Below are 57,671 nucleotides of genomic sequence, written 5' to 3'. Positions count from 1 at the left end.
GCCCCTGCGTCGTCCATGTGGCCACCGTGCAGGGCGAACCCGTCCTCGTGGACACCGAGCTGAAGATCTCGGGGCATCCGGTGGCGCCGCTGCCCGACCAGGCGGGCGACGGCAGACTCGCCGTGCTGGCCGAGCCCCGCCTCGACGGCGGGGGCTCGGTGCTGACCTGGTTCGGCGCGCCGCCCGCGCGCACCCTGGTCTTCACCGTCGGCAACCTCGGCTCGGCGCCCGTCAAGGACCCGGTCTTCCAACTCGGCACCTCCCACGGCGTGTTCGCGCCGCAGTGGGAGGAGCGCCAGTGGAAGGGCACCATCGAGCCCGGCAAGAAGGCCGAGATCAAACTCGACGTCGAGCTGTCGGCCGGTGCCCACGGCGACTACCAGGTCTCGCTCCAGTACGCCAAGAAGCTGCTCGCCACCGAACCCTGGGGCGTCGGCCGGCCCTGGGGCGTCACGCTCTTCTGGCTCCTGCTCTGCCTGGTGGTGCCCGCCGCCGTCTTCCGGATCGGCATGGCCGTCGTCGACCGCGTCCGGCCGCGTGCGGGCAGGCGCGGGACGCCGCCCGCCGCGCCCGGCCCGGGCCCCGAGCCCGCCCGGGCCACCACCACGGCCGTACTGCCCTGGTTCACCCCTGACTCCGCACCGTCCAAGAACCACCCCAACCGTCCGAACGGCCCCACGACGAAGGGAAATTCGTGACCACGCAACGGAGGATGAGCGCGGCCGGTATCGCGCTGATGCTCGGCGGCGCGGGGATCATGCTGGCCGCAGGCCCCGCACAGGCAGCCGAAGTCTCGTACGCCACCGAGTGCATACCGCCGTCCATCTCCGGCCTTCCGCCGGTCGAGGGGACGACGAAGGTGCAGATCACCGCGCCCGCCACGGCCAAGGTGGGCGACGAGGTGGATGTCGTCTGGAAGTTCACCCAGGCCGCGTCGAACAACCCCAATGTCCTGGACCTCAACAAGGACGTCGTCCAGCCGACCGGCACCCTCAAGGCGGCGGGCGCGCAGAGCGCCGACATCGCCATGAAGGGCCCCCGGAGCAATCCGCCGATCCCCAAGAACAGCCCGATGGTCCTGTCGGACATGACGGCCAAACTGAAGCTGACCAAGGCCGGTGACGTCACCCTGACGCCCGACGCGTACAACATCAACGTCAACCAGATCATGTCGACCGACACCAAGTGCACCCCGAAGGCGACGGTCGGCGTCGGCGCGACGATCAAGGTCACGGACGCGGGCGGCACCACCGGAGGGACCTCGGGCGGCTCGACGACCGGGGGCACGACCGGGTCCACGACCGGCGGCGCGACGTCCGGCGGCACCAGCGGCTCGACCACATCGGGCTCCACGGCGTCCGGGGGGACCACGGGGGCGACCACGTCCGGCGGCGCGGCGTCGGGTGGCACCACCGGCTCGACGGCCTCCGGCGGGAGCACCGGCGGTGGTGACGGGCAGAGCGACTTCCCCGGCAAGGAGGTCGCCGTCGACTTCGCCTGCACCGCGCCGGGGCCGGCCAGCATCCAGTCCAAGGTGACCATCAACGCCAAGAAGAGCGGCGGGAGTTACGCCCTCGCCGTCAAGACGGCCAAGGGTGTCATGAACAGCCCGGCCGACCTCCCGGCGGGCGCGCTCAAGCCGTCCATGCAGGTCACCGTCGGCGGCGCCGACAAGGGCACGGTGGCCGTCACGGGCCCCGCCAACCCCGACCCCGTCAAGGCGGGCGCCCCGGTGAGCCTCAGCGACATGACCGGCACCTACAAGCCGGGTGCGTCGGGGAAGTCCACGCTGAGCCCCGGTGATCTGTCCATCGACGTCACTCTGGGCGGCGCGCCCATCCACATCCCGTGCAAGGTGTCCGGCTCCGCGCCGGTCTCCCTTGAGCTTGACACGTCCGCCCAGCCCGGCGGCGCGGCCGGCGGCAGCGGCTCGGCGACCACCGCGGGCTCCGGGGGCGCGGCGTCCACTTCCACCTCCGGCGGCCTCGCCCAGACCGGCGCGAGCGGCACGGGCGCCCTGCGCGCGCTCGGCCTGGTCGCGGGCACCGTCGTCCTGCTCGGCGGCGCGGTCTTCACCTTCACCCCCTGGCGGCGGCTGCGGGGCCGGTCCTAGGGCCGGGAACGGCGAAGGGCCGCCGCACCGTGGGGTGCGGCGGCCCTTCGCCGTGGTGGGGCGGTGCTAGTGCACGCCGCCCATGAGCGGCTGGACCTTCTTGCGGTACATGAAGATCGCGACACCGGCGAGGACGGCGAGGCCGCCCTGGCTGGCGAACCAGTACGAGGAGTCGGTCGGCGCGCCGACCAGCTGGAGCAGCGCGATGACCGAGTCGCCGGCCGTGACGGCCAGGAACCAGACACCCATCATCTGGGAGGCGTACTTCTCCGGCGCCAGCTTGGTGGTCAGCGAGAGGCCGACCGGGGAGAGCGTCAGCTCACCGACGGTCTGGATCAGGTAGACCATGCACAGCCACAGCGGGGTGACCTTGACGCCGCCGGAGGAGGCGGCCTGGGCCAGCATCATCACGAAGAACGACAGGCCGATGAGCGTGAGGCCGAAGGCGAACTTCGACAGCGTGCTCGGCTCCTGGCGGCGCTTGTTCAGGTACACCCAGAGCCAGGCGAAGACCGGGGCCAGCGCCATCACGTACAGCGGGTTCAGGGACTGGAACCAGCTGGAGGGGAAGTTCAGGCCGAACAGGGTGTTCGCGGTGTTGTTCTGCGCGAACACGCTGAGGGTTGAGCCGGTCTGGTCGTAGATGCCCCAGAAGACGGCCGCGGCCACGAAGAACCAGACGTACGCCGACATCCGCGACTGCGAGACCTCGTCGAGGTCCTTGTCCCGCTTGATGCGCAGCAGGTACCAGGCCGGGATGACGAGACCGGCGATGGTCAGCGGCCAGATCGCCCAGTCCACCGTGAAGTGGCCCGAGACCGCGAGGGCGCCGTAGGCGACGACCGCGACGGCCAGCCACATAAGGATCTTCTTGATGACCGAGGCGCGCTCGGACTCGGACATCGGCGTCGGCACGACGTCGCTGTCCGCCGACATGTGGCGGGTACCGAGGAAGAAGAACAGCAGACCCAGGGCCATGCCGACACCGGCGAGGGCGAACCCGAAGTGCCAGTTGACCTTCTGGCCGACGGTGCCGATGGTCAGCGGGGCGGCGAAGGCACCGAGGTTGATGCCCATGTAGAAGACCGTGAAGCCACCGTCGCGGCGCGGGTCGTTCTTGTCCGGGTAGAGGTGGCCGACCATCGTGGAGATGTTGGCCTTCAGTAGACCCGAACCGAGCGCGATGGCCGCGAGACCTATGAAGAAGGAGATCTCGACCGGCACGGCCAGGAGGAAGTGGCCGATCATGATGATCGTGCCGCCGACGGCCACGGTCTTGCGGGCGCCCCAGGCGCGGTCGGCGAGCCAGCCGCCCGGCAGGGCGAGCAGGTACACCATCGCGTTGTAGACCGAGTAGATCGCGGTGGCCGTGGCCATGTTGAACCCGAGCCCGCCCTGGGACGCCGGGGCGACCAGGTAGAGCACGAGCAGGGCCCGCATGCCGTAGAAGCTGTAGCGCTCCCACATCTCCGTCATGAAGAGGTTGGCCAGGCCGCGGGGGTGGCCGAGGAAGGTCTTCTCGGTGCCAGTGATACTGGCCGAGTCCTTCGTCAGGCTGGACGCCATGGTCGATCCTTGCTTGCTCGGGACGCGCGCTTCGTGAGCGTTGAACCGCGCCCGGTGGGGGAAGGCCGGCACCGGCATGGCGACTGTCCACCCAACGCCTTTGGGGCCCGGCTCCGTGGGGGAGACCGGGAAGGACAGACCACACCGGGATCCACGCCCCGTGCGCTGGTCGCGCTGGGGCCCGGCCCGTAGGTCATTCACTGATCTCAGGACTGGCCAGGCCGGTCCTGTGCAAAAAACAGACCCTTGGCGCGCCAACGGGCCAAAGGTCCATGAGTAGTGCTATAGGCGTCGGGACACCATACGTCACCACAGTGCGGCATATGGAAGGACTTGAGACATGGATCACAGGTATCCCTGGAACCGCTCACCCTGTTTCGAAGGTGTTCAACAAGATCACTCCATGGACCCGCAGGGCGGGTGGATCACCTGACGCATTGTCGCCGCCGCGGACTACCATCACCCCCATGACCCGTGTACTGCTCGCCGAGGACGACGCGTCCATCTCGGAGCCACTGGCCCGCGCCCTGCGCAGGGAGGGTTACGAGGTCGAGGTCCGCGAGGACGGCCCGACCGCCCTCGACGCCGGACTACAGGGGGGCGCCGACCTGGTCGTGCTCGACCTGGGGCTTCCCGGCATGGACGGCCTTGAAGTCGCCCGGAGGCTGCGCTCCGAGGGACACACCGTCCCGATCCTCGTGCTCACCGCCCGCGCCGACGAGGTGGACACCGTCGTCGGCCTCGACGCCGGCGCCGACGACTACGTGACCAAGCCCTTCCGCCTGGCCGAACTGCTCGCCCGGGTCCGGGCGCTGCTGCGGCGCGGCGCCACCGAGCCCGCGCCCCAGCCCGCCACCCACGGCGTGCGCATCGACGTCGAGTCGCACCGGGCGTGGATGGGCGACGAGGAGCTTCAGCTCACCGCCAAGGAGTTCGACCTGCTCAGGGTCCTGGTGCGGGACGCGGGCCGGGTCGTCACCCGTGACCAGCTGATGCGCGAGGTCTGGGACACCACGTGGTGGTCCTCGACCAAGACGCTCGACATGCACATCTCGTGGCTGCGCAAGAAGCTCGGCGACGACGCGGCCAACCCGCGCTACATCGCCACCGTCCGCGGAGTCGGCTTCCGCTTCGAGAAGAGCTAGAGCACCGGGGCACATGCGCCGTCGACTGATCAACTCCACACTCGCGGTCGTTCTCGTGGTGATCGCGGTCTTCGGCGTCTCGCTCGTCATCGTCGAGACCCGCACCATCAGCAGCAGCGCCCAGGAGAGCGTCAACTCCGAGGCGCTGCGGCTGGTCTCCGTCATCGACAGCCGCACCCTGGCGAAAGAGACGATCAACTCCCAGGTCCTGAGCGACCAGATCGACCCCAAGCGCTACGCCCGCGTCGAGATCCCCGGCCGTCCGGTGATCGAGCTCGGTGAGAAGCCCGAGGGCACCGTCATCAAGGGCGTCGAGACCGGGGAGCGCGGAGAGTCCGTCCTGGTCGAGGAGGACCGCTCCACGGTGACCAGGGAAGTGGGCCGCACCCTGCTGATCATCGGCGCGGTGGCCCTGCTCGCCATCGTGTCCGCCGTGCTGCTCGCCGTGCGCCAGGCCAACAAGCTGGCCTCCCCGCTGACCGACCTCGCCGAGACCGCCGAACGGCTCGGCTCCGGCGACCCGCGCCCGCGCCACAAGCGGTACGGAGTGCCCGAGCTCGACCGGGTCGCCGATGTGCTCGACTCCTCGGCCGACCGGATCGGGCGGATGCTCACCGCCGAGCGCCGGCTCGCCGCGGACGCCTCGCACCAGCTGCGTACGCCGCTGACCGCGCTATCCATGCGCCTTGAGGAGATCGCCCTCACCGACGACATCGACACGGTCAAGGAAGAGGCCACGATCGCCCTCACCCAGGTCGAGCGGCTGACCGACGTGGTGGAGCGGCTACTCACCAACAGCCGTGATCCGCGCACCGGTTCCGCCGTGGTCTTCTCGCTCGACGAGGTGGTCAAGCAGCAGCTGGAGGAGTGGCGGCCCGCCTACCGCAGCGCGGGCCGCGCCATCGTGCGCTCGGGCAAGACCGGACTGCGCGCGGTCGGCACGCCGGGCGCGGTCGCCCAGGTGCTGGCGGCGCTGATCGAGAACTCCCTGATGCACGGCGGCGGCACGGTCGCGGTGCGGACCCGCGTCACCGGCAACCAGGCCGTGGTCGAGGTCACCGACGAGGGGCCCGGGGTGCCGCCCGACCTGGGCGCGCGGATCTTCGAGCGGACCATCAGCGGCCGCAACTCCACGGGCATCGGCCTCGCGGTCGCCCGCGACCTCGCCGAGGCCGACGGCGGCCGGCTCGAAATGCTCCAGCAGCAGCCGGCGGTGTTCGCGCTGTTCCTGAGCCGCGAGGCACGGGGGCGCAGGGAGCCCCAGAGCACGGCCACGATCCGCTGATCCGCCCCAAAGGGGCGGCGGGCCGGCTCAGCGCCCGGGCGGGCGGTCAGCCGGCCGGCGGCGGGCGGTCAGCGCTTGGCGGGGACGGCGGCGGGCCGGGGGGAGTCGAGAAACGATTCCGCCGTCTGGACCGCCTCCCTGGCCGGCAGCGCGCGGAACACCCAGGTGCGGTAGGACCAGAACCGGAACAGCGTGCCGAGGCCGATGCCGAGGAACTTGAAGAAGTTGTTCTGCCACGGGCTGTTCCACTCGAACCCGTACGTGGCCACGTAGAGGATGCCGTTCTCGATCACCGCGCCGACCACGCTGAACAGCAGGAACAGGGTCAGCTCGCGGGCCCGGCCGCTCTTCTCGCGGTCACGGTAGGCGAAGTAGCGAAACCCCACGTAGTTGAAGGCGATCGCGATCCCGGTGGCCAGCAGGCTGGCGCGCACCACCTGGAGGTCGGTGGAGTGCCGCAGCAGGTTGAAGGCGCCCATGTTGACCAGCACCCCGAGCCCGCCGACGGCGCCGAACTTGGCGACCTCGCGTACGAGCAGTCGCAGTCGCGAAGGCGACGCGCCCTGTGCACTCATGGTGATCGCCGGCCCCGTCCGAGTAGGTGTGCTTGTCACTTCAGCCGTGTGAATGGGCTGCTTGTCGTGTCGGTCAACCCGCCCATGCTAACCACCCCCTCGCCGTCGTGCCCCGCGCGAGCCCCACAAGCCCGGTGCGACCCGGCCCCTACGGGCGCCCCGGCGGCGCCCGATACCCTGGGGGTGTGACGTTCCCGGTAGTCGGCATGGTCGGCGGCGGTCAGCTCGCCCGCATGACCCACGAGGCGGGCATCCCCCTCGGCATCAGATTCAAGCTCCTCAGTGACACCCCCCAGGACTCGGCGGCCCAGGTGGTGAGCGAGGTCGTCGTCGGCGACTATCGCGACCTGGACACGCTGCGTGACTTCGCGCGCGGCTGCGACGTGATCACCTTCGATCACGAGCACGTACCCACCGAGCACCTGCGGGCCCTGGAAGCGGACGGCGTCGTCGTCCGGCCGGGGCCCGACGCGTTGGTGCACGCCCACGACAAGGGGGTGATGCGCGCCAGGCTGAGCGCCATCGGCGCCCCCTGCCCCCGGCACCGCGTCGTGGCCGACCCGGCCGACGTGACGCGGTTCGCCGATGAGGGCGACGGCTTCCCCGTCATCCTCAAGACGGTGGTGGGCGGCTACGACGGCAAGGGCGTGTGGTTCGTACGCTCCGAGGCCGACGCGGCGGACGCCTTCAAGGCGGGCGTGGACGTGCTGGCCGAGGAGAAGGTGGACTTCGTACGGGAGCTGGCGGCCAACGTCGTGCGCTCGCCGCACGGCCAGGCGGTGGCCTACCCCGTCGTGGAGTCGGTCCAGGTCGACGGGGTGTGCGACACGGTGATCGCGCCGGCGCCCGACCTCGACGACGACCTGGCGGGCGAGGCCCAGCAGCTCGCCCTGCGCATCGCCTCCGAGCTCGGCGTCGTCGGCCACCTCGCGGTCGAGCTGTTCGAGACGCGCGACGGGCGCATCCTCGTCAACGAGCTGGCGATGCGCCCGCACAACTCCGGCCACTGGACCCAGGACGGCGCGATCACCTCGCAGTTCGCCAACCACGTCCGCGCCGTCCTCGACCTGCCCCTGGGCGACCCGCGCCCTCGGTCGAAGTGGACGGTGATGTGCAACGTGCTGGGCGGCGACTACCCCGACATGTACTACGCGTACCTGCACTGCATGGCCCGCGACCCGCAGCTCAAGATCCACATGTACGGCAAGGAAGTGAAGCCCGGCCGCAAGGTGGGCCACGTCAACACCTACGGCGACGACCTCGCCGACGTCCGCGAGCGGGCCCGCCACGCGGCCGACTACCTCAAGGGAACGATCACCGAATGAGCAGCGCTTCTGTCAACGGTCCCGTCGTCGGCATCGTCATGGGCTCGGACTCCGACTGGCCGGTCATGGAGGCCGCGGCCAAGGCCCTGGAGGAGTTCGAGATCCGGTACGAGGTCGACGTGGTCTCGGCCCACCGCATGCCGCGCGAGATGATCGCGTACGGCGAGAACGCCGCCGACCGGGGCCTCAAGGCGATCATCGCGGGCGCGGGCGGCGCGGCCCACCTGCCGGGCATGCTGGCCTCGGTGACCCCGCTCCCGGTCATCGGCGTACCCGTGCCGCTGAAGTACCTGGACGGCATGGACTCGCTGCTCTCCATCGTGCAGATGCCGGCGGGGGTGCCGGTGGCCACCGTCTCGGTGGGCGGCGCGCGCAACGCGGGCCTGCTCGCGGCCCGCGTCCTGGCCGCGCACGACCCCGAACTCCTCGTCCGCATGCGGGAGTTCCAGCAGGAGCTCAACGACCAGGCGACCGAGAAGGGCAAGCGGCTGCGCACCAAGGTCGAGGGCTCGGGCGCCTTCGGATTCGGAAAGTGAGCGCCATGAGTGCGGGCCTGCCCCATCTCGACGAAGCCCGGGCCCTGCTCGCCCGCCACCCCGTGGCCGACGGCCACAACGACCTGCCGTGGGCGCTGCGCGAGAAGGTCCGCTACGACCTGGACCGCTGCGACCTCGCGGGCGATCTGCGCGGCCGCACCCACACCGACATCCCCCGGCTGCGGGCCGGCGGGGTCGGCGCGCAGTTCTGGTCCGTGTACGTGCGGACCGACCTGGCGGGTGACGAGGCGGTCAGCGCGACCCTGGAGCAGATCGACTGCGTCGACCAGATGCTGGCGCGCCACCCCCTGGACCTGGTGCCCGCGCTCACCGCCGACGACATGGAGGCGGCGCGCGCCGAGGGCCGCATCGCCTCTCTGAAGGGCGCCGAGGGCGGCCACTCGATCAACGAATCCCTCGCCACGCTCCGGGCCCTGTACGCGCTCGGCGTGCGCTACATGACGCTGACCCACAACGACAACCTGGCGTGGGCGGACTCGGCGACGGACGAGCCGAACGTGGGCGGGCTCTCGCCCTTCGGCCACGAGGTCGTCCGCGAGATGAACCGCATCGGCATGCTGGTCGACCTCTCGCACGTGGCGGCGAGCACGATGCGGGACGCGCTGTCCACGTCGGTGGCGCCGGTGATCTTCTCGCACTCCTCCGCGCGGGCGATCTGCGACCACCCGCGCAACATCCCGGACGACGTGCTCGCCCTGCTGCCCGGCAACGGGGGCGTGGCCATGGCCACCTTCGTCCCGAAGTTCATCCTGCCGGCGGCGGTGTCCTGGACGCAGGCGGCCGACGACAACCTGCGGGCGCACGGGCTGCACCACCTCGACACCTCGCCGAAGGCCATGGAGCTCCACGAGGCGTTCGAGGCGGCGCATCCCCGGCCGGTCGCGACGGCGGCGACGGTGGCGGACCACCTGGACCACATGCGGGAGGTCGCGGGGGTGGACCACATCGGGCTCGGCGGCGACTTCGACGGCACGGCGTTCACGCCGTCCGGCCTCGACGACGTCTCGGGCTACCCGAACCTGGTGGCCGAGCTGCTGTCCCGTGGCTGGTCCTCGGCGGACCTGGCGAAGCTGACGTGGTCGAACGCGGTGCGGGTGCTGCGGGACGCGGAGTCCGTCTCCCGCGAACTCCGCCCGCTGCGGGGCCCGTCCAACGCGACCCGGGCGACCCTGGACACGTAGGGCTCCGCCGCGGGGTGCGGGTAGGTGGGGGGGTGGTCGCGCCTTGCCTGCGCGTGCGGGCAGGTGGCGCGGATTGCCCTTTGCTTGCGCGTGCGGGTGGGTGGGGGCTGGTCGCGCAGTTCCCCGCGCCCCTGGTGGGGCTGGTGCTGGCCCATTCCGGCACCGTCAGCCCGTCCGGCGATTGAGGACGAGGGCCGTTCCGGCTGAACGGGGTTCGGGGGGTCCCCCGAACGGACCGTTCGTCGCGACCTTGCCGCGTCCACGTGAAACCGTGACGCTACTGCCGTCACCGCCGACCCGGGAGCCCGTCATGGCAGAGTTGCAGGACGACCCCCAGAACACCTCGGCGATCGGCGACCTCGATTCGCCGACCTCCACCCCGCCCCAGCCGATACCCCCCGCGGAGTCCGGCGACGAAGGCCTCGACCGCGCCCGGGCCCTGCTCGCCGCGCACCCCGTGGCCGACGGGCACAACACCCTGGCCAAAGCGCTCGCCCAGACCCCCTGGCACGACCTGGAGGTCGGAGAGAGCGCGCTGGACACGGACATCCCCCGGCTGCGGGCCGGCGGGGTGGGTGCCCAGTTCTGGGCGCTGACCGCCGACACCGACGGAGCCGACCCGGCCGGCGTCACCCTGGAGCGCCTTGACCGGATCCGCTCGCTCATCGCCTCCTGCCCGCAGTGGCTGCGCCTCGCGCTGACCGCGGGCGACCTCGCCGACGCCCGCAACTGCGGCCGCATCGCCTCGTTCCTCGGCCCGGTGGCCGCGCACGCGATCGGCGATTCGCTGGGCACGCTGCGCTCGTACCACTTCCTGGGCGTACGGGCCCTCGCCCTGAGCCTGGGCACCCGCTGGACCGAACCGAAACTCACGCGCTTCGGCCTAGAAGTGGTACGCGAGGCGAACCGGCTCGGGATACTGCTCGACCTGTCGGGAGCCACCGAGGGCACCTGGCGCCGCACCATCGACGCCTCCGCGGCGCCCGCCCTGCTCTCGCACTCGGCGGCCGCCTCGCTCACCCCGCATCCGCTGAACGCGAGCGACGAGCTGCTGGCCGAGCTCGGCGCGCACGGCGGGGTGTGCCTGGTGAGCTTCGCCCCGGAGCAGATCGCACGCGCCGGCGCGCCCGTCTCCGTACAGGACGTGGCCGACCACATCGAGCGGGTACGGGACCTGGCGGGACCGGGTCACGTGGGGCTCGCGGGAACGTACGGTCTGGTCACGGGCGCCCCGCGCGCCCAGGGCCTGGAGGACGCCTCGTGCTATCCGACCCTGATCGTGGAACTCCTCGAAAGGGGCTGGACCGAAGCCGAGGTCGCGGCGCTGACCTGGGAGAACCTGGTCCGGGTCGTACGGGACACGGAGTTCACGGCCCGCGCCACCGCGCCGCGCCGCGCACCGTCGAGCGCGACGATCGAGGACCTGGACGGCCCGTCGGCCCCCGGAAAACCCCCGGCGGCCGAACGCTGAGGAACCCGGCGCGTCAGGCGCGCGGGCGGCCCATCGCGCGGTAGGTCCAGCCCGCCTCGCGCCACTTGACCGGGTCGAGCGCGTTGCGTCCGTCCAGGATGATGCGGGAGGCGGCGGCCCCGGCCAGCTCGGCGGGGTCGAGGTCGCGGAACTCGCGCCACTCGGTCAGGTGCAGGACCACGTCGGCGCCGCGTACGGCCTCGACGGCGGAGGCGGCGTACCCCAGCGTCGGGAAGAGGCGGCGGGCGTTGTCCATGCCCTTGGGGTCGTACACGGTGACCTGGCCGCCCTGGAGGTGGATCTGCCCGGCGACGTTGAGCGCGGGCGAGTCCCGTACGTCGTCGGAGTCCGGCTTGAACGTGGCGCCGAGCACCGCGACGCGCTTGCCGAGGAACGTCTCGCCGCCGACCGCCTCGCGGGCCAGCTCCACCATGTGGCCGCGGCGGCGCATGTTGACCGAGTCGACCTCGCGCAGGAAGGTCAGCGCCTGGTCGGCGCCGAGCTCGCCGGCGCGCGCCATGAACGCCCGGATGTCCTTGGGCAGGCAGCCGCCGCCGAAGCCGATGCCGGCCCGCAGGAACTTCTTCCCGATGCGCTCGTCGTGGCCGATCGCCTCGGCCAGCTTCACCACGTCGCCGTCGGCGGCCTCGCACACCTCGGCCATCGCGTTGATGAAGGAGATCTTGGTGGCGAGGAAGGAGTTGGCGGCGGTCTTGACCAGCTCGGCCGTCGGGAAGTCGGCCACCACGAAGGGCGAGCCCTCGCCGATGGGACCCGCGTACACCTCGCGCAGTATCTTCTCGGCGCGCTCGCTCTCGACGCCCACCACGATCCGGTCCGGGTGCAGGGTGTCGTCGACGGCGAAGCCCTCGCGCAGGAACTCCGGGTTCCACGCCAGCTCCACGCCCTCGGGGAGCATCGTGGAGAGCCGGGCCGCCGAGCCGACCGGCACGGTCGACTTGCCGACGACGAGCGCCCCGGCCGCCAGGTGCGGCGCGAGCGAGCCGAAGGCGGACTCGACGTAGCTCATGTCACAGGCGTACTCGCCGTGCTTCTGCGGGGTGTTGACGCAGACGAAGTGCACATCGCCGAACGCGCCGGCCTCCTCCCAGGAGGTGGTGAAGCGCAGCCGCCCGCTCGCCCCTTCGATGCCCGCGACGTGCCCCCGCAGCAGCTCTTCGAGCCCGGGCTCGAACATCGGGACGCGGCCCTGCGCCAGCATCTCGATCTTCTCCGGCACCACGTCGAGCCCCAGCACCTCAAAACCCAGCTCCGCCATGGCCGCGGCATGGGTGGCGCCGAGGTATCCGGTGCCGATCACGGTGATCTTGAGGGCCATGCGGTGCTCCTGGAGGTGCGGGCTCGGTGGACGGACCCGAAAAAATGGACGGGCCCGGCGCGGGCGGCAAACGCGCTGACCGAGCATAGTCCGACGCCGGACCGGGCCCCAGAGGGGCTGTCGCCAAACTCACGTATGCCTGCGGCGCCCGGGCCCTCTAAAATTAGGTTACTTAACGGTAGTTAGCATCCCTTGGGGAGTGAGTGACCTTGGCCGGAACGGCTGGAAACGCAGGAAACGCAGGGTTCGACCTGTACCGCCCGTCCGAGGAGCACGACATGCTCCGCGACGCCATCCGCTCGCTCGCCGAGGCCAAGATCGGCCCGTACGCGGCCGAGGTCGACGAGCAGGCCCGCTTCCCGCGCGAGGCGCACGACGCGCTGGTCGCCAACGACCTGCACGCCGTGCACGTCCCCGAGGAGTACGGGGGCGCCGGGGCCGACGCGCTCGCGACCGTCATCGTGATCGAAGAGGTCGCGCGGGTCTGCGCCTCCTCCTCACTCATCCCGGCCGTCAACAAGCTCGGCTCGCTCCCGGTGATCCTCTCCGGCTCCGAGGAGCTGAAGAAGAAGTACCTCGGCCCGCTCGCCAAGGGCGAGGGCATGTTCTCGTACTGCCTCTCCGAGCCGGACGCCGGCTCGGACGCCGCGGGCATGAAGACCAAGGCCGTGCGCGACGGGGACTTCTGGGTCCTCAACGGCGTGAAGCGCTGGATCACCAACGCCGGTGAGAGCGAGTACTACACGGTCATGGCCGTGACCGACCCCGAGAAGCGCTCGAAGGGGATCAGCGCCTTCGTCGTCGAGAAGTCCGACGAGGGCGTCTCCTTCGGCGCCCCCGAGAAGAAGCTCGGCATCAAGGGCTCGCCGACCCGCGAGGTCTACCTCGACAACGTCCGCATCCCCGCCGACCGCATGATCGGCGAGGAGGGTACGGGCTTCGCGACCGCCATGAAGACCCTGGACCACACCCGCATCACCATCGCGGCCCAGGCCATCGGCATCGCGCAGGGCGCCCTGGACTACGCCAAGGGGTACGTCCAGGAGCGCAAGCAGTTCGGCAAGGCGATCGCCGACTTCCAGGGCATCCAGTTCATGCTGGCCGACATGGCCATGAAGCTGGAGGCGGCCCGCCAGCTCACCTACGCCGCCGCCGCGAAGTCCGAGCGCCTGGACGGCGACCTGACGTTCTTCGGCGCCGCCGCCAAGTGCTTCGCGTCGGACGTGGCCATGGAGGTCACCACCGACGCGGTCCAGCTCCTCGGCGGTTACGGCTACACCCGCGACTACCCGGTCGAGCGCATGATGCGCGACGCGAAGATCACGCAAATTTATGAAGGTACGAATCAGGTTCAGCGCATCGTCATGTCGAGGAACCTGCCGTAGCAGCGTTTTCGCAGGTCAGCCCTCTTCCCGGGCGATCGGGGAACGGCTGTCGGGTTCCGGTCCGTTCGGGCCCGTTCCGAGCTGTTCCTGGGCGTCATGCTGAGGGAATCCTGGGCGGAGACTGGGCCCTAAACGCTTGCTGACCTGCAAAAACAAGAACTGCACGAGGGGCGGGCCGCTTCCTCCCAGGTGCTCCCGTACGTGGGGGCGAGCGCCGATGAGGTCAAGGCACTCCCCGAAATCGTCGTCACCGTGGCCGGTCGGGGAAGACGGGCCGACCGGCCACGGTCTTCACACTGCGCGATGACAGTTCCCCGCACTCCCCGGAACCGCACTCCGGCAGGGGCGTTCCTTTGCTGGTCAGCGGTTCAAGTCCCGGTACTCCTCCAACAGGCGCAGAGCGGGGGCGAATATGCCACGCCCCACACCTCGGCACCGTTCGTCAAGCGGCAGTGCCCACACGTCCCAGCACGACATGCAGCGCATCACCGCCGAGTGCTCGAGATCGCGCTCCGTGCTACCTCCGCACAAGGGGCACTGCTGCATGACGACTCCCTACGCCGTGACGTCGAACTCGCCCAGCTTGGCACCGGGAAGGAAGTCCGCCCACTCGACGGCGGTGAACTCGACCGTCTGGCCCGTCGCGGAGTTGCGCACCGCGACCGTACCGGGAACGTTGGTCGCCACCTCAACGCACAACTTGTTGTTGTTGTCGTACTTGCACGCGCTGGACGTGCGGAATTCGAACTCGGGGACTGCGCTCATCGTGCCTATCCCTTCGCAGTGCATGCGGGGAAGCGGTCCCCGCGCCGACATGCTGGGTGCCTCGGCTTCCCTGGGTCCGAAGCGGTTTGCCCTCACTGCCCAGGGCAGCACCCCGTTGGGGGCGGACCGGGGCAAGAGCCTGAGCGTCAACTCAGGCGGGACACGTCCTGTCCCTGCTCTTGGCTTGTCCGGCTGGCGTCCCCATGCGCGTCAGGGATGCAGGGACACGTCCAGTAGTCCCAGGCGCCCCCGTTCGCCATGTCGAGGAACACACAGTTGCGGACGCCACAACACTTCGGGCAGTGGAGTGAGCCCCCGATGAACGCCTTGTCGAAGAACTCGACGATGTCCGCGTAGCGGGGGTCAACCCACCCAGTCACGGCTCGCAACGGTCGAGGAAACGGATGACGACTCCCCGGCGCCGCACCTCGGCCATAAAAGCGTAGGGGCCGAGCCCACGGGCGCCGGTTGTGATGATGGCCCCGTTCTCCGCAGCCACGCTGATGGCCAACCGGTACAGCGAGGTAAGTGCTTCGTCCGGACTCAGCTCCTGCGGCGTATACGTCGCATCCTGGCTCATGAGCGGTCGGTGGCGTCGAGACTGCCGAGCCGGATGACCTCGGCGAGCCTTTCCGCCAGGGACGCCGACAGCTGACCCACATCGACCCACGCCGTTCCCCTGCGGGACACCATGGGCCGCAAGTGGGACACCTGCGTCTGGCCCGCCCCCAGGTCAGACAGGGCAGTTCTGAGAGCGTCTGTGGCGTCCTGAGCGCGATCCCACGCCCCGCGCCACTCCTGCATGTCCATCACCGCTGCCTCCGCTTCGCGTGCGGGTGGTTCCGCACCTCCGCCGCAGCGTCGTAGGCGTCACTCCACCTCTTGGTCGTCCTGGCCTCTTCCAGCTCCCTCACGAGTGCCGCACAGACCCCGCAACCCTCTACCGGAGTGCAGTCGTACAGATACGCCTCCACCGCTCCCGCCAACTCCACGGGCGGTCGCGGGTACTTGAGCGGACTAGTCATGGCTTCCCCTCACGCATCGTTGCGGTGGGTTCCAGTCTGGGAAGGGTGGTGGCGCCGAAGAACCCGTGTTGCGGGATGTTGCGCGAATCCCTTGGTTCCCGTGACCATGACTGTCCCGCTCCGGCACAGTGAGTGCCGTGCAACAGCACGCAACGACTCTCTCCAGGGAGGCGCACTGTGGGTTACACCTTCATCGGCAAAGACCCGAGTCGGGCGAAGAGGGCTGTCCGGCCGTGTGGGTAGACGATGACCGGCGACTTCTCGTTCAGGGCCGTCACGCGGGCGTCGAGGTCCTGTCTCGGACGATCGCGGACTCACCCCGAGCAGACGATGAGTCACTGATCGTTCTCGAACCGAGGATGATCCCGCTTCTCAAGGAGGCCATTCGTGTCGCAGAGTCCATCGAGGTTCGCTGAACTCCTCGGGCAGACTCACCGCTACGCCCTCCACCTCGAAACGCGAGACTCCTACGCCGTACCTGGGGAGTCGCCTCGGTTCGATGCTGGCTGGCAGGGGAGCGCACGGACTGGGAGGACCGCGCGTCATGGTGGAGCAACTGGCACACCATGGTCAGCGAAGCCACTGAACGTGGAGTTGCCGTGCGGCGTGCCAGGGTGATCGGTGAACCCGCCTCGGACTACATCAGGTGGGAACACTTCATCACCTACGGCAACGTCGCTTGCGGCGAGGATGTTCGTTGGCTTCCACGCCGTCAGGCCTCGGATCTGGCGTTGCCCGGGAACGACGTGTGGATCTTCGATGACAAGATCGTTCAGTTCAACGTGTTCGATGGGAACAGCCGTTGGGCGCACACAGACTTCAACGAGGATGCTGCCGTAATCGCGAGATGCACGGCTATGTTCGAAGCAGTCTGGGAACGGGCCATCCCGCACGACAAGTACACGATCGCCTAACAGAACAGCGGCCAGTCGATGACCTCTCCACTGTCTACGTCCCAAGCGGCGCACAAGGCAGTTGCTGAACGCCTCAACCGCATGATGCACGAGGCCGGGCTATCGGGGGCTCAACTGGCCGCTCTCTGTGGATGGCACAGGGCCAAGACGCACCGCATTGTCCAGATGAAAGCGCTGCCCAAGCCTGCCGACATCCGGGCATGGTGTGCTGCCTGTGACCGCCCCGAAGAAGCCGACGCGATCATCGAGACGTCGCGGAACGCGAGGAACCTGTACGCCGAGTGGAAACAGGTCTACAAGGCGCGTGGCGGCATGGCCCAGACGCAACGCACAACCGACCTCTACCGCGAAACCCAGATGTTCCGCGTCTACAGCGGAAACGTCTACCCGGGCATGCTCCAAACGCCCGGGTACAGCCGTTCGATCCTCCGCAAGCTCCAACGGTTCTTCTCGCTGCCCGACGAAGTGGAGGCGGCCGTGGAGGCCCGACAGGAGCGATCGCACGGAGTCCTGCACGAGGGCCGCCACGTGCTCTCCGTCGTGATGGAGGAAGCGACCCTCTACGTGTCGATCCTCCCCGGCAACCTGCATGCCGAGCAGCTTCGGTACATGCTCTCCGTCATGGGCCGTCCGAACGTGTCTTTCGGGATCATCCCCTCTTACGCGCCTCGCGAAATCTGGCCCATCGAGACCTTCTATGCCTTCGACGCGGGGGAGGTGCGCATCGAGACGCTGACAGCACAGGTGAAGGTGACGAGCCGCCACGAGGTGCAGGAGTACCTACGGGCCTTTGCCTCCCTGTCTCGCAGCGCTGTCTATGGAGACGCGGCGCGACAGCTACTCCACAAGGCCATCCAGACCGCTGAAGGAACGCCCTAGGCGCGAGGCGCCAACTGGTCCGGTGGTGATCATGGGGAAATGCTGGGGCACCCTCTGCGAGGACGACGTCTTGCCAGGTCAGCGCGCTGGACGCCGTAAAGCACGCAAATCTACGAGGGCACCAACCAGGTCCAGAGCATCGTGATGTCGCGGAACCTGCCGTAGCGGCGGGCGAGTTGAAGAAGGGCCCGCGTTCGGCGCATGGCACGGATGCGGGCCCTTCGGCTGTGCGGGGCCGTCAGGTGCGGTCGGCGGCCTTGCGGCGGCGGGTCAGGACGACCGCGCCGGCGCCGAGGGCCACGGCCACGCCGCCTGCGAGGGCGAGCTGCGGCATGGCGGACGACGAGCCGGTCTTGGCCAGCGTGCCCGTCGCGCCCGGGGCGGCGGCGGCGGTGGTGCTGTTCAGCGGGGTGGCCGCGGCTCCGCCCTGCGCGGTGGGCGTCGAGCCGCCGCCGGCGGGCTTGGCGGCCGGCTTCGGGCGGTCCTTGTCGTCGACCGGCTGCGGCTTGGCGGTGTCGCCGTCCGTCTTGCTGCCGACGGGCAGCACCTTGAACTTGTAGCCCTTCATCGGGCCGTGAATGCACGGGTTGTACGCGTCGGAGGCGTCACCGGCGATCAGGGCGTCACCGTGGTCCGCCTTGGACGCGGCGTCGACCGTCAGGCGGACCTTCACCTCGATCGCGGAGCCGGGCTTCAGGCCGTTCGTGGCCCCGACCCGGGACGAGTGGTCGGCGGCGAGCTCCTTCCACACCGACCCGTCGAGCCACTGCGCCTTGGCCCCCTTGGCGGTGACGAGGAACAGCGGGTCCACGTCGAGGGTGCGGTCGGTGCCGTTGGTCACCTGGAAGGAGAAGTCGACCGAGGTGCCGGCCACGACCTGGGCCGGCAGCCCCTTCAGCTGCGAGGAGAGCTGCGGCAGCCAGACACACTTCCCGGCGGCCTCGAACGCGGCGGCCGCGTCCTTCTTGGCCTTCGCGGCGGCGTCCTTGGCCTTGGACAGCTCGCCGCCCTTGCGCAGGGCGGCCTTGCGCAGGGTGGCGAGGGCGTCCCCCTCGGTCTTCTGCTTGGCCTCGGCTGCCGCCGAGGCCGCGGCGGCCTCCTTGGCGGTGGCCTCGGCGTCGGTGACCGCCTTCCGCGCGGCCTCCTTCTGCTCGGTGCTCGCGGTCTCGGGGAGCCCGTCGAGCTTGGCCTTCGCGTCGGTCACGGCCTTGTCGGCTGCCGTCTCGGCCGCCTTGGCCTTGTCGGCGGCGGCGATCGCGTCCCGGAAGGCCGTGGCCTCGGGGGCTTCGTTCGTCATCAGCTTGTCGAGGAGGGCCTGCTGGTCGTTGTGGGCCTTGAGGGCCACGTCATAGGCCCTGGCCGCGTCGGCGGCGGCCTTTTTGAGGTCCGCGTAGGTGGACTTCTGCGTCTGCGCCGAAGAAGAGGGAGCGGTGTCCGCGGCGAACGCGGGGGACACCGAGAGCAGCACGGCCGGGGCGGTCACGGCGGCGGCGACGGTGGTGGCGAAAATGCGACGGATATTCAAGTGAGCCCTTTTCTGGGTCCGAAAAGCTGAGTCGTCAGCGCCGCGGTGTCATCACGCCGCGCGACGGCAGCGATCGTATGGCCGCAATTGGGGGCGGGAAAGGCAGTTGTCGGGCGGCGAGAAAGCGGTAGGCGGCGCTCCGTGGGAATTAATCCGCGCAAAACGGGACAGTTGCTCACGGTCCCTGTGCTTTTCCTGTGAGGCATGTCATGGGGGAGTGCCGGATGTGCCGCGCGCACGAGAAAGCCCGGCCTGCCGCATCCAAATGCGGCGGGCCGGGCCCAAATGCCGTGCCGTGCGGCTTACTTGACCGTCACCGCGTCGTCGTTCTTCAGCTCGTTCACCAACTGCGTGACCTTGCTCTTGTCCCACAGCAGCGAGGTCTGGGGGCCGTCGCCCGCCACCGGCATGTTCATCGAGATGCCGTCGCCGTTCGTGATGCCCTTCATCGCCCAGAACATGGAGCCGAGGTCGAACAGGCTCATGTCCTTGTCGACGATCAAGGTGTCGAGGCCCGCGCCCATCACCGGATACAGCTTGAAGGGATTCAGGACGGTCGAGGGCGTCGCCGTCTGACTGGCGAGCGCGGAAAGGAACTTCTGCTGATTCTTCGTACGCTCCAGGTCACCGGCCGCGTAACCGTGCCGGTTGCGCACGAAGGCGAGCGCCTGCTGCCCGTCGAGGGTCTGCTTGCCCTTCTTGAAGTCGGCCCCGGAGTCCTTGTCCTTGATGTCCTGCGGGATATCGATTTCCACGCCGCCGACCGCGTCCACGATGTTGGCGAACCCCGCGAAACCGATCTCGGCGTAATGGTCGATGTGCAGCCCCGTATTCGCCTCGATGGTCCGCACGAGCAGTTCGGGGCCGTCGATGGAGAACGCCGCGTTGAGCTTGTCCTTGCCCTTGGACGGGAACGACTTTCCGGAGTCGGACCCCTTGAAGCTCGGGATCGTCACCCACGAGTCGCGCGGCAGCGAGACCATCGTGTTCCCGTTGTCGCCCGTGTGCAGCAGGATCATCGAGTCCGTGCGCTTGCCCTCGGCCGAGCCGGTGTGCAGCTTCTTCTTCTCGTCGGCGGACATGCCGTCGCGCGAGTCGGAGCCGACGATCAGGTAGTTGGTGCCCTTGCCCTCGTCGGGCCGGTCGATGACCTTGGACAGGTCCACCTCGCGGCGCACCTTGCCGTCCGCCCAGAAGTACGTGGCGACCGAGGTCACCAGGAGCACGCCGACCAGGGTCAGCACGCCGATGGTGATGCGTCGGCGCCAGTTCGGCGCGGCGCCCGGCCGGCGTCCGGCGCCCCGGCGCGGTCCGCCGGGTCCGGCCGGGCCCCGGCCTCCCGGGCCGCCGCCACCGCCGTAGACGTGGCCCTCGCTGTAGCCGCTTTCGTACGAACCCTGTCCCGGCACACCGCCGCGCCGGCCGTGCGGGGGCTGCCCGTAGCCGTCGTCGTGGGCGGGCTGCTGCTGGGGGACGGGACGCTGGACGTGCCGCATCCGGCGCGCGCCCTCGGGCTGCGCGGCGGAGCTGCCGCGCCCGTAGGCGTCGCGGTCACTTCCGCGGGCGTTGCCATTGCCGGCGTCGGGCCAATCGTTCATGCCGTCCAGCATGCACGGCCACCCCTCGGGCTCGACAGGGCAGGGGGGAATTCGCAGCGGGGCTGTTGCACAGCTGATGCAATGAGCCGGTCATCGTACGGCGCCTAAAGTAGTACGCATGACTGATCTTCCGGGCAAGCCGACCTCGGCCTCCCGAACCACCCTGAGCCACATCATGACCACCCACGACACCAACCTCCTGGGCACGGTCCACGGTGGCGTGATCATGAAGCTGGTCGACGACGCGGCCGGCGCGGTGGCCGGGCGGCACTCGGGTGGGCCGGCCGTCACCGCGTCGATGGACGAGATGGTCTTCCTCATGCCGGTCAGGGTCGGTGACCTGGTGCATGTGAAGGCGCAGGTCAACTGGACGGGACGGTCCTCCATGGAGGTCGGCGTGCGGGTGCTCGCCGAGCGCTGGAACGAGTCGACCCCGGCCCAGCAGGTGGGCTCCGCCTATCTCGTCTTCGCGGCCGTCGACGCCGACGGCAAGCCACGCCCGGTGCCGCCGGTGCTCCCCGAGACCGAGCGCGACGAGCGCCGCTACCAGGAGGCGCAGATCCGCCGCACCCACCGGCTCGCCCGCCGCCGCGCGATCATGGACCTGCGCGAGAAGCGGGCGGCGGAGGGCCTGGACGACTAGGGGGGCGAGGGCAGACCCGGCCGAGGGGCCCGGGCGGCCGGCGGCGGTCCTCTCCGGTCGGGGGCAGGCCACTCGCCCGTCAGGGGCAGACCACCCGGTCGCCCGTGACCGTGCCGAAGTCGCCCTGCGGCGCGTCCTCGACCCGTACCGGCACGACGTCCTTGAAGTCCGCGCCCGCCGTCACCTTCAGCGTGGCGCCGAGCCCCTTGACCGGGCGCAGCTCGCTGCCCGGCAGGGCGACCGCGAGCGACTTGGCCGAGCGGTCCCAGCGCGGGTCGTACTCGATCAGGGTGCGGTGCGTCTCCAGGTTCGCGCTCGCCCGGGGGGCGCGGCTGGTCCGGAAGCCCGTGGCGTGCAGCGCGTCGTCCACGCGGCGCCCGAGCCCGTCGGTCCGCGTCCCGTTGAAGACCTGCACCCGGATCTGCTCGGGCGCCACCTCGACCACCGCGCCCGGCTCCTTGTGCGGTGCCTTGGCGTCCTTGGCGGCGGGCGGCGCGGCGGGGGCCGCGGGCTTCGGCGGGGCGTGCGGGGCCAGCGGCTTGTCGTCGTGCAGCAGCCGGAACAGCTTCTTCGCCTTCGGCTCGTCCCACTTCACCGTCGACCCGACGCCCTTGACCTGCACGCCGAGCTGCCCGAGCGGCACGGTCGTGAAGTCCGACGACGAGGGCGAGAACCCCTTCATCGCGGAGGTGAAGCTCAGCATCTCCGCCGTCCCGAAGCCCTCGTCGGCCCGTACCGAGGAGAGCAGGGACGAGGCGACCTCGCGGAACTTCACCGGGTTCAGCAGCACGCCGTTGCTGGTCGCCTTCTCGATGAGCGCGGCCAAAAAGCGCTGCTGGCGCTGCATGCGGCCGAGGTCGGCCGAGCCGTCGGTGTGCCGGGAGCGCACGTATTGCAGGGCCTCGCCGCCGCCCAGCTGGTGGGTGCCGGCCGTGAGGTCGAGCCCGGTGTAGGAGTCCTTCATGGGGCGGGCCGTGCAGATGCGCACCCCGCCGACGACGTCGACCGTCTTCATGAAGCTGGTGAAGTCGACCTCCACGTAGTGGTCGATCTTCAGGCCCGTCATGCTCTCGACCGTGCGCACGGTGAGCGAGGGCCCGCCCTCGGCGTACGCCGCGTTCAGTTTCACCGGGTGGCGGGGGTGCTTCTCGCCGGTCGTCGAGTCGGTGTGTTCGGGCACCTCGGCGTAGGAGTCGCGGGGCAGGCTCACGACGCTGACCCGGTCCCGGGCCGCCGACACGTGCACCATCATGATCGTGTCGGTGCAGTGGCAGGGGGCGCCGCCCAGCCGGTACTTCTCCTTCTCCGCCGGCGTGATCTTGTCCCGTCCGTCGGTGCCGACCAGGAGGATGTTGGTGCCCAGGCTGCCCTGCGGCCGGTTCTTCATGTCGCGGAACGGGTCCACCCGGCCCATCCCGCCGTCCAGACTGGTCACCACCGCGTGCCCGACGCCGCCCGCGCCGAGCACCAGGACGGACAGCGTGGTCGCCAGCCGCATGCCCCAGCGCGGGCGCTCGTCCTGCTGTCTGCTGCGGGGTTTACCGGGTTGTACGGGGCGCGGGCGGGGCGGCGTGGGCACGGGGACCTCCGCGGGTGACAGGGGGATCATGAGCACCGTAGGCCCATACGATCAGCTACCCCGGGCACCGCCCCGGCCGCCGCGCGACCTTGTCCCCCGTTCGCGGTAACGTGACCACCGATGAACGCCACGCCTGCTGTTTCCGTGATCATGCCGGTCCTCAATGAGGAGCGGCATCTGCGCAACTCGGTCCGACACATCCTGGAACAGGAGTACGCGGGGGAGATGGAGGTGGTGATCGCGCTCGGTCCTTCCAGCGACCGTACGGACGCGATCGCCGCCGAGCTGGTGGCCGAGGACCCGCGCGTCCACACGGTCCCCAATCCCACCGGGCGCACGCCCGCGGCCCTGAACGCCGCCATCAAGGCCTCACGCCACCCGATCGTGGTGCGCGTGGACGGCCACGGCATGCTCTCGCCGAACTACATCGCCACCGCCGTACGCCTCCTGGAGGAGACCGGCGCGCAGAACGTCGGCGGCATCATGCACGCCGAGGGCGGGAACGCCTGGGAGGACGCGGTCGCCGCCGCGATGACCTCCAGGATCGGCGTCGGCAACGCGGCCTTCCACACCGGAGGCGCGGCGGGCCCCGCCGAAACCGTGTATCTGGGTGTCTTCCGCCGTGAGGCGCTTGAACAACAGGGCGGCTACAACGAGGAGTTCATCCGCGCCCAGGACTGGGAGCTGAACTTCCGGATCAGGGAGGCCGGGGGCCTCATCTGGTTCTCGCCCGAGCTCAAGGTGCGGTACCGGCCGCGCCCTTCGGTCAAGGCGCTCGCCAAGCAGTACAAGGATTACGGGCGTTGGCGCCACGTGGTGGCCCGCTACCACGAGGGCTCCATCAACCTGCGCTATCTCGCGCCGCCGACCGCCGTCTGCGCGATCGCGGCCGGTGTCGTGGTGGGCGCGCTCGTCACGCCGTGGGGCTTCGTCGTCCCGGCCGGCTATCTCGCCGCGATCGCCGCGGGCTCGCTGCCCGCCGGCAAGGGGCTCTCGCTCAAGGCCCGCGCCCAGATCCCGGTGGCGCTGGCCACCATGCACATGTCGTGGGGCTTCGGCTTCCTGACCAGCCCGAAGGCGCTGGCTCGCAAGGTCATCGCGAGCCGCCGCCCGGCGGTGCGGACCACGTCCGTCTGATCCGTACGCGCGGATTTCGCCCAAGGACGCCAAGGGGGCGCCCGGTGCCGATGAGCACCGGGCGCCCCCTCTTGTCGCGTACGCGGTCCGGACTGGACCGGTCCGGACCGGGCCTAGAAGCGGTAGGGCGCGTACACCTCCATGCAGGCGCCCTTGTCGGCTCCGTTGACCGTCTCGGTGTCCTGGAGCGGGTCGGTGGCCTTGGGGTCCTGTGCGGGGTAGCTCGCGCCGGTGCGCCAGTCGCCGCCGACCACCAGGGTCAGGCCCTTCACGTCGGACGTCCTGACCGCGCCGGCGGGCAGGCCGAGGGCCGCCGCGACCGACTCGGCGTCCGCCTTGCCCTGGGCTCCGGCCGCCTTGGGGTAGTCGACCTCACTGGTGGCGGCGGGCCTGCTCGTACCCGTCGCGGCCTTGGTGAAGCCCTTGTCCTTGAGCGCCGAGACGACCTCGGTCGCCCGGCCCTTGGCGGTGACGCGGCCGTCGGTTCCGGTGCCGTTGACCACGCTCACCGCGAGCGTGCCGGGGGCCGCGGCGGCCGGACCCGTGGGCGACCCGGAGGGATCGGCGGACGGATCGGCGGAGGGCTTGGCGTCCTTCTTGCCGTCGCTCTTGCCGTCCAGCGGCTTGTCGTCCCGCAGCATCGCCCACAGCGCGTCGGCCTTGCTCCGGTCCGGCACCACGTGCGCGTCCGGGTCCTTGGGGTCGGGCAGGCGCGGCATGGTCAGCATGTTGATGCGGTCCATGGGGATGTCCTTGAGCTCCATGCCCAGGTCGAACAGCTTCTTGACGGTGCCCAGTTCCTCGGAGACCTGGAGCGACTTGGTCGCGGTCTCGGCGATGCCCATCAGGCGGCCCGTGTCGGTGAACGCGTTCTGGTCCTTGAGGTTGCGGATCACCGAGTTCATGTACATGTGCTGGGCCTGGGAGCGGCCGATGTCGCTGCCGAAGGCGTGCCGGGTGCGCAGCCACTGAAGGGCCTGCTCGCCCTTCACGGTGTGGTTGCCGGCCGTCAGGTGCAGGTGCGAGCCGCCGGGCTGGAGCCTGGTGGGGTGGTCGTCGATGTTCTGCTTCACGCAGACGTCGGCGCCGCCCACCGCGTCGGATATGGCCACCACACCGGCGAAGTCGACCATCATCCAGTGGTCGATGTAGATGCCGGTGAGCTTTTCCCAGGTGTCCAGGACGCAGCCCGCGCCGCCGCGCCCCAGCGCCTCGTTGATGACGTCATTGGTGGCCGCGTTGGTCTTGTGGGTGTCGGGGTCCTTGCACTCGGGGATGTCCACCCGGGTGTCGCGCGGGATGCTCACGACCGAGGCGTTCTTGCGGTCGGCGGAGACGTGCAGCAGCATCTGTACGTCCGCGTGCGGAGCGCTGCCCCGGTTCTCCTTTGCGCCGCCGAGCGCGACGTTGGCGTCGGTGTTGCGGCTGTCGGAGCCGATCAGGAGGATGTTCAGGGGGGTCTGGCCCTGGGCGTTCGGCGCGGTCTTCTTGGCGTCGCTGCCGCCCGCGCTGCGGTCGCCCTTGCGGATGTTGTTGTTGAGGTGCTGGTAGTACAGGTAACCGGCGGTGGCCGTCCCGAGTATGAGCACCGCGAGCGTGACCGCGCCCCACTTCAGGACGCGCCGTCCGCGGGTGCCCCGTCTGCGCCGGCCGCCCTTGCCCCGGCGCCCGTCGCCGGCCGCCGCAGCCGGTGCCGATGCCTTCGCCGCGCCGCCGGAACCGCCCGAAGCGGCGGACTCGCCGGAGCCGTCGAGCGTGCGAGTGGCGTCGGACCCGCCGGTGCTGCCGGACCTGCTGGTGCCGTCGGACGTGCGGGTGCTGTCGGACGTGCGGGTGCCGTCGGACCCGCCGGTGCTGCCAGTGCTGCCAGTGCCGCCGGACCTGCCGGTGCTGCCGATGCCGTCGGACCTGCCGGAGCCGTCGGACGTGGCGGTGCGGCGGCCGGGCGCGGCGGAGTTCCCCGGTTCGCTGCCGGGTGCCGAGGACCGGCCGGGCGGTCCGTCCGTCGCGGACGTCGCGGCTCCGGGTGGCGGGTCGTCGTACAGGCTGTCGTCCCAGCCGAGTTCGTCCGCGCGCTCGACCCTGCCGTGCGTCCCCTCCCCGCGCACGCTGTTCTTCCCCACCCCTGTACCCCTCTGTCTTTCAGGCTCTCAGACTCCCCCTGAGGCCCGGCCGGGCCATGAGTCTGGTGCTTCGGCTACTTGGCGCAGACCGGCTTGTCCGCTTCGACCTTCTGGATGCCTTCCGGCGCCTTGGCCGGGGCGGCGACGGGCGTGCCCGCCTGCTGGAAGTCGGGGCCAAGGGTCAGCACCATCGCCTCCTTGCCCACGGCGTCCTTCGTGCCCGGCTTGAGCGCCGAGCCGGCGAGCCCGAGCAGATCCGCCAGCTTACGGGCCTGGTCGGCCTGGTTCGGCGCGTAGGCGAGGACGGTGGCGGGCACCTTCTGCGGGGCGTTCGCGCCGTTGCTCGACTTCAGGACGCCCTGCTGGTTCTGGAGCCAGGTGACCAGGTCACCGGCCGAGCCCGCCTTCGCGCCGCCGTTGAGCACGGTGACGCGTACGTCGGAGGACTTGGCGCGGGGTCCTTCGAGGCGGGCGGCCTCCTCGGCGGCGGCCGCGCTCTTGGCGTCCGCCTCCTTCTTCTTCACCTCGGTCAGCGAGGTGTCGGCGCGCATCATCGCGAACAGCGCGTCGGCCTTCGTCGGGTCGGGCACCACGGTGACGTGCTTCTTGCCCTCGGCGGGATTGTCGATGACCGGCAGCGTGGCGAAGGTGATGTTCTTCGCGTCGATCTTGCCGAGCACCTGGGCGAGATCGGTCAGCTTCTTGATACTGCCTATCCCCGAGTCGACCGTGAGCGCCTTGGTCGCCGCGTCCGCGAGGCCGTACAGCTTGGTGGGGCTGCCCAGGGTGTCGTCCGACTTCATCTGCCGGATCATCGAGCCGATGAACTGCTGCTGCTGCTTGATGCGGTCGAGGTCGCTCTCGTGGCCGAAGCTGTGCCGGGTGCGGACGAAGGCGAGCGCCTGCTCGCCCTTGACGACGCTCTGACCCGCCGGGAGCTTCAGATGCGACTTGGGGTCGTTGACCGGCTTCTCCAGGCAGACCTTGACGCCGCCGACGGCCGTGGACAGCTCCTTGACGGCGTTGAAGTCGGCCATCATGAAGTGGTCGACGGTGAGCCCGGTGAGCTGCTTGACCGTCCGCATGGTGCAGCCGGGGTCGCGGCCTTCCTGCCCCAGGCTCTCGTTGAACCGCACGTGCTTCGTGCCCGGCACCGTCTTGGTGGTGCCGTCCTTCTGCTTGGTCGGGCAGGCGGGAATGTCGGTGATCATGTCGCGGGGGATGGACATCGCGGTCGCGTTGGTCCGGTCCGCCGAGACGTGGAAGAGGATGTTGGTGTCGGCATGGCCCTCGCTGCCGGCGTCGCCGTACCCCTCGTTGCCCGCGCCCGTGCGCTTGTCGGTGCCGATGACCAGGATGTTGAAGGCTCCGTCGGGCACCGAGCTCTTGTTGCCCGCGTCGCCGACGTCGACGGTGTTGATGTTGCCGTTGAAGTGCTGGTAGAGCCAGTAGGCCCCGCCCGAGCCGACGACGAGGACGAACCCCATCACGCCGCCCGTCCACAGCAGGACCTTCTTCTTGCGGGCCGGCTTGGGCTTGCGCTTGCGGCGGCCCAGCGCGTCGGGGGACTCCTCGGCGGGGGCCTTGCCGGCCCGGCGGTTGCGCTGTCCGGGCACTTCGCGGCGTCCGGTACGCCCCGACTGCCCCGACTGCCCGCCCGGGGCGCTGCCCGTGGATGACCGGTCGCGGCCCGAATTCGACCGCGTTCCGGAAGGGTTCAGTCGCAATTCGTAAGTGCCGGTGTCCGGGTTGAGGACCCACTGGTCTGCGGGGTCGACTTCATCGGCCCGCCCACGGCTCTGCGCATCCACGGTTGCTTCGGTCCTCCGTCGGTGCCGAGTCGCTTCCCCCAAAGCGCTCAATCAATCGCTCCAGCGGTGCGCGGCCGTCGGCCGGTCGCACCGGATCGCGTCACACTATCTGGCCAGTTCGGCCAAGAGCGACGGCCGTGACAAATTCCACCCCTTTTATAACCGGGCATTTGGCCCCAATCCGCAGTCTCGCACGCGGAATTCACGGGTCGGTCACGCCGGCCCGCCGCTACCCGCACATGCCCGACGCCGCGTCCGTTCCGGGGTAGACGGGGGGCGCCGACGCGCTGGGCGAGGGGGTCGGATCGTCGGGCTTGTCGTCACCGCCGGAGCCCCGCGCGCCCTCCTTGGACTTCGCCACGTCCGCGGCGGGCGCCACCTTGATCGGCTGGTCCTGGCGCAACTGGGTGAAGAGCCGGTCCGCGTCCGGCTGCACGAGTTCGTCCCGGTTGTGGTCGTACGCGTACGGCTGGCGCGGAACCGTGAGGAAACGGATGTTCTCGGTGGGGATGCCACGTACCGAACTCACCAGGTCGTACAGGTCCTTGAGGCTGTTGAGGCCGGGGTCCGTGGTGAGCGACTTGGTGGCCGCGTCCAGGACCGGGTAGAGCCGCGCCGGATTGAGCAGCACCCCATTGCTCTGCACCTTCTTGATCAGCGAGCCGAGGAACTGCTGCTGGCGGTCCATGCGCTGGGTGTCGCTGCCGTCCCCGAAGCCGTGCCGCGACCGTACGAACCCCAGGGCCTTCTCCCCGCGCAGCAGTTGGCGCCCGGCAGGCAGCTTGAGGTGCGCCTGCCGGTCCTCGACCGGCTCCTTCAGGCAGACCTCGACGCCGTCCACCGCGTCGACCATGTCCTTGAACCCGCTGAAGTCGACGACCATGTGGTGGTCGATCCGCACGCCGGTCATCTTCTCGACCGTACGGATGGTGCAGGCCGCGCCGCCGATGTCGAACGCCGAGTTGAACTGCGCGAATTGGGGCTCGGACGTGGTGCCGTCCGGCTCCCCGCAGGCGGGCAGGTCCGCCATGAGGTCGCGCGGCAGCGAGACGGCGGTGGCGCTGCGCCGGTCGGCGGCCAGATGCAGCAGGATCGTGGTGTCCGAGCGCTGGCTGCCGCCGTCGTCCCTGCCGTAGGAGGCGTTGTTGCCCGCGCGTGAGTCCGAGCCGATGAGCAGCAGGTTCTCCGCGTCGTGCACGACCGACGCGGGCCGGTCCCGGGCGTACTTGTCGAGCTCGTGCGCGGCGGAGGTGTCGGTGTGGATGTTGCCGTCGAGCTTGCGGTAGAACCACCAGCCGGTCCCGGCGGCGACGAGGACGACGCCGGAGACGCCGAGCGCGGTCCAACGCGGCCAGCGGCGACGGGCCTTGGGGTCCGCCGGGGTGGCGGTGGCCGGTGGCCGCGGCTCGTCGCCGGCCGGGGGCTCCGGTTCGGCGGGCGTGCCAGCACTGTCGCTCACGTCGGCGTCCATCCTCACGGGCACGGGCCATCACAGGGGTCGGCGGCGCACTGCGCCGCCGGGGCACCCCGGTAGACGGCCGAACCGCGCGCTTGGTTGTGTGCGCGGCCGATCATGTGGCGGGGTCGCCGCCGGAGCCCGGGGGCCCGGCCTCCGGGGATGGGCGACGGGGGCGGGGTCCGGCGCCGGGTCATCGCCGGACCCGGACGCTCACAGCGAGCGGTGGGTGACCCGCTCGCTCTCGGCCCGCTTGTCGAGTCCGCCCTCGGCCAGTTGGGCCGGATTGCGGCACAGGACGACCGAACCGCCCGAGGCGAGCGGGGCGTACAGACCGCTCGCCAGGCCGCGCCAGCTGTCGTACCCGAGGCCCGAGAGCAGCCGGGCGCCCGGGCCCAGGCCCAGCGCGGCCGCTTCCTCGCGGGCCCGCGCGACCAGCTCGGCGGCGCTCAGCTCGGCGCCGTCCACCACGAGCGCGGGGCCTTCGGGGTCGACGGGCGCGTACGGCGCGAACCGGTCGCCCTGGCTCGGCACCTCGACGGCGTAGTCGGCGAAACCGGCCGGGGGCCGCGGGAAGCGGCCGCCGAGCGGGCGCAGTGCGAGCGCCACCCGCTCGCCGGAGCAGGCCCGCGCCTCCTCAAGCGTGTCGGGGCCGCTCACCACGAGGTCGGCGGCGGCCGGGTCGCCGCCGATCTCGACGCTCACGCCCACGGAGTGGCAGGCCATCAGCCATACCGCGCTCTGCCAGTGCGCGGGAAGGAGCAGGGCGAGCCGGTCGCCGGGCTCGGCCGCGAGATCGCCCTGGAGCAGATTGGCGGTCTTGGCCACCCAATTGGCGAAGGTGGCGACGGACAGTTCCACGCGTTCGCCGGTGGCGTCGTCGTAGAAGGTGACGAGGGGGCGGCCCGGGTCCGCGGCGAGCGCGGATCGCAGCAGGTCGGCAGGGGTGCGGTCGCTGGCGTTCACGCAGGCAAGGCTACGTGGCCCGGCGCGGTGGCACCGGCCGCGGTGGCCCGGGTGCGTACACCGGTTTGGGCGACGGGCCATCAGTTCACCATTGGACAGATTTGTACGGGTATGACCAGGATCGTCAACATGCGTAGCTTCCTTGCGTCTTCGATCGGCGTCGCCGCTGTCGCGGCCCTCACTCTTCCTTCCGTGGCCACGGCCGCCACGACGACCGCCTCGGCCCCGGCGGCGGCCGCGGAACCCGCGGGCTCCACCCAGTCGCTGCCGCTCGCGCCGCTGCCCGGCGCCAATCGCGTGGGGGGCGGCTCCTCCCAAGAGGGCCTGGCGGCACGGGAGGTGCGGCCGTTCTCCCTCGTCGGCGTCGTGTGGGACAACGCGCGGGACGAACTGCGCGGCAGCGTCCAGGTCCGCACCCGGGCCCGCGCCTCCGGTGCCTGGTCCACCTGGCAGGACGTGGAGACCCACAATCAGGACCACGGCGCCGACCCGGGCACCCCCGAGGCGGCCGGGCCCCTGCGCGGTTCCACCGCGCCGCTGTGGGTCGGTGACTCGGACGCCGTCGAGGCGCGAGTGGAGGCGGAGCCGGCCGGGGACGGGCAGGACGCCGCCCCGCTCCCGCGCGGGCTGCGCCTGGATCTCGTCGACCCCGGGGCCGGGCCCGCCGAGGGGGACGCGGGCGAGAACACCCGGGCCGTCGAGACCCCCGATGTGCTGCCCGCCCTGGACGAGGCCGCGACCCGGGCCGAGGCGGCCGAGGTGACGGGCGTCGGGATCGAGGCCGCCGACGTGGCGGGCGCCGACAGCATGGCCCGTCCCCCCATCGGACCCCGGCCGCGCATCATCACGCGCCGGGGCTGGGGCGCCGACGAGCGGCTGCGCGAGCGCGGCTTCGTCTACACCAAGTCCGTCAAGGTCGCCTTCGTCCACCACACCGCGACCGGCAACGGATACAGCTGCGCCCAGTCGGCCTCCGTGCTGCGCGGCATCTACCGCTACCACGTCAAGAGCAGCGGCTGGCGGGACATCGGCTACAACTTCGCGGTCGACAAGTGCGGAAACATCTACGAGGGGCGCGCCGGGGGCGTGGCGAGGGCCGTGATGGGGGCGCACACGCTGGGGTTCAACACCAACAGCACGGGCATCGCGGTCCTCGGCACCTACAACAGGACCAACCCGTCGGCCGCCGCCCTCAGGGCCGTCGAACAGCTCGCGGCCTGGAAGCTCGGCCTGTACGGGCTCAACCCCAAGGGCAAGAGCACGCTGGTCTCGGGCGGCGGCAACCGCTACAAGAAGGGGCGCAGCGTCCGCTTCAACGCCATCGCCGGTCACCGCGACGGATTCGCCACCGACTGCCCGGGGGCGCGCCTGTACAGCAGGCTCGGCACCGCCCGGGTCGCCGCCGCCCACTACCAGGGCCGGCGCTGACCGGCCGCGAAGGCGCTCGGGGGGTCTGCATAAACTGGCCGGCCGGGAGTTCCGCCGAACGTGCGACGGAATCCGAAGGCCGGCCCCAGCAGGAAGCAGAGACGACAGGTGACAGAAGCGATCCTCCTGGTCGGCGGCAAGGGCACCAGGCTGCGCCCGCTCACGGTGCGTACGCCCAAGCCGATGGTTCCGGCGGCGGGCGTCCCCTTCCTCACCCACCAGCTGGCCCGGGCCCAGGCGGCCGGGGTCGACCACATCGTCCTGGCCACCTCCTACCTGGCCGAGGTGTTCGAGCCGTACTTCGGTGACGGCTCGTCGCTCGGCCTCAGCATCGAGTACGTCACCGAGGTCGAGCCCCTCGGCACGGGCGGGGCCATCCGCAACGTGGCCTCGCGGCTGCGATCCGGGCCCGACGAGCCGGTCCTGATCTTCAACGGCGACATCCTGACGGGCCTGGACATCCGCGCCCTCGTGGACACCCACCGCACGTCCGGCGCGGACGTCTCGCTCCACCTCACCCGGGTCGACGACCCGAGGGCGTTCGGGCTCGTCCCCACGGACGCGACCGGTCGGGTCACGGCGTTCCTGGAGAAGCCCCAGACGCCGCAGGAGATCGTCACCGACCAGATCAACGCGGGCGCGTACGTGTTCCGGCGCTCGGTCATCGACAGCATCCCGGCGGGCCGGCCGGTGTCGGTGGAGCGCGAGACCTTCCCCGGCCTGCTGGCCCGCGGGGCCCACCTCCAGGGCATGGTGGACTCGACGTACTGGCTCGACCTCGGCACCCCGGCGGCCTTCGTACGCGGCTCGGCGGACCTGGTCCTCGGCCGCGCCCCTTCCCCCGCCGTCCCCGGCCGCTGCGGCGACCGCCTGGTCCTGGCGACGGCGACGGTCGCCCCCGACGCGAAGCTGACCGGCGGCACGGTGGTGGCGGAGGGCGCGGTCATCGGCGCGGGGGCGTGCGTGGAGGGCAGCGCGATTTTGGCGGGTGCGGTGGTCGAGGCGGGGGCGGTGGTGACGGATTCGCTGGTGGGGGCGGGTGCGCGAATCGGCGCGCGGACGATCCTGGACGGTGCGGTGGTGGGGGACGGCGCGGATGTCGGCGCCGACAACGAGCTGCGGTGCGGGGTGCGGGTGTGGTGCGGGGCCGCCCTGCCGGCGGGGGCGGTCCGCTTCTCCTCGGACCAGTAGGAGCCCTGTGGGGGCGGCCTTTCGGGTGCGGGTCGTACGTGGTTGCCCGCGCAGTTCCCCGCGCCCCTGGGCATCCGGTGCTGGCCGGGGGGCAACCTCAGGGTGTCTCCGCGCCCTTGGCGGGGTGGGTGCTGGCCCGCATGGGCCACCTCAGCCTGTCCGGCGTTTGAGGACGAGCGCGTTCAGCGCGATTGGGGTCTGGGGCGGAGCCCCAGGGAGCTCGGCTGCGGGTTGTGCGTGGCTGGTCGCGCAGTTCCCCGCGCCCCTGGGCATCCGGTGCTGGCCCGCATGGGCCACCTCAGCCTGTCCGGCGTTTGAGGACGAGCGCCCTTCAGGCGCGATACGGGGTCTGGGGCGGAGCCCCAGGGCGCTTGGCTGCGGACCGTGGTCGCTCCTCGCGCAGTTCCCCGCGCCCCTGGTGGGGCTAGTGCTGGCCCACACCTGCATAGTCAGCCCGTCCGGCGCTTGAGGACGAGCGCGTTCAGCGCGATCGGGGTCTGGGGCGGAGCCCCAGGGGGCTCGGGTGTGGGCCGGGTCGGGGTTGAGGGGGCGTACTCTCGGAGGGAACCCACCCCTTCGAGGACCACCCGTGGCAGGACGATTCACCCCCCGCACCCACACCCCCGGCCGACCGCCACGCGCCACCGCCCCGCACCCGCGGCCGCCCGCGCGGACGCGGACGCGCGTATGGGTCACGTCGAAGGGCCCCCTCGACCTCCCCCTCGTCCTGGGCCCCCTCAGACGCGGCCCCGCCGACCCCACCTACCGCACCACCCCCGACGGCGCGGTATGGCGCACCTCACGCACCCCCGCAGGCCCCGCCACCCTCCGCGTGACCGCCACCAGGGACACCGCGCACGCCGAGGCGTGGGGCGAGGGCGCGGAGTGGATGCTGGACCAACTCCCCGCGATGCTGGGCGAGTTGGACAACCCGGAGGTGTTCGAACCCCGCCACCGCCTCGTCGCGGAGACGCACCGTACCCGCCCGGGTCTGCGCCTGACCCGTACCGGGCTCGTCCTGGAGTCCCTGATCCCCTCCGTCCTCGAGCAGAAGGTCACCGCGACCGAGGCGTACCGCGCCTGGCGGCTCCTGGTGCGCGGGTTCGGCGAGCCCGCGCCGGGCGGCGCCCCCGAGGGCATGTACGTCATGCCGGACGCCAGGGCGTGGGCGATGATCCCGTCCTGGGAGTGGCACCGCGCCGGCGTCGACTCCAAGCGCTCGGACACGATCATGCGCGCGGTGCGGGTGGCCCGCCGCATGGAGGAGGCCGTCGCGATGGACCAGGAGGCGGCCGCCGCGCGGCTCAAGGTCATCCCGGGCATCGGCCCCTGGACGGCCGCCGAAACCCTGCAACGGGCCATCGGCGCACCCGACTTGGTGACGGTCGGCGATCTCCATCTACCCGGCATCATCGGCCACGCCCTGGCCGGCAACCGCCGCGCCGACGATGCCGAGATGCTGACCCTGCTCGCGCCGTACGCGGGCCAGCGCCACCGGGCCGCCCGCCTGATCCTGCTCAGCGGCCGCACCCCGCCGCGCCGGGCCCCGCGCTTCCAGCCGAACAACATCGCCCCGCTGTAGGGCGCCGCACGCGCTCATGCCCGCACGCGCTCATGCCCGCGTGCCCGAGCGCCGGCCCGGGCGTACCCCGAAGCGGTGACCTCAGCGCACCTCGATGAACGCCGAAGCGTCCCGCGCCGGCCGCTCCCTGGGGGGTTCGGCCGCGCGGCCGACCGCGATCGCGCCCATCGGGTCCCACTCGGCGGGCAGCCCGAGGACGTCGCGTACGACATCGCGGCAGAACATCGTGGACGACACCCACGCCGAGCCGAGCCGTTCGCCCGCGAGGGCGACCAGGAAGTTCTGCACGCCCGCGCCCATGGCGACCGCGAACATCTCGCGCTCGGCGCCGTCGCGCCGGGCGTCGCCGTAGTGGTGCGCGCCGTCCATCACCAGGCAGGGGACCACCAAGTACGGCGCGGCGCGCAGCACTTCGCCCCGCGCGACCCGCTTGGCGATGGACTCATCGGACTTGCCGTCGCGCCGCAGATCCGCGATCCACGCGTCCCGCATGGCGTCGAGCAGCCGGGTGCGTGACTCCTCGGACTCCAGGAGCACGAAGCGCCAGGGCGTGGTGTGGTGCGGGGCCGGCGCGGTCACCGCGGCCGCCACCGCGCGACGCACGGCGCCCGGGTCGACCGGGTCGTCCGTGAAGGCCCGTACCGTACGCCGCTGGGTGACCGCCTCCCGTACCGCCTCGGAGGTGCCCAGGCGGAACATGTCGTCGGCGGCGGCGCGCACCATCTCGCGGGCCGAACCCTCGCCCGCGAAGTGCCCAAGACCCCGCACCACCGCGACCGGAAGGCCGCCCGCCTTGCCCTTGACGAGGTCACCGGCGGCGGCCAGCTCGTCGGCGAGGGCGACGACGGTGGCGTTCAGCGGGTTGCCGTGCTTGTCCGTACTGCCGCGCAGGTCGTTGAGGACGCGTACGCCGGCGGCGCCGATCGCCACGTCGGTCAGGCCGCCGCGCCAGGGCCGGCCGAAGGTGTCGGTGACGATGACGCCGACCTCGACGCCCAGCGCGTCCCGCAGCCCCGCGCGGATGGCGGCCGCCGAGGCGTCCGGGTCCTCGGGGAGCAACAGGACGGTACCGGCGGGGGTGTTGGAGGCGTCGACCCCGGCGGCCGCCATGACCAGGCCCTGCCGGTTCTCCACGATGCGCAGGGAGCCGCGCCGTGCCACCACCCGTACCGTCTCGGCGTCGATGGCCGCCTCGCGGTCGGCGGCCTCGGTGATCCGGCCCTCCGCCTTGGAGACGATCTTCGAGGTGACCAGCAGGATGTCGCCGTCGGCGAGGCCGGGCTCGGCCGTCGCGATCAGCTTGGCCAGGTCGTCGCCCGGCTGGACCTCCGGCAGCCCGGGGACCGCCCACACCCGGAAGGAGGCGGCGCTCACGCGCGGACCTCCTCGGCCAGGGTCAGCGCCTCGCGGGCCATCGCGGCCGTCGCCTCCAGGTCCGTCATCATCAGCGGCACGGCGCGGCAGCGGATGCCCGCTTCCTCGATCCCGGTGACCGAGGCCGCGTCCACCGTGTCGACCAGCCAGCCGTCGAGCAGGCCCGAGCCGTAGTGCTCGGCGACCGCCGCCGCCGTGGACTCCACGCCGACCGCCGCCAGCACCTTGTCGGCCATGCCGCGCACCGGCGCGTCGCCGACGATGGGGGAGAGGCCCACGACCGGCACGCCCGCCTCGGCGATCGCCTCACGGATGCCGGGCACGGCCAGGATGGTGCCGACCGAGACGACCGGGTTGGACGGCGGGAAGAGGATGACGTCGGCCGAGGCGATCGCTTCGAGGACGCCGGGGGCGGGCTTGGCCTGCTCGGCGCCGACCGGCACCACCGCGTGCGCGTCCAGGGAGGCGCGCAGCTTCACCCAGTACTCCTGGAAGTGGATCGCCTTGCGTTCGCCGTCCACCTCGACGGCGACATGCGTCTCGACGCGGTCGTCGGACATCGGGATGAGACGCACGCCGGGCTGCCAGCGGGCACACAGGGCCTCGGTGACGGCGCTGAGCGGATAGCCCGCGCCGAGCATCTGCGTACGCACGATGTGGGTCGCGAAGTCGCGGTCGCCGAGCCCGAACCACTCGGGCCCCACCCCGTAGGCGGCCAGCTCCTCCTTCACGGTGAAGGACTCCTTGGTACGCCCCCACCCCTGCTCCTCGTTGATGCCGCCGCCCAGCGTGTACATCACCGTGTCGAGGTCGGGGCAGACCTTCAGGCCGAACAGATGGATGTCGTCGCCCGTGTTGCCGATGACGGTGATGTCGGCGTCGGGGGCGGCGGACTTGAGACCACGGAGGAAGCGGGCACCGCCGATGCCGCCTGCCAGAACCACAATGCGCATACGCAGAGTCTGTCAGGCGGGTACGACATCCTGGGCTGCCGGGGCGGACCGGGCGGGGTGCATCGGCATGTCGGTCAGGCCCGGGTAGTACACGTGCAGGCTCACCGCCGGCTCCAGGGAGTCGTTGACGACCTCGTGGACGTAGCCCGGGGCGAACACCCGCTGGGATCCGGCCGCAAGGGACCGCGCGCCGCGTTCGGTGTGCTCGGTCAACGTGCCGTCCAGGACGGTCAGTACGCCCGACGACGCGCCGTGGTCGTGGGCGCCGCTGCGCTGGCCGGGCACCCAGGACAGGAGCCAGATCTCGTAGCCGGGCCCGGTGCGCAGGCGGTGGTACCAGCGGGAGGCCGCGTCGTACTGGACCAGGTGGGCCCACTGGGAGGGGTCGGCGGCGAGGGAACGGGCGAGTCCGGCGAACTCGGCGACCGTGGCGGGGTGCTCGCGGGCGGGCTGGAGGAGGTGCTGGACCTCCAGGATGTCGCCGGCGATCTGGAGGTCGCTGTGGCTGCTGTTCATGGTGCGGGGGTTCCTCGGCGGGAGTGCTGGGGTGTCGCAGATGAAGGGGGGTCTCGCGCGGGGGAGACGGCGGTCGCCCGCGGTGGACGCGAGGCGTCTCAGGGGAGGCGGGGGGAGAAGCTGGATCGCACGGGAAGCAAGCGGTGCGGGATCAACAGCTGGAACAGCAGCAGCGCGCCTGGACAGCGCTGCGGAACCCACGGACGTGGGTCGCTCGGTGCGCTGTGGTCACTGACATGCGATCCAGAAGAGCGGGTCGGTGGGGTTGCTGTCAACCCAATGACCGATTTGGCCGCAATGTTTCACCTTATCCGGTTGCTGTGGCCGGAGAAAGGTTTGTGCAGTCGGGGGGCGGGAGATGTGGCGCAGCAGGCGTGCACTCAAACACCGCCACCTTCTCGTGATCCGAATGTGATCCGGGCCGCTTTCTGGGTACGGGCGCAACAAGATCAATAGTCGTCTCGTCCTCGTCTGTGGTCACGGTCGAGCGGGAGTCGAGTGGGTCTCTGCGGAGAGGCGGTGGCGTGCGCCGGTGGCATGTGTCAGGTTTTTGCCGATTTGAACACTTTCCGCATAGCCTTGGTTCCGCAGAGTGAATACGGGGCCCAATAGCAGATCTCGGCTTGACTCGCCCGGATCCACACACTTGTAATTTCACTCGTGTCGTTCGGCCGGATTCGGTAACGGCAACATCACGGGGCAGCAAAGACAGACGAGGGGCGCACATGACCGAGCTGTTTCAGGAACTGCTGGTCGACGAGGCCGAAGAGGAGCTCGGCTGGCAGGAACGGGCCCTCTGCGCCCAGACCGACCCCGAATCCTTCTTCCCCGAGAAGGGCGGCTCCACCAGAGAGGCCAAGAAGGTCTGCCTCGCGTGTGAAGTCCGGTCCGAATGCCTTGAGTACGCACTCGCCAACGACGAGCGGTTCGGGATCTGGGGCGGCCTGTCCGAACGCGAGCGCCGCCGCCTGAAGAAGGCCGCGATCTGACACCCGGGCCGCCTCAGGGTCCGGGCCACTCAAGAGCCCGGGCCGCCCCAGGGCCCGGCCCGCTCAAGGACCCGGGCCGCCCAGCGGCTTGACGAGGTCGCGGGCCCCGGTAGGAACCCGGCCGCCCCATGGCGGGGCTGCGCCGCCGGGCTGCGGCCGGTCGCCGCCGCTGGCCGAGGGCGCCCTTGGCTACCGCGCTGCGGACCAGCGTCACTTGGTTGCGTCCGACTTCCATCACCCCGCTGTGGGGCACCTCCGCTGCCGGGCTTCGACGGGCCGCTGCCCTGCTCACGGCCGGCGGCCGCCGCCCGGACCCACCCCGGCCACCCTCGCCCACCCCGGGTGACGGCCTCCCCACCCCGGCCACCCTCGCCCACCCCGGGTGACGGCAACCCCACCCCGGCGACCGTCCCCGCCCAAACCCGGCGGACGCCCTCCCCGTCCCCGCCCAAACCCGGCGGACGCCTCCCCGTCGCCGCGCAAACCGTCCGACTCCGTACACAACCCGTACACAAACAACCGCCCACCCCCCGCGCCCCCTCCGCGGGCGGCGGACCGGCTGGGCGGCAGACGTTAGTGTGGGGCGCTGTCCACGGCACTCCGGTCACGTCAGAGCCCGTCTCGCACCACCGGCCGCGCCGACCGCAGTCCGCACAGCAGCCTTCCGGGGCGGAGGGGCCCGTACCTCGATGTCCGTGCACAGCCAGTCGACGGCCCCGTACGAGGCGGCCGTGACTCCCGAATTCCCCCGCCATGTGGTGACCGCCGTCGTCGTCTCGCACGACGGCGCACGCTGGCTCCCCGACGTCCTGGCCGGACTGCTCGGCCAGGAACGCCCCGTACAGAACGCGTACGCCGTCGACACCGGCAGCGCCGACGACTCCGCGCGCCTGGTCGCCGAAGCGCTCGGCGACGAACGCGTCCTGCACCTCGCCCGCCGCACCGGCTTCGGCGCCGCCGTCGACGAGGCCGTCCGCGCCGCCCCCGTGCTTGGCCCCGACGACCTGCCCTACCTCAAGCGGCCCAGCGGCTGGGACCCGGTCTCGCGCAGTTGGCGCGACGACAGCTACGACCTGCCCGAACTCCCGCACGGCGAGCCCGTGCAGTGGCTCTGGCTGCTCCACGACGACAGCGCGCCCGACCCCGGCGCGCTCGCCGAACTGCTGCGGGTCGCCGACGCCGGCGCGGACGCGGGCATCATCGGGCCCAAGCTGCGCGGCTGGTACGACCGCAAACAACTCCTCGAAGTCGGCGTCTCCATCGCCCACAGCGGCCGCCGCTGGACCGGTCTCGACCGGCGCGAACAGGACCAGGGCCAGCACGACCAGGTCAGGCCCGTCCTGTCGGTGTCCTCCGCCGGCATGCTGATCCGCCGCGACGTGTGGGACGAACTCGGCGGCTTCGACCGGGCGCTGCCCCTGATGCGCGACGACGTCGACCTGTGCTGGCGCGCGCACGCGGCAGGACACACCGTCCTGGTCGCCCCCGACGCCACCGTCCGCCACGCCGAGGCCGCCGCCCGCGAACGCCGCGCCGTCGACTGCGCGGGACGCTCCGTCGTCAACCCCCACCGGGTCGACAAGGCCGGCGCCGTCTACACCATGCTCGTCAACTCGCGTCCCGCGCTGCTCCCTTACGTGGTGCTGCGCATCGTGATCGGCACCCTGCTGCGGACCCTCGCCTACCTGGTGGGCAAGGTGCCGGGCCAGGCCGTCGACGAGGTCATGGGCCTGTCGGGCACCCTGCTGCGGCCCGGCCGGATCCTCGCGGGACGCAAGAAGCGCGGCAGGAGCGCCGTCGAGTCGAGCGAGCTGCGCCCCCTGTTCCCGCCGCCCGGCGCCACCATCCGCGCCACCGTCGAATCGGTCGCGGCGAGCCTCGGCGCGGGCACCGAGGACACCGGTGGCTCCCGGCACGGCGCCGTCGAATCGGGACCCGGCGGCGACGACGCCGACTTCCTGGAGATCGAACAGTTCGCCCGCCTCAAGAAGATCGCCCGCAAACCCGCCCCGGTCCTCTTCGCGCTGCTCCTGATCGTCTCCCTCGTCGCCTGCCGAGGCCTGTACGGCGGCGGCTCGCTCATGGGCGGCGCCCTGCTGCCCGCGCCAGGAAGCACCGGCGCCCTGTGGGCCCGCTACGCCGACGCCTGGCACCCCATCGGCGTGGGCGGCACCCAGACCGCGCCGCCCTACCTCGCGATCGTCGCCGTCCTGTCCGCACTGTGCTTCGGCTCCACCGGCTTCGCGCTGACCCTGCTGCTCGTCTGCTCGGTGCCGCTGGCCGGCCTCACCGCCTACTTCGCCGCGCGCCCGCTCCTCGCCTCCCGCCAGCTGCGCGCCTGGGTGGCCATCGCCTACGCCTTCCTGCCCGCCGCCACCGGCGCGCTCGCCGCAGGCCGGCTCGGCACCGCCGTCCTGGCCGTCCTGCTGCCGCTGATCGCCAGGGCCGGGGTGTCCGCCGCCGGACTGCGGGGCACCGAGGCCCGCGGCAGCTGGCGCGCCACCTGGACGTACGCGCTGCTCCTGACCGTCGCCATGGCGTTCACGCCCCTGGTGTGGCCGATCGCGGTGCTGCTCGGCATCGGCGTGCTCGCGCTGCGCAGGGGCGACATCACGGCGTACGGGCTGCGCTTCCTGGCCGCCGTCACCACCCCGCTCCTGATGCTCGCGCCCTGGTCGCTCACCCTGCTGACCAGCCCCTCCGGGTTCCTCAAGGAAGCGGGCCTCGCGTACGGGAACGGCTCGGCCGGCGCGCTCGACCTGCTCGGGGCGAGCCCCGGCGGACCCAAGGCCGTCGGCGGGCTGCTGCTCATGGGCATCGTCGCGGCCGCCCTCGCCGCCCTGCTGCGCGAACACCGCGCGTTCGCCATCCGCGCCGCCTGGGCGGTCGCGCTCATCGGGTTCCTCTTCGCGATCCTGTCCAACCGAGACGCCTGGGCGGGCCCGGCGACCCTCGTGTACGGGCTCGCGCTGCTCGCCGCCGCCGCGCTCGGCGCCGAATACGGCCGCACCCGAGTCGCGGGCCACGGTTTCGGCTGGCGCCAGCCGGTCGCCGCCCTGATCGCGCTCGCCGCCGTACTCGGCCCCTTGTACTCCGCCGCGCACTGGATGATCGGCGGCGCCGACGGCCCGCTGGAGCGGCGCGACCCGGTGCAGGTGCCGGCGTTCGTCGCCGAGGAGAGCGGCACCCGCGACCAGGCCCGCACCCTGGTGCTCGGCGGCACCTCGCCCGCCAAGGTCGCGTACACGCTGGTACGCGGCTCGGGCGGACAGCTCGGCGACGCCGAACTCGCCGCGTCCGGCGGCGACGACGCCCGGCTCGGCAAGGTCGTCGCCAACCTCGTCGCGGGCTCCGGCGCCGACCAGTCGAGCCAGCTCAGCGGATTCGCGGTGCGCTATGTGCTGGTGCGCGACGGCGCGCCCCGCGCGTTCGCCCGCACCCTGGACGCGACGCCGGGCCTGAGCCGGCTCAGCCAGCTCGACGGCAGCGCGCTGTGGCGGGTGGACCGCCAGGTCGCCCGCGCGGTGATCGTGCCGGCCAAGGGCGGCGAGAGCCTGCCGGTCGCGGCCGACCCCGTCGACATCCACACCAAGATCCCGGCCGGCCCGGCGGGCCGGGTCCTGCGCATCGCCGACAAGGCCGCCCCCGGCTGGAGCGCGAGCCTCGACGGCAGGGCGCTCAAGAAGACCACCGTCGACGGCTGGGCCCAGGGCTTCGAACTGCCCGCCGAAGCGGGCAAGTTGGACGTCACCTACGACGCCCCTCTCGTCCACACCCTGTGGATCTGGGTCCAGGCCGCGCTCGCCGTGGTTCTGCTGGTGCTCGCCCTGCCGGGTCGGCGCCGCCGGATCGACGACGATCTGCCCGACGCCCAGGAGGCGGTGGCGGCCGTCCCGGCGCAGCCCGTCGCGGGCGAGGGCCGCCGGGCCCGCCGGCTCCGCGCGCAAGCCGACGCCGAGGCCGAGACCCCCGCCGACGAACACGCGGCGCCGGGGGCGGACGTGCCGCGACAGGCCGCGTACGGGGAGTGGGACGCGGCCCAGTACGCCACCGCCTCCCCGGCCGCCGACGCCGCCGAGCACGACCAGCAGGCGGGGCAGCAGTACGACCCGTACCAGCAGCAGTACGCCGGCTACCAGCAGTACCCCGAGGGCGGCCACCCCGGTGTGCCCTACCCCGAGCCCGCGCACCCCGAAGTCCCGGGCGCCGAGGGCCAGTTCGGCGAGGGTCAGTACGGCGCGGGCCAGTACGCCGAGGGGTCCTACAGCGGCGGCCCGTACGGCGGCGAGCCATACGGCGACGGCCAGTACGCGGACAGCCAGTACACCGACGGCCACTACACCGACGCGCAGGGCCAGCAGCACCCGTACGACCCCTACCAGCAGCAACCGCACGCCTCTCAGCAGGCACTGGAGGGGCAGTACGACCCGTACGGCTACGGATACCCGCCCGAGCACCCCGAGCACCCCGAGCACCCCAAGCACCCCGAGCACCCCGAACAGCAGCAGCCGCACCGCCCCGACGGGAGCCAGCAGTGAAGCGCACCACCCTCTCCCTCGCGTCGGGGGCCGTCGCGCTCGTCGCGCTGACCGGATTCGCCTCGCTCACCGCGCCGGGCGGCCCGGCGGACACCGGCCCCAAGAACCCGCTACGGCTGCCCGTCGAGCGGACGAGCCTGCTGTGCCCGGCGCCCAGCAACTCCGACCTCGCCCAGACGACGTACACCGCGTTCACACCCAAGGGGGCGGCCCAGGGCGGGTCGCAGAGCAAGCCGGGCACGGCGGCGCTGTCCCCGGCGGTGCCGTCGTCCCCCGACGCCGGCGCCTCCGCGCCCGCCGCCACGGGCAAGGACGCCAAGGACGCCAAGGGCACGAAGGCGACCGGCAAGACCCCCGCCGGCCAGCCCGTCCTCACCCTGAAGGAGCCGGGCAAGCCGGTCACCGCGACCGCCAACGGCTCGGACGCGCCCGCGCTCGCCGGTTCCGCCGACGGCCTGCTGGCCCCGGGCTGGACGGCCCAGCAGACCACCCAGATCACCGGCGGCGTCGGCCGCGCGCTGCTCGGCACCGGCTGCACCACGCCGGACGCCGACTTCTGGTTCCCCGGCGCGTCCACGGCCAAGGACCGTCAGGACTACGTCCATCTGACCAACCCCGACGACACCGCGGCCGTCGCCGACATCGACCTCTTCGGCGCGGACGGTCCCCTCAAGGCCGACACCGGCGAGGGCATCACGATCCCCGCCAAGTCGAGCGTTGCCGTTCTCCTCTCCACTCTGACCGGCACGGTGGCCGACGATCTGACGGTGCATGTCACCACCCGGGCGGGGCGGGTCGGCGCGGCGGTCCAGGCCACCGACGCGAAGGCGGGCGCGGACTGGCTGCCCGCGTCGGCGGACGCGGCGCCCTCCCAGGTGTTTCCGGGCATCCCGGGCGACGCCACCGACGTACGCCTTGTCGTGTACGCCAAGGGCTCGGACGACGCGGACCTCAAGGTGAAGCTGGCGAGCAAGGGAGGCAGCTTCACCCCGGCGGGGCTGGACTCCGTGCACGTGAAGGCGGGGATGACGGCGTCCTTTGATTTGAAGAACGTCACACGGGGCGAGCCGGGTTCCCTTCTGCTCACCCCGGATGCGGACGACGGCACTCCGGTCGTCGCGGCGCTGCGCGTGGTGCGCGGCACCGGAGACAAGCAGGAGATCGCCTTCATCCCGGCGGCCTCCCCGGTCGGCGCCCGCGCGACGGTCACCGACAACCGCGACAAGGCGGCCACCCTCGCCCTGACGGCGCCGGGCACCAAGGACGCCACCGTGAAGGTCACCTCGTCCCCGGGCACCGAGGGCGGCGACCCGCAGTCCAAGACGTACACCGTGAAGGCGGGCACCACGCTCGCCGTCGACCCGCCGGCCCCCTCGGGCCTCAAGGGCTCCTACGCCCTGACGGTGGAGCCCGACCCCAAGGGCGGCGCGGTCTACGCCTCGCGCACGCTGGCCGTCACCCAGGACGGCGTCCCGATGTTCACGGTGCAGACGCTGGCGGACGACAAGGGCACGGTCGCGGTCCCGGCCGCGGCGCAGGACCTCACGGTCCTGGAGAAGTGACGCGGCGCACGACCTGACGATCCTGGAGAAGTGACGGGGCGCAGGATTTCACCGTCCTGGAGAAGTGACGGGGCGCGCGCGGGTCAGTCCTGCCCGTACCGGGGGTCGACCGACTCCGGTGCCAGGCCGAGGAGTTCGGCGACCTGCTCGACCACGACCTCGTGCACGAGCAGGGCGCGCTCGTCCCGGTTCTTGGTGCGGATCTCGACCGGCCTGCGATAGACCAGGATCCGGGCCGGGCGGTCCTTGCCCGCCGCGACCGCACGGCCGAGCGGCACGGCCTCGTCACTCCAGGACGACCCGTCCACCTCGTCGTTCACCGTGCCGGGTGACTCCTTGAACGGCACGTCGGCCACCAGGAACTCCACCTCCTGGAGCTGCGGCCAGCGCCGCTCCAGGCGTTCCACCGAGTCCAGCACGAGATCGCGGAAGGTCTCCGCCCTGCTGGCCGAGAGCGGCACCTGGGGCGGCGCCACGGGCCCGCGCATGCCGCGGCCGTGCCGGTCGCGGCGCCGGGGCCCCGAGCGGGAGCCAGTACCTTCGGCTGAGTGGGAGCTGTCCATCACTGACGCAGCGTAGCCCTCCGGGACGGATGGCGATCGCGGCAACGGCGCGCGCGGCCGCATGTCGCGCGATGACCATTTCGGCCACGAGTGAGAGCGGTTGCCCGGCCGTCCGGACCCGGGATTCCGTGCCTTTTGACCGAATCGTTCCCAAGTAGCGGGCGCCAGAAGGGCGGTAGCCGCCTGCGGTCCGCTGTTCCCGCGCAGGTCAGCGCAGTTGCTCCGAGAGGGCGTGTGCCCGAGCTCACACCGCGACACGGTGGAGTGAGCTGGTGGAGAGTCGTCGCGGCCCGGTCAAGAGTGCGGTACCGTCCAACGTCGTGAGCCCTGTACGTCGCTGTTCGCGCACCGCGTGCGGTCGCCCTGCCGTCGCGACGCTGACGTACGTCTACGCGGACTCGACCGCAGTCCTCGGTCCGCTCGCCACCTATGCCGAACCCCACTGCTACGACCTGTGCGCCGAGCACAGCGAGCGCCTGACCGCGCCCCGTGGCTGGGAGGTCGTGCGCCTGACGGACGGCTCCGCTCCGGCCCGCCCCAGCGGCGACGACCTGGAAGCGCTTGCCAATGCCGTACGGGAGGCCGCGCGTCCCCAGGAGCGCGCCGCCGAGGCAGGCGGAGCGCGCGCCTCGGACCCGGTGGAAGTCGGCCGCCGAGGCCATCTGCGCGTGCTGCGCTCACCCGAATCCTGAAGGCGACCGCGGCGCGCCTCAACCCCACCGCCTATTCGGCCGAGTTGGCGCGCTCATGCGCCCGGCCGCCCGAGCCATGTCCTGTGTCGCCCCGGCGGCGGGTAGTTTGGGAGCCCGGCCGGCGCCCGCCAAAGGGCATCGGCGACGCCGTCAAGGAAGGTTGGGCCGTGGCTGCTGATCTGTCGCAGATCGTGAAGGCGTACGACGTCCGCGGAGTGGTGCCGGATCAGTGGGACGAGGCCCTTGCCGAGCTGTTCGGCGCCGCCTTCGTCACCGTGACGCGGGCCGACGCCATCGTCGTCGGCCACGACATGCGGCCCTCCTCGCCCGGTCTCTCCGCGGCTTTCGCGCGCGGCGCGGCCATGCTCGGAGCGGACGTCACCCTCATCGGACTGTGCTCCACCGACCAGCTCTACTACGCGTCCGGCGCCCTCGACCTGCCGGGCGCGATGTTCACCGCCTCGCACAACCCGGCCAAGTACAACGGCATCAAGATGTGCCGCAAGGGCGCGGCGCCGGTCGGCCAGGACACCGGCCTCGCCGAGATCCGCGCGCTGGTCGAGCAGTGGTCGCGGCAGGGCGCGCCGGCCCCGGCCGCGAAGGCGGGCACGATCGTCGAGCGCGACACGTTGACCGACTACGCGGCCCATCTCCTGGCCCTGGTCGACCTCTCCGCCATCCGCCCCCTGAAGGTCGTGGTCGACGCGGGCAACGGCATGGGCGGGCACACCGTGCCCACAGTGTTCGACGGCCTGCCCCTCGACCTGGTTCCGATGTACTTCGAGCTCGACGGCACCTTCCCCAACCACGAGGCCAACCCGCTCGACCCGGCCAACATCGTGGACCTCCAGGCCCGTGTCATCGCCGAGGGCGCGGACCTGGGTCTCGCCTTCGACGGCGACGCCGACCGCTGCTTCGTCGTGGACGAGCGGGGCGAGCCGGTCTCGCCGTCCGCGATCACCGCGCTGGTCGCCGCCCGCGAGCTGGCCCGCCACCCCGGCGGCACCGTGATCCACAACCTGATCACGTCCTGGTCCGTGCCCGAGGTGGTCCGCGAGAACGGCGGCACGCCCGTACGCACCCGGGTCGGCCACTCCTTCATCAAGCAGGAGATGGCGGCCACCGGGGCGATCTTCGGCGGTGAGCACTCCGCGCACTACTACTTCGCCGACTTCTGGAACGCGGACACCGGCATGCTGGCCGCGCTCCACGTCCTGGCGGCGCTGGGCGGCCAGGAGGGCACCCTGTCCGCGCTCGTCGCGCAGTACGACCGGTACGTGGGCTCAGGCGAGATCAACTCCACGGTGGACGACCAGTCGGCCCGGGCGGCGGCGGTCCGCGACGCGTACGCGGACCAGGACGGCCTCACCCTGGACGAGCTCGACGGCCTGACCGTCACCGCCCAGGACTGGTGGTTCAACCTGCGCGCCTCCAACACCGAGCCCCTGCTGCGCCTGAACGTCGAGGCCCGCGACGAGGTGACGATGGCGAAGGTCCGCGACGAGGTTCTGACGCTGGTACGCGGCTGAGGAGCGAGGCCCGGCGCCGAGGCGGCACCGGGCCGTCGTGCTGGGTCTTCGCGCCGGTCCGCCGTGCCGGGCCTTCGCGCCGGTCCGCCGTGACTGGGCGGAGTGCGACCCGGGCGCTGTGCGGCCTGGACCGTTGCGGCCCGGGTGATTCGCGGCCCGGGTCAACGTGCCCCGCTCGCCGCGTTCAGAGCACCGGGCGCGCCCCCCGTCACCCGCCCACCCCGCCCGACCCGGGCGCTGTGCGGCCTGGACCGTTGCGGCCCGGGTCATTCGCGGCCCAGGCCCATCCGCACCCCGAGCCATCCGCACCCGGGTCAACGCGCCCCACTCATCGCGTTCACAGCACCGGGCGCGCCCCCGTCACCCACCCCGCCCGGCCCGGGCATCGGCGCAACCCCCGCGCTCCCGCACCGGCTTGCTCGGCGGGCACGCAGCCCGCTCACCCCGGCGGTAGGCTGATCAGGCCCCCCTGGTGCGCACCCGTACGCGCACCAGGACACAGCACGCCGAAGGGAATCTCATGCCGCTCGAAGCCGGCCTCCTCCAGATCCTCGCCTGCCCGGCGTGCCACGCCCCGCTCAGCGACGCGACCTCGGCGGACGAGCCCGAGCTGATCTGCACCGGCAAGGAGTGCGGACTGGCCTACCCGGTGCGCGACGGCATCCCGGTCCTCCTGGTCGACGAGGCCCGCCGACCCGCGTGACGCGCCACGGGCATCCAGCGCGCGCCCAGACCAGGTAACCCGTCCCGGTAACCCGCCCAGCACAGCCGGAGGCCCGACCCCATGCTCGACGAGTCGCTGCTCGACGCACCGGAAGCCCTCGCCCGGGCCGATCACCGAGGGCTGCTGCGCGGCGCGGCGGAGGCGGGCGCACGCGTCCGTACCGCGGCCCGGCACGCGGTGGAGGCCGGCATCGCCGAGCTGAAGCCCGAGGGCCGGCCGCGCTCCGTGCTGATCGCGGGCCCCGGCACCGCCGCGGCCGGTGTGGCTGACCTGATCACGGCGCTCGCGGGCGCGTCCGCGCCGGTCACCCGCCTGGAATCCACCGGCGTCGCCCCCGCCGCCGGCGCCCTGCGCTGGACGCTGCCGGGCTGGGCGGGCTCCGTCGACCTGCTGCTCATCACCACCACGGACGGCTCCGAGCCCGGCCTGGCCCTCCTGGCCGAGCAGGCCTACCGCAGAGGCTGCAACGTCGTCGCGGTCGCCCCCCAGCGCTCCCCGCTCGCGGAAGCCGTGGACGGGGTGCACGGCCTCGTCGTCCCGCTGGCAGCGGGCCCCTTCGAACCCGACGGGGCGGAGATGTCCGCCGCGAGCCCGGGCGCCCTGTGGTCCCTGTTCACGCCCCTGCTCGCGCTGCTCGACCGGGTCGGCCTGCTCAGCGCGTCCCCGGAGACCATCGAGAAGGTCGCCGTACGCCTTGACCGCACGGCCGAGCGCTGCGGCCCCGCCATCGCGACCTACAGCAACCCGGCCAAGACCCTGGCCTCCGAGCTCGCCGAATCGCTGCCGCTGATCTGGACCGAGGGCGTGGGCGCGGCACCGGCGGGGCGCCGGTTCGCGGCCGTGCTCAGCGAACTGTCGGGCCACCCCGCGCTCGCCGCCGCGCTCCCCGAGGCGCTGCCCGTCCACGGCGTGCTGCTGGCGGGCTCGCTCGCGGCCGGCGCCGACCCCGACGACTTCTTCCGCGACCGCGTCGAGGAGCCGGAGCGGCTGCACGCCCGGGTCGTCCTGCTGCGCGACCGGCCCGCCGGCGGTCTCTCCGCCCTGCCCGCCGCCCGCGAACTGGCGCTGAGCCACGACGCCCCGGTCAGCGAACTCGAGCCGGAGGAGGGCAGCGAGCTCGAATGCCTCGCCGAACTCCTCGCCATCGCCGATTTCGCCACCGTGTACCTGACGATCGCGTCCGCCTGACCCCGCCCGCACACCCGGCCGGAGCCCGCGCCCGGCAGCCGAAAGAGAACACAGGACTCATGGACCGTCTCACCAACACCATCCGTCCCTACGCCTGGGGCTCCACCACCCTCATTCCGGAGCTGATGGGCGCCGCCCCCACCGACGAGCCCCAGGCCGAGATGTGGATGGGCGCCCACCCCATGGCCCCTTCACGCCTCGACCGGGGCGCCGGCCTGACATCGTTGTCGGACCTGATCGCGACGGACCCGGCGGCCGAACTCGGCCGCGCCACGGTGGCCCGGTTCGGGCCGCGCCTGCCCTTCCTGCTCAAGCTGCTCGCCGCCGACGCCCCCCTCTCGCTCCAGGTCCATCCCGACCTCGCCCGGGCGAAGGAGGGGTACGAGGCCGAGGAGCGGGCCGGGATCCCGCTCGACGCGCCGCACCGCAACTACAAGGACACCAACCACAAGCCCGAACTGATCTGCGCGCTCACGCCGTTCGAGGGGCTGTGCGGCTTCCGCGCCCCCGAGGAGGCCGCGCGCACGCTGGAGGAGCTGGAGGTCGACTCCCTCAAGCCGTACGTCGATCTGCTGCGCGCCCACCCCGTCGAGGCGGCCCTGCGCGAAGTCCTCACCGCCGTGCTGGGCGCCGACCGCGAGGAGATGGCGGCGACGGTCACCGAGACGGCCGCCGCCTGCGCCCGCCTGGGGGGCGCGCAGTACAGCGCGTACGCCTCGCTCGCGCACCACTACCCTGGCGACCCCGGCGTCCTCGCGGGCATGTTCCTCAACCACGTCCAACTCCAGCCCGGCGAGGCGCTGTTCCTCGGCGCGGGCGTGCCGCACGCCTATCTCGGCGGCCTGGGCGTGGAGATCATGGCCACCTCCGACAACGTCCTGCGCTGCGGCCTGACCCCCAAACACGTCGACGTCCCCGAACTGCTCAAGGTCGTACGCTTCGAGCCGACCGATCCCGGTGTGCTGCGCCCCGAGGCGTCGGTGACGGGGGAGGAGCTGTACGAGACCCCGACCGACGAGTTCCGCCTGTCCCGTTTCGTACGGGCCGAGGGCGCGGCCCCCACCGACCTGACGGCGCCGACGCCGCAGATCCTCCTGTGCACGGCGGGCAGCCCCGCAGCCGGCGGGCTGACCCTCGCTCCGGGCACCTCCGTCTTCGTACCGGCGGGGGAAATGACCGAACTGTCCGGTACGGGAACGGTGTTCCGCGCCACCGTCGTCGCCTGATGCGACAATGTGCCGCCGCGGGGTCCGGGCACCGGCCGGGGCCCCGCCGATGGCAACCGACGAAGGGAAGACGGCACCTCCATGAGCGCGTCAGGCGGAACCAAGGCCATCGTGGCGGCGCTGAGCGCCAACCTCGCCATCGCGGCGGCGAAGTTCGTGGCGTTCCTGTTCAGCGGTTCGTCGTCGATGCTCGCGGAGAGCGTCCACTCGCTGGCCGACTCCGGCAACCAGGGCCTGCTGCTGCTCGGCGGCAAGAAGGCCCGGCGTGAGGCGACGCCCCAACACCCCTTCGGCTACGGGCGCGAGCGCTACGTCTACGCCTTCCTCGTCTCGATCGTGCTGTTCTCGGTCGGCGGCATGTTCGCCGTCTACGAGGGCTACGAGAAGATCAGGCACCCGCACGCCATCGAGGCCTGGTACTGGCCCGTCGGCGTCCTCGTCTTCGCGATCATCGCGGAGGGCTACTCCTTCCGTACGGCGATCAAGGAGTCGAACGTCACCAGGGGCCAGCTCTCCTGGAAGGAGTTCATCCGCCGCGCCAAGGCACCCGAACTCCCCGTGGTCCTGCTGGAGGACTTCGGCGCGCTGGTCGGCCTGGCCCTCGCCCTCGCGGGCGTCGGCATCGCGGTGGCGACCGGCAACGGCGTGTGGGACGGCATCGGCACCCTGTGCATCGGCGTCCTGCTGATCCTCATCGCCATGGTCCTGGCCGCCGAGACGAAGTCGCTGCTGCTCGGCGAGTCGGCGGGCATGGAGGAGGTCGAGAAGATCAAGGCGGCGATCGTGGACGGTGACACGGTCACCTCGGTCATCCACATGCGCACCCTCCACCTCGGCCCCGAGGAGCTGCTGATCGCCGCCAAGATCGCCGTCCAGCACGACGACACGGCCCGCGAGATCGCGGCCGCGATCAACGAGGCCGAGGCCCGCGTCCGCGCGGCGGTCCCGATCGCCCGGGTCATCTACCTGGAACCGGACATCTACAGCGCCGAAGAGGCAGCGGCGGGCCCCGACCCGGCCGCCACCCCGGGCGGCCGCTGAGCCCCATGTCCGTGCGGGCCCGGCCCGGCTCCCGCCCTCGGGCCCGCACGGAGTAAGCCTGCCGGACCGGACCCGCTGGGGGCGGGAGCAAGCCGTTCATCAGGCGCACTGGGGTCCGCTGGGCCGATCGGTGTAGATTCGTGACCAGAGCCAGACGTCGCTGCTGATGGCGGTCGGTCGGTCGTCCCCCGTGGACCCGGCCGAGGGAGAGAGGGCCTCCGACGGACTGCGCTGCGAGCGCGTTCGGGCACTTTTCTGCCTGCCGCCGCCCGCAGATCAGCCGTACCCACCCTCGACACCGACCCACGAGGAGCAGCTCCCCATGACGACTGACGCCACCGGCGCCGGCCAGGACTTCAAGGTCGCCGACCTCTCCCTCGCCGCCTTCGGCCGCAAGGAGATCAACCTCGCCGAGCACGAGATGCCCGGCCTGATGTCGATCCGCAAGGAGTACGCCGCCACGCAGCCGCTGGCCGGCGCACGCATCACCGGCTCCCTGCACATGACCGTGCAGACCGCCGTCCTGATCGAGACCCTGGTCGCGCTCGGCGCCGAGGTCCGCTGGGCCTCCTGCAACATCTTCTCCACCCAGGACCACGCGGCCGCCGCCATCGCGGTCGGCCCGAACGGCACCCCCGAGGCCCCCGCGGGCGTCCCGGTCTACGCCTGGAAGGGCGAGACCCTCGAGGAGTACTGGTGGTGCACGGAGCAGGCCCTGACCTGGCCGAACACCCCCACCGGCGGCCCGAACATGATCCTGGACGACGGCGGCGACGCCACCCTCCTGGTGCACAAGGGCGTCGAGTTCGAGAAGGCCGGCGCGGCCCCGGACCCCTCGACGGCGGACTCCGAGGAGTACGCCCAGATTCTCACCGTGCTGAACCGCACCCTGGGTGAGAACCCCCAGAAGTGGACCCAGCTCGCCTCCGAGATCCGCGGCGTGACGGAGGAGACCACCACCGGTGTCCACCGCCTCTACGAGATGATGCGCGACGGCGACCTCCTGTTCCCGGCGATCAACGTGAACGACGCCGTGACCAAGTCGAAGTTCGACAACAAGTACGGCTGCCGCCACTCCCTGATCGACGGCATCAACCGCGCCACCGACGTCCTCATCGGCGGCAAGACCGCGGTCGTCTGCGGCTACGGCGACGTCGGCAAGGGCTGCGCCGAGTCCCTGCGCGGCCAGGGCGCCCGCGTGATCATCACCGAGATCGACCCGATCTGCGCGCTCCAGGCGGCGATGGACGGCTACCAGGTCACGACTCTGGACGAGGTCGTCGACAAGGCGGACATCTTCGTCACCACGACGGGCAACAAGGACATCATCATGGCCGCCGACATGGCCAAGATGAAGCACCAGGCGATCGTCGGCAACATCGGCCACTTCGACAACGAGATCGACATGGCCGGTCTTGCCAGGATCCCGGGCATCGTCAAGGACGAGGTCAAGCCCCAGGTGCACACCTGGACCTTCCCCGACGGCAAGGTGCTGATCGTCCTCTCCGAGGGCCGCCTGCTGAACCTCGGCAACGCGACCGGTCACCCCTCCTTCGTCATGTCGAACTCCTTCGCGGACCAGACCCTGGCCCAGATCGAGCTCTACACCAAGCCGAACGAGTACCCGACCGACGTGTACGTGCTGCCCAAGCACCTCGACGAGAAGGTCGCCCGCCTCCACCTGGCCTCGCTCGGCGTCAAGCTCACCGAGCTCCGTCCGGAGCAGGCCGCGTACATCGGCGTCGAGGTCGAGGGCCCGTACAAGCCGGACCACTACCGCTACTGATCCCCGAGCGGTCCGCCACCGGGCAACACCACCCCGGCGGCGGGCCGGCCGCACAACGCGCGGCAGGGTCAGCTGCCCGACTGGCCGACCGGTACCTGAGCAGGCCCCCGCACCCCCGTGCCGGGGGCCTGCCCCGTACCGCCCCACCGAGTCAGCGCCCGATCCCCAAGGACTTGCCGATCCCATGCCCCGTGGCCGCTATTCGCTGCACGACCCGCACGACCGCACCCCTCTCGGTGACGAACACTTCCACTGCGCCCCCGGGCCATCCGGTTGGCGTTACGTCTCCCAGCTCACCACCCCCTCCGGAGACCAGGCGGGCTCCGTGGACCTCGCGCTCGACGAACTCGGCCGTCCCATCCGCCTCGAACTCCATGCCGCCGGCTGGCAGGTACGAGGCGCCGCCCTCGACGGCGTCACTTGGGTCCGTACGGACCCGTCCGGGATCCACGCGAGCGAAGGCACCGTCCGCGCCCACGCCTTCACCGCCGGCTCCCCCGCGTTTCTCGTCGCCACCTCCCGTCTGCTGCGCCTCACCCCCCAGTCGCCGACGACGCGCGTCCGCCTCGTCCTGTTCACGGATCCGGTCCTCGCACCCCGCACGATCGACCAGTCCTGGGCCCTGCTGAACAGTGAAGCGCACGCCACTGACAACGGCCCCCTGATCGTGGACGAATACCAGGTCAACGCCCTGGACACGGGGGAGCAGTACGCCGTCCACATCGCCGGCGACGTCGTGCTCGCGGCCCCCGGCATCGAGCTGGAAGCCCTGGAGACCCCGCCCTCGACGTTCCCCACGCCGTAGCCCGGGCCGGATTCGCGCGCCCCTGTCGAAATGGCCCCGCCCCGTTCGACGTGTTGGTGTGCGGCGCTCCCGCCGCACGACGACGCACGACAGGATCGGACGGGAAACCCATGAGTCAGCTGCTGAGAGTCATGAACTTCAACGTCTCCAGCGACGGCATCGCCGCCGGGGAGCACCAGAGCCTCGACCGGCCGTTCGGACTCGACCATCCCGAGCGGCTTTTCGCCTGGGCCGGAGCCACCGCCAGCTGGCCCATGCGCACCGAGCCCGGCGGCAGCCGGGGCCTCGACGACTACTTCACCCGCGACTTCGCCCGCGACATCGGCGCCGAGATCATGGGCCGCAACAAGTTCGGGCCCCAGCGCGGCCCCTGGTCGGACCACGAATGGCTCGGCTGGTGGGGAGCGGAACCCCCGTTCCGTACACCGGTGTTCGTGATGACCCACCACGAGCGCCCGTCGTTCACGCTCTCCGACACCACGTTCCACTTCGTGGGCGGCGACCCCGCGTCGGTCCTCGCGCGGGCACGCGAGGTGGCGCGGGGCAAGGACGTCCGGCTCGGCGGCGGGGTCACCACCATCCGGCAGTTCCTCGACGCCGACCTCGTCGACACCCTGCACGTGGTGGTCTCGCCGGTGAAGCTCGAATCCGGGCTACGGCTCTGGGAGTCCCCCGAAGAGCTGCGCGACCGGTTCCACCTGGAGGTCGTGCCCAGCCCGAGCGGCGTGACGCACCACCTGTTCTGGCGCAGGTGACACGCGGGCGGGCCGCCCGTCGCGCTTTTCGACGCGGGGCGGGGCAGTACTAGGGGGTGTCTGGTGGGCCATGGCCGGGGGCGCGGCGTCTGGTGCGGCACCTCGCGGCGTTGCCGAATCGCCCCGATAGCTCCGCTATCGAGACGCTCCGGCGCCTTGCGATGCACCGCACCAGACGCCGCGCCCTGACCGACCCTGATCCACCAGACACCCCCTAGCCGGGCGGCGCGAATCCCGTGGAACGCGCCGCGGCCTCCGCGTCGCGCGCCCCCGAGAAGGCCTGCTCGCCGACGCCCGTGGCCGGGGCGGCACCGGCCGAAGCGGAAGGCCCGGCCGACCGGGCGGCCACCCCCGCGTCAGGAGCCGCGTCGGGAGCCGCGTACGAGCCGTGGACCGGACCCGGGCCGGACGCCGAACCCTGACCTGCCACGGCCCCCGGCACCCAAACGGAACCGGCCCCCGGACCTCCGCCGGGGCCCGCGCCGAAACCTCCGCCAGAACCCACGCCCGGGCCCGCGCCGGGACCCACGCACAGCCCGGCGCCCGCCCCCGCGAAGGCCCGCCGCGCGTCGCGGGCCTGGCGCTCGCTCACCACCGCCGCCAAGAACGCGGCCGGCGGCACCCCCTGCGGAAGCCCAGCCCCGGTACGCCCCGCCACGTCCTCCGCCAGACGCGTCGCCATCGCCCAGCTCACCTGCGGATCGAGCTGCCGCATACGCGTCAGGTACTGGCGCACCGCGAGCCACAGTTCATCCGGCACACGCGACAGATCAAGCCCCGCGAACCGCCCGATCAGCCACGGCGGCGGAGGCGGGACAGCCACGCCCTGCCCCGACGGCACCCGCTCCCGTACGACGAGCGTCCCCGCGAACACGTCACCGATGCGCCGCCCCCGCTCGGAGACCAGCGACGACACACAGGCCACGACACCGAAGGTCATCAGAACCTCGACGACCCCCATGGCCCCGCGCACCAACGCGTGCCGGAAACGTATGGGGCCGCCGTCGTCCCGCACCACCCGCAGTCCGCACGCCATCTTGCCCAGCGACCGTCCGTGCGTCAGCGTCTCGACCGCGATCGGGGCCCCGACCAGCACCAGCAGGAACAGGGCCACGGCTATCGCGGCCCGGGCTGCGGCGTCCAGGGAGGCGGTCGTCAGCATCATCACCATCGACACCGCGATGTACGCCGCCCACACCACCGCCAGGTCGATGGCCAGCGCCAGCGCCCGGCTCGGCAACCGAGCGGGCCGCAGCCCCAGTACGACCGCATCTCCCGTGACCAGCGCGCTCACCGAATACCCCACCCTCACAGAACGACGACCTTCCACACCCCTCGAGCCCCCCAGTCTGCCAAGCTGGCCCGCAACGCGCCGCAGTAGTACGGATCGTCCGCACCCAGTGCCTGGAGCAGCAGCAGAACATGGACCTCGACGTCTTCATCACCGCCCACCGCGCGGAGTGGGACCGCCTGGAACACCTCGTGCGCCGCAGCCGGCGGCTCTCGGGCGCGGAGGCGGACGAACTGGTGGCGCTCTACCAGCGCACGTCCACCCACCTCTCCCACATCCAGTCCACTGCCCCGGACCCCTTCCTGACGGCCCGGCTGACGCAACTGGTGGCCCGCGCGCGCTCCGCCGTCACGGGCACCCGCCGCGCGACCTGGCGCGATGCCGTGCGCTTCCTCACGGAGGGCTTCCCGGCGGCGGTCTACCGCTCGCGACGCTGGTGGATACCCGCCGCGCTGGTCTCCGTCGCGGTCTCGGCCCTCATCGGCTGGTGGATAGGCACCCACCCCGAGGTCCAGTCGGCCATCGCGGCCCCGGACGCCCTTCGGCAGATGACCCGCCCGGGCGGCGAGTACGAGACGTACTACTCCAGCCATCCCGCCGGCTCCTTCGCGGCCGAAGTCTGGACGAACAACGCGCAGGCCGCGGCCATCTGTCTGGTCCTCGGCGCCTTCTTCGGCATCCCGGTCCTGTGGATCCTGTTCCTCAACATGCTCAATCTGGGCGTCGGCATCGGCCTCATGTCGTCCGCCGGACGCCTCGACACCTTCCTCGGCCTGGTTCTGCCGCACGGCCTCCTGGAACTGACCGCGGTCTTCGTCGCCGCCGGTACGGGCATGCGCCTCGGCTGGACGGTCATCGACCCGGGCCCCCGCACCCGCCGCGCGGCCCTGGCGGAACGCGGCCGGGCGGCGGTCGGCATGGCCATCGGCCTTGCGCTGGTGCTGTTCGTCTCGGGCCTGATCGAAGGCTTCGTCACCCCCTCCGGCCTCCCGACCTGGGCCCGCATCAGCCTCGGCATCGTCGCGGAACTGGCCTTCCTCACGTACGTGTACGTCCTGGGCGGCCGTGCCACACGCGCGGGCGAGCTGGGCGACGTCGAGGCGAGCGCCCGCAGCGCCGAACTTCCGACGGCCGCGTGATGTGCGTGCGGCCCCTCTGGCCTGCTACTCTCCTCTTCGCCCACAAAACCGTTGACACGGTTCGCGTGGGGAGGTAGATTCAAACGGTTGCCTCGAACTGGACAAGTTCGGGATCGCTGGCTAACATCTCTCTCGCTCTCACCGGAAATTCCATTTCCCAGTGATGAGCCATTCCGATTCACCATGCGAAGTCAAAGAAGCCGATTCGATCGGCCGAAATGCTTCTGATAGAGTCGGAAACGCCGAAAGGGAAACGCGAAAGCGAAGAACTTGAAGCGAACCCCAATTCGACGGGGAATCGGACACGAAAGAGTCTGATAGAGTCGGAAACAAGAAATACTGAAGGGAAGCGCCCGGAGGAAAGCCCGAGAGGGTGAGTACAAAGGAAGCGTCCGTTCCTTGAGAACTCAACAGCGTGCCAAAAGTCAACGCCAGA

Annotated in this window: 47 protein-coding genes and 1 pseudogene (1 of these 48 running past the window's edge); 29 read left to right on the top strand and 19 right to left on the bottom strand. The window is 71.5% G+C overall.

The window, feature by feature from the left end:
* Nucleotides 1-698, top strand: partial view of a hypothetical protein gene (locus ACFYM2_RS33230; protein ID WP_388841389.1) — the 3' portion only. The gene continues 292 nt to the left of window position 1, outside the view; only the last 698 of its 990 coding nucleotides appear in the window; its start codon lies beyond the left edge, outside the window; it ends in the stop codon at nt 696-698.
* Between the two features lie 14 nt (nt 699-712).
* On the top strand, nt 713-2,113 hold the full coding sequence (locus tag ACFYM2_RS33225; protein WP_388841386.1) for a hypothetical protein: 1,401 nt from the start codon (nt 713-715) through the stop codon (nt 2,111-2,113).
* Nucleotides 2,114-2,179: 66 nt separating this feature from the next.
* Here ACFYM2_RS33225 and ACFYM2_RS33220 read toward each other — a convergent pair whose 3' ends face one another.
* The gene (locus tag ACFYM2_RS33220; protein ID WP_359004778.1) at nt 2,180-3,679 is read right to left on the bottom strand and encodes an oligopeptide:H+ symporter; all 1,500 of its coding nucleotides are present in this window, start codon (nt 3,677-3,679) and stop codon (nt 2,180-2,182) included.
* 467 nt (nt 3,680-4,146) lie between these two features.
* Between ACFYM2_RS33220 and ACFYM2_RS33215 the strand changes: the two genes are divergently transcribed.
* Both ACFYM2_RS33215 and ACFYM2_RS33210 read left to right on the top strand, forming a co-directional pair.
* Nucleotides 4,147-4,824 carry a response regulator transcription factor gene (locus ACFYM2_RS33215; RefSeq protein WP_100574199.1) on the top strand — a complete coding sequence of 226 codons (678 nt, stop codon included), beginning with the start codon at nt 4,147-4,149 and terminating at the stop codon, nt 4,822-4,824.
* A 13-nt stretch (nt 4,825-4,837) separates the two neighbouring features.
* The gene (locus ACFYM2_RS33210; protein ID WP_359004774.1) at nt 4,838-6,109 is read left to right on the top strand and encodes an ATP-binding protein; all 1,272 of its coding nucleotides are present in this window, start codon (nt 4,838-4,840) and stop codon (nt 6,107-6,109) included.
* 68 nt (nt 6,110-6,177) lie between these two features.
* Here ACFYM2_RS33210 and ACFYM2_RS33205 read toward each other — a convergent pair whose 3' ends face one another.
* On the bottom strand, nt 6,178-6,684 hold the full coding sequence (locus ACFYM2_RS33205; protein WP_388841367.1) for a GtrA family protein: 507 nt from the start codon (nt 6,682-6,684) through the stop codon (nt 6,178-6,180).
* A 134-nt stretch (nt 6,685-6,818) separates the two neighbouring features.
* Here ACFYM2_RS33205 and ACFYM2_RS33200 point away from each other — a divergent pair, with 134 nt between their 5' ends.
* From ACFYM2_RS33200 to ACFYM2_RS33185, 4 genes are all read left to right on the top strand, one after another.
* Nucleotides 6,819-8,009: a 5-(carboxyamino)imidazole ribonucleotide synthase gene (locus ACFYM2_RS33200; RefSeq protein ID WP_359004826.1), complete on the top strand. Its 1,191-nt coding sequence runs from the start codon at nt 6,819-6,821 to the stop codon at nt 8,007-8,009.
* Nucleotides 8,006-8,545 (top strand): 5-(carboxyamino)imidazole ribonucleotide mutase, encoded by a 540-nt coding sequence (purE, locus tag ACFYM2_RS33195; RefSeq protein WP_359004769.1) that lies wholly within the window; start codon nt 8,006-8,008, stop codon nt 8,543-8,545. The genes ACFYM2_RS33200 and purE overlap by 4 nt, the downstream gene beginning before the upstream one ends.
* A 5-nt stretch (nt 8,546-8,550) precedes the next feature.
* Complete coding sequence (locus ACFYM2_RS33190; protein WP_388841364.1) at nt 8,551-9,747, top strand: dipeptidase; 1,197 nt, start codon at nt 8,551-8,553, stop codon at nt 9,745-9,747.
* A 310-nt stretch (nt 9,748-10,057) separates the two neighbouring features.
* Entirely contained in the window at nt 10,058-11,218 is a 1,161-nt protein-coding gene (locus ACFYM2_RS33185; protein ID WP_388841361.1) for a dipeptidase, read from the top strand.
* 13 nt (nt 11,219-11,231) lie between these two features.
* On the opposite strand, the gene ACFYM2_RS33180 is transcribed toward ACFYM2_RS33185, so the two are convergent.
* Nucleotides 11,232-12,557: a UDP-glucose/GDP-mannose dehydrogenase family protein gene (locus tag ACFYM2_RS33180; protein WP_359004760.1), complete on the bottom strand. Its 1,326-nt coding sequence runs from the start codon at nt 12,555-12,557 to the stop codon at nt 11,232-11,234.
* Nucleotides 12,558-12,766: 209 nt separating this feature from the next.
* Between ACFYM2_RS33180 and ACFYM2_RS33175 the strand changes: the two genes are divergently transcribed.
* Complete coding sequence (locus ACFYM2_RS33175) at nt 12,767-13,942, top strand: acyl-CoA dehydrogenase family protein (RefSeq protein WP_350230747.1); 1,176 nt, start codon at nt 12,767-12,769, stop codon at nt 13,940-13,942.
* A gap of 555 nt (nt 13,943-14,497) precedes the next feature.
* Here ACFYM2_RS33175 and ACFYM2_RS33170 read toward each other — a convergent pair.
* From ACFYM2_RS33170 to ACFYM2_RS33160, 3 genes are all read right to left on the bottom strand, one after another.
* The gene (locus ACFYM2_RS33170) at nt 14,498-14,707 is read right to left on the bottom strand and encodes a DUF397 domain-containing protein (RefSeq protein ID WP_359004757.1); all 210 of its coding nucleotides are present in this window, start codon (nt 14,705-14,707) and stop codon (nt 14,498-14,500) included.
* Between the two features lie 376 nt (nt 14,708-15,083).
* Entirely contained in the window at nt 15,084-15,287 is a 204-nt protein-coding gene (locus ACFYM2_RS33165; protein WP_359004754.1) for a hypothetical protein, read from the bottom strand.
* Nucleotides 15,284-15,409 (bottom strand): hypothetical protein, encoded by a 126-nt coding sequence (locus ACFYM2_RS33160; protein ID WP_359004752.1) that lies wholly within the window; start codon nt 15,407-15,409, stop codon nt 15,284-15,286. The genes ACFYM2_RS33165 and ACFYM2_RS33160 overlap by 4 nt, the downstream gene beginning before the upstream one ends.
* A gap of 710 nt (nt 15,410-16,119) precedes the next feature.
* Here ACFYM2_RS33160 and ACFYM2_RS33155 point away from each other — a divergent pair.
* Both ACFYM2_RS33155 and ACFYM2_RS33150 read left to right on the top strand, forming a co-directional pair.
* A pseudogene (locus ACFYM2_RS33155) lies at nt 16,120-16,646 on the top strand (DUF6879 family protein).
* Nucleotides 16,647-16,664: 18 nt separating this feature from the next.
* Nucleotides 16,665-17,525, top strand: a complete 861-nt coding sequence (locus ACFYM2_RS33150; protein ID WP_359004750.1) for a helix-turn-helix transcriptional regulator — start codon at nt 16,665-16,667, stop codon at nt 17,523-17,525.
* A 238-nt stretch (nt 17,526-17,763) separates the two neighbouring features.
* Here ACFYM2_RS33150 and ACFYM2_RS33145 read toward each other — a convergent pair whose 3' ends face one another.
* A complete protein-coding gene (locus tag ACFYM2_RS33145; protein WP_388841357.1) occupies nt 17,764-19,050 on the bottom strand; it encodes an LPXTG cell wall anchor domain-containing protein in 1,287 nt (428 codons plus the stop codon).
* Nucleotides 19,051-19,352: 302 nt separating this feature from the next.
* Nucleotides 19,353-20,648, bottom strand: a complete 1,296-nt coding sequence (locus ACFYM2_RS33140; protein WP_388841354.1) for an LCP family protein — start codon at nt 20,646-20,648, stop codon at nt 19,353-19,355.
* Nucleotides 20,649-20,766: 118 nt separating this feature from the next.
* Between ACFYM2_RS33140 and ACFYM2_RS33135 the strand changes: the two genes are divergently transcribed.
* A complete protein-coding gene (locus ACFYM2_RS33135) occupies nt 20,767-21,291 on the top strand; it encodes an acyl-CoA thioesterase (RefSeq protein WP_350230739.1) in 525 nt (174 codons plus the stop codon).
* 79 nt (nt 21,292-21,370) lie between these two features.
* Here the strand turns inward: ACFYM2_RS33135 and ACFYM2_RS33130 are convergent, their stop codons facing one another.
* Nucleotides 21,371-22,789, bottom strand: a complete 1,419-nt coding sequence (locus ACFYM2_RS33130) for an LCP family protein (protein ID WP_388841383.1) — start codon at nt 22,787-22,789, stop codon at nt 21,371-21,373.
* A 201-nt stretch (nt 22,790-22,990) separates the two neighbouring features.
* Here ACFYM2_RS33130 and ACFYM2_RS33125 point away from each other — a divergent pair, with 201 nt between their 5' ends.
* Entirely contained in the window at nt 22,991-24,007 is a 1,017-nt protein-coding gene (locus ACFYM2_RS33125; protein WP_388841351.1) for a glycosyltransferase family 2 protein, read from the top strand.
* Between the two features lie 113 nt (nt 24,008-24,120).
* Here ACFYM2_RS33125 and ACFYM2_RS33120 read toward each other — a convergent pair whose 3' ends face one another.
* The 4 genes from ACFYM2_RS33120 to ACFYM2_RS33105 form a co-directional block, all read right to left on the bottom strand.
* The gene (locus ACFYM2_RS33120) at nt 24,121-26,130 is read right to left on the bottom strand and encodes an LCP family protein (RefSeq protein WP_388841348.1); all 2,010 of its coding nucleotides are present in this window, start codon (nt 26,128-26,130) and stop codon (nt 24,121-24,123) included.
* Nucleotides 26,131-26,204: 74 nt separating this feature from the next.
* On the bottom strand, nt 26,205-27,941 hold the full coding sequence (locus ACFYM2_RS33115; RefSeq protein WP_388460875.1) for an LCP family protein: 1,737 nt from the start codon (nt 27,939-27,941) through the stop codon (nt 26,205-26,207).
* Nucleotides 27,942-28,170: 229 nt separating this feature from the next.
* Nucleotides 28,171-29,412: an LCP family protein gene (locus tag ACFYM2_RS33110; protein ID WP_388841379.1), complete on the bottom strand. Its 1,242-nt coding sequence runs from the start codon at nt 29,410-29,412 to the stop codon at nt 28,171-28,173.
* A 198-nt stretch (nt 29,413-29,610) separates the two neighbouring features.
* A complete protein-coding gene (locus tag ACFYM2_RS33105) occupies nt 29,611-30,363 on the bottom strand; it encodes a TIGR03089 family protein (RefSeq protein ID WP_359004728.1) in 753 nt (250 codons plus the stop codon).
* Nucleotides 30,364-30,492: 129 nt separating this feature from the next.
* Between ACFYM2_RS33105 and ACFYM2_RS33100 the strand changes: the two genes are divergently transcribed.
* From ACFYM2_RS33100 to ACFYM2_RS33090, 3 genes are all read left to right on the top strand, one after another.
* Nucleotides 30,493-31,791: a peptidoglycan recognition protein gene (locus tag ACFYM2_RS33100; RefSeq protein ID WP_388841345.1), complete on the top strand. Its 1,299-nt coding sequence runs from the start codon at nt 30,493-30,495 to the stop codon at nt 31,789-31,791.
* Between the two features lie 108 nt (nt 31,792-31,899).
* A complete protein-coding gene (locus tag ACFYM2_RS33095; RefSeq protein ID WP_388841342.1) occupies nt 31,900-32,982 on the top strand; it encodes a sugar phosphate nucleotidyltransferase in 1,083 nt (360 codons plus the stop codon).
* Between the two features lie 589 nt (nt 32,983-33,571).
* A complete protein-coding gene (locus tag ACFYM2_RS33090) occupies nt 33,572-34,564 on the top strand; it encodes a DNA-3-methyladenine glycosylase family protein (protein ID WP_388841339.1) in 993 nt (330 codons plus the stop codon).
* An 81-nt stretch (nt 34,565-34,645) separates the two neighbouring features.
* On the opposite strand, the gene ACFYM2_RS33085 is transcribed toward ACFYM2_RS33090, so the two are convergent.
* The 3 genes from ACFYM2_RS33085 to ACFYM2_RS33075 are packed head-to-tail and all read right to left on the bottom strand — an operon-like array spanning nt 34,646 to nt 37,407.
* Nucleotides 34,646-35,938: a coenzyme F420-0:L-glutamate ligase gene (locus tag ACFYM2_RS33085; RefSeq protein ID WP_388841336.1), complete on the bottom strand. Its 1,293-nt coding sequence runs from the start codon at nt 35,936-35,938 to the stop codon at nt 34,646-34,648.
* Nucleotides 35,935-36,891 carry a 2-phospho-L-lactate transferase gene (cofD, locus tag ACFYM2_RS33080; RefSeq protein ID WP_359004716.1) on the bottom strand — a complete coding sequence of 319 codons (957 nt, stop codon included), beginning with the start codon at nt 36,889-36,891 and terminating at the stop codon, nt 35,935-35,937. The genes ACFYM2_RS33085 and cofD overlap by 4 nt, the downstream gene beginning before the upstream one ends.
* Nucleotides 36,892-36,903: 12 nt before the next feature.
* Complete coding sequence (locus ACFYM2_RS33075) at nt 36,904-37,407, bottom strand: cysteine dioxygenase (protein ID WP_388460886.1); 504 nt, start codon at nt 37,405-37,407, stop codon at nt 36,904-36,906.
* Between the two features lie 725 nt (nt 37,408-38,132).
* Here ACFYM2_RS33075 and ACFYM2_RS33070 point away from each other — a divergent pair.
* The 3 genes from ACFYM2_RS33070 to ACFYM2_RS33060 all read left to right on the top strand — a co-directional run bounded on the left by ACFYM2_RS33070 (nt 38,133) and on the right by ACFYM2_RS33060 (nt 44,496).
* The gene (locus ACFYM2_RS33070; RefSeq protein ID WP_267052898.1) at nt 38,133-38,396 is read left to right on the top strand and encodes a WhiB family transcriptional regulator; all 264 of its coding nucleotides are present in this window, start codon (nt 38,133-38,135) and stop codon (nt 38,394-38,396) included.
* A gap of 689 nt (nt 38,397-39,085) precedes the next feature.
* On the top strand, nt 39,086-42,934 hold the full coding sequence (locus ACFYM2_RS33065) for a glycosyltransferase (RefSeq protein WP_388841332.1): 3,849 nt from the start codon (nt 39,086-39,088) through the stop codon (nt 42,932-42,934).
* On the top strand, nt 42,931-44,496 hold the full coding sequence (locus ACFYM2_RS33060; RefSeq protein ID WP_388841329.1) for a DUF5719 family protein: 1,566 nt from the start codon (nt 42,931-42,933) through the stop codon (nt 44,494-44,496). Before ACFYM2_RS33065 ends, ACFYM2_RS33060 begins: the two co-directional genes overlap by 4 nt.
* An 83-nt stretch (nt 44,497-44,579) precedes the next feature.
* Here ACFYM2_RS33060 and ACFYM2_RS33055 read toward each other — a convergent pair whose 3' ends face one another.
* Nucleotides 44,580-45,122: a metallopeptidase family protein gene (locus ACFYM2_RS33055; RefSeq protein ID WP_388460892.1), complete on the bottom strand. Its 543-nt coding sequence runs from the start codon at nt 45,120-45,122 to the stop codon at nt 44,580-44,582.
* A 209-nt stretch (nt 45,123-45,331) separates the two neighbouring features.
* Here ACFYM2_RS33055 and ACFYM2_RS33050 point away from each other — a divergent pair, with 209 nt between their 5' ends.
* The 9 genes from ACFYM2_RS33050 to ACFYM2_RS33010 all read left to right on the top strand — a co-directional run bounded on the left by ACFYM2_RS33050 (nt 45,332) and on the right by ACFYM2_RS33010 (nt 54,805).
* Nucleotides 45,332-45,751, top strand: a complete 420-nt coding sequence (locus ACFYM2_RS33050; protein WP_359004704.1) for a DUF3499 domain-containing protein — start codon at nt 45,332-45,334, stop codon at nt 45,749-45,751.
* Nucleotides 45,752-45,918: 167 nt separating this feature from the next.
* A complete protein-coding gene (locus ACFYM2_RS33045; protein WP_388841326.1) occupies nt 45,919-47,280 on the top strand; it encodes a phosphomannomutase/phosphoglucomutase in 1,362 nt (453 codons plus the stop codon).
* A 520-nt stretch (nt 47,281-47,800) separates the two neighbouring features.
* Nucleotides 47,801-47,983: a Trm112 family protein gene (locus ACFYM2_RS33040; RefSeq protein ID WP_359004698.1), complete on the top strand. Its 183-nt coding sequence runs from the start codon at nt 47,801-47,803 to the stop codon at nt 47,981-47,983.
* An 81-nt stretch (nt 47,984-48,064) separates the two neighbouring features.
* A complete protein-coding gene (locus ACFYM2_RS33035) occupies nt 48,065-49,192 on the top strand; it encodes an SIS domain-containing protein (protein ID WP_388460897.1) in 1,128 nt (375 codons plus the stop codon).
* 59 nt (nt 49,193-49,251) lie between these two features.
* Nucleotides 49,252-50,418: a mannose-6-phosphate isomerase, class I gene (gene manA, locus ACFYM2_RS33030; RefSeq protein WP_388841323.1), complete on the top strand. Its 1,167-nt coding sequence runs from the start codon at nt 49,252-49,254 to the stop codon at nt 50,416-50,418.
* Between the two features lie 81 nt (nt 50,419-50,499).
* On the top strand, nt 50,500-51,459 hold the full coding sequence (locus tag ACFYM2_RS33025; RefSeq protein WP_359004689.1) for a cation diffusion facilitator family transporter: 960 nt from the start codon (nt 50,500-50,502) through the stop codon (nt 51,457-51,459).
* Nucleotides 51,460-51,781: 322 nt separating this feature from the next.
* A complete protein-coding gene (gene ahcY / locus ACFYM2_RS33020; RefSeq protein ID WP_350230721.1) occupies nt 51,782-53,245 on the top strand; it encodes an adenosylhomocysteinase in 1,464 nt (487 codons plus the stop codon).
* Nucleotides 53,246-53,429: 184 nt separating this feature from the next.
* The gene (locus ACFYM2_RS33015) at nt 53,430-54,050 is read left to right on the top strand and encodes a hypothetical protein (protein WP_359004686.1); all 621 of its coding nucleotides are present in this window, start codon (nt 53,430-53,432) and stop codon (nt 54,048-54,050) included.
* Nucleotides 54,051-54,160: 110 nt separating this feature from the next.
* On the top strand, nt 54,161-54,805 hold the full coding sequence (locus ACFYM2_RS33010; RefSeq protein WP_359004683.1) for a dihydrofolate reductase family protein: 645 nt from the start codon (nt 54,161-54,163) through the stop codon (nt 54,803-54,805).
* Between the two features lie 214 nt (nt 54,806-55,019).
* Here ACFYM2_RS33010 and ACFYM2_RS33005 read toward each other — a convergent pair whose 3' ends face one another.
* On the bottom strand, nt 55,020-56,099 hold the full coding sequence (locus ACFYM2_RS33005; RefSeq protein ID WP_388841318.1) for an RDD family protein: 1,080 nt from the start codon (nt 56,097-56,099) through the stop codon (nt 55,020-55,022).
* Nucleotides 56,100-56,227: 128 nt separating this feature from the next.
* On the opposite strand from ACFYM2_RS33005, the gene ACFYM2_RS33000 reads away from it, so the two are divergent.
* Complete coding sequence (locus ACFYM2_RS33000; RefSeq protein WP_388460906.1) at nt 56,228-57,235, top strand: stage II sporulation protein M; 1,008 nt, start codon at nt 56,228-56,230, stop codon at nt 57,233-57,235.
* 138 nt (nt 57,236-57,373) lie between these two features.
* On the opposite strand, the gene ACFYM2_RS32995 is transcribed toward ACFYM2_RS33000, so the two are convergent.
* The coding region (locus ACFYM2_RS32995) for a hypothetical protein (RefSeq protein ID WP_388841316.1) at nt 57,374-57,671 on the bottom strand (298 nt) is incomplete at its 5' end.

Origin of the sequence: Streptomyces sp. NPDC006711, from assembly GCF_042869775.1 — a bacterium.
Classification (GTDB): Bacteria; Actinomycetota; Actinomycetes; order Streptomycetales; family Streptomycetaceae; genus Streptomyces.
The sequence above is the reverse complement of the archived record's forward strand: the minus strand, read 5'-3'. Positions and strand labels throughout refer to the sequence as shown.

Bases quoted from the DNA above. Each gene is read 5' to 3' on its own strand.
- ACFYM2_RS33220 (WP_359004778.1), bottom strand. From the start codon at position 3,679: ATGGCGTCCAGCCTGACGAAGGACTCGGCCAGTATCACTGGCACCGAG.
- ACFYM2_RS33190 (WP_388841364.1), top strand. From the start codon at position 8,551: ATGAGTGCGGGCCTGCCCCATCTCGACGAAGCCCGGGCCCTGCTCGCC.
- ACFYM2_RS33180 (WP_359004760.1), bottom strand. From the start codon at position 12,557: ATGGCCCTCAAGATCACCGTGATCGGCACCGGATACCTCGGCGCCACC.
- ACFYM2_RS33150 (WP_359004750.1), top strand. From the start codon at position 16,665: ATGACCTCTCCACTGTCTACGTCCCAAGCGGCGCACAAGGCAGTTGCT.
- ACFYM2_RS33000 (WP_388460906.1), top strand. From the start codon at position 56,228: ATGGACCTCGACGTCTTCATCACCGCCCACCGCGCGGAGTGGGACCGC.
- manA (WP_388841323.1), top strand. From the start codon at position 49,252: ATGGACCGTCTCACCAACACCATCCGTCCCTACGCCTGGGGCTCCACC.
- ACFYM2_RS33225 (WP_388841386.1), top strand. From the start codon at position 713: ATGAGCGCGGCCGGTATCGCGCTGATGCTCGGCGGCGCGGGGATCATG.
- cofD (WP_359004716.1), bottom strand. From the start codon at position 36,891: ATGCGCATTGTGGTTCTGGCAGGCGGCATCGGCGGTGCCCGCTTCCTC.
- ACFYM2_RS33205 (WP_388841367.1), bottom strand. From the start codon at position 6,684: ATGAGTGCACAGGGCGCGTCGCCTTCGCGACTGCGACTGCTCGTACGC.
- ACFYM2_RS33065 (WP_388841332.1), top strand. From the start codon at position 39,086: ATGTCCGTGCACAGCCAGTCGACGGCCCCGTACGAGGCGGCCGTGACT.
- ACFYM2_RS33055 (WP_388460892.1), bottom strand. From the start codon at position 45,122: ATGCGGCCGCGCGCGCCGTTGCCGCGATCGCCATCCGTCCCGGAGGGC.
- ACFYM2_RS33185 (WP_388841361.1), top strand. From the start codon at position 10,058: ATGGCAGAGTTGCAGGACGACCCCCAGAACACCTCGGCGATCGGCGAC.
- purE (WP_359004769.1), top strand. From the start codon at position 8,006: ATGAGCAGCGCTTCTGTCAACGGTCCCGTCGTCGGCATCGTCATGGGC.
- ACFYM2_RS33040 (WP_359004698.1), top strand. From the start codon at position 47,801: ATGCCGCTCGAAGCCGGCCTCCTCCAGATCCTCGCCTGCCCGGCGTGC.
- ACFYM2_RS33215 (WP_100574199.1), top strand. From the start codon at position 4,147: ATGACCCGTGTACTGCTCGCCGAGGACGACGCGTCCATCTCGGAGCCA.
- ACFYM2_RS33110 (WP_388841379.1), bottom strand. From the start codon at position 29,412: ATGGACGCCGACGTGAGCGACAGTGCTGGCACGCCCGCCGAACCGGAG.
- ACFYM2_RS33075 (WP_388460886.1), bottom strand. From the start codon at position 37,407: ATGAACAGCAGCCACAGCGACCTCCAGATCGCCGGCGACATCCTGGAG.
- ACFYM2_RS33015 (WP_359004686.1), top strand. From the start codon at position 53,430: ATGCCCCGTGGCCGCTATTCGCTGCACGACCCGCACGACCGCACCCCT.
- ACFYM2_RS33130 (WP_388841383.1), bottom strand. From the start codon at position 22,789: ATGCGGCTGGCGACCACGCTGTCCGTCCTGGTGCTCGGCGCGGGCGGC.
- ahcY (WP_350230721.1), top strand. From the start codon at position 51,782: ATGACGACTGACGCCACCGGCGCCGGCCAGGACTTCAAGGTCGCCGAC.
- ACFYM2_RS33025 (WP_359004689.1), top strand. From the start codon at position 50,500: ATGAGCGCGTCAGGCGGAACCAAGGCCATCGTGGCGGCGCTGAGCGCC.
- ACFYM2_RS33100 (WP_388841345.1), top strand. From the start codon at position 30,493: ATGCGTAGCTTCCTTGCGTCTTCGATCGGCGTCGCCGCTGTCGCGGCC.
- ACFYM2_RS33070 (WP_267052898.1), top strand. From the start codon at position 38,133: ATGACCGAGCTGTTTCAGGAACTGCTGGTCGACGAGGCCGAAGAGGAG.
- ACFYM2_RS33010 (WP_359004683.1), top strand. From the start codon at position 54,161: ATGAGTCAGCTGCTGAGAGTCATGAACTTCAACGTCTCCAGCGACGGC.
- ACFYM2_RS33035 (WP_388460897.1), top strand. From the start codon at position 48,065: ATGCTCGACGAGTCGCTGCTCGACGCACCGGAAGCCCTCGCCCGGGCC.
- ACFYM2_RS33135 (WP_350230739.1), top strand. From the start codon at position 20,767: ATGACTGATCTTCCGGGCAAGCCGACCTCGGCCTCCCGAACCACCCTG.
- ACFYM2_RS33210 (WP_359004774.1), top strand. From the start codon at position 4,838: ATGCGCCGTCGACTGATCAACTCCACACTCGCGGTCGTTCTCGTGGTG.
- ACFYM2_RS33140 (WP_388841354.1), bottom strand. From the start codon at position 20,648: ATGAACGATTGGCCCGACGCCGGCAATGGCAACGCCCGCGGAAGTGAC.
- ACFYM2_RS33165 (WP_359004754.1), bottom strand. From the start codon at position 15,287: ATGAGCCAGGATGCGACGTATACGCCGCAGGAGCTGAGTCCGGACGAA.
- ACFYM2_RS33125 (WP_388841351.1), top strand. From the start codon at position 22,991: ATGAACGCCACGCCTGCTGTTTCCGTGATCATGCCGGTCCTCAATGAG.
- ACFYM2_RS33170 (WP_359004757.1), bottom strand. From the start codon at position 14,707: ATGAGCGCAGTCCCCGAGTTCGAATTCCGCACGTCCAGCGCGTGCAAG.